Origin of the sequence: Leclercia sp. W6, from assembly GCF_003336345.1 — a bacterium.
In the GTDB taxonomy this organism is placed as follows: Bacteria; Pseudomonadota; Gammaproteobacteria; order Enterobacterales; family Enterobacteriaceae; genus Enterobacter.
The window spans coordinates 1,031,239-1,088,356 of sequence record NZ_CP031104.1 but is presented as its reverse complement, the minus strand read 5'-3'; the positions used below and the strand labels follow the sequence as shown (position 1 = coordinate 1,088,356).

The 57,118-nt window shown below is 58.6% G+C and carries 49 protein-coding genes and 2 pseudogenes (2 of these 51 running past the window's edge); 20 read left to right on the top strand and 31 right to left on the bottom strand.

Translation table 11 applies throughout. The annotated features are described in order from the left end of the window. The 8 genes and pseudogenes from DVA43_RS05335 to nadS form a co-directional block, all read left to right on the top strand. Positions 1 to 995 carry the 3' portion of a DUF3131 domain-containing protein gene (locus DVA43_RS05335; RefSeq protein WP_114314810.1) on the top strand. 337 nt of this gene lie to the left of the window's left edge, so only the last 995 of its 1,332 coding nucleotides appear in the window; the start codon falls outside the window, past its left edge; the stop codon is at positions 993 to 995. Next, positions 992 to 2,539, top strand: coding sequence for a DUF3131 domain-containing protein (locus DVA43_RS05330; RefSeq protein WP_114314809.1), 1,548 nt, complete (start codon positions 992 to 994; stop codon positions 2,537 to 2,539). The genes DVA43_RS05335 and DVA43_RS05330 overlap by 4 nt, the downstream gene beginning before the upstream one ends. Beyond that, entirely contained in the window at positions 2,524 to 3,918 is a 1,395-nt protein-coding gene (locus tag DVA43_RS05325) for a DUF3131 domain-containing protein (protein ID WP_114314808.1), read from the top strand. Before DVA43_RS05330 ends, DVA43_RS05325 begins: the two co-directional genes overlap by 16 nt. After that, complete coding sequence (locus DVA43_RS05320) at positions 3,915 to 4,349, top strand: globin (protein WP_114314807.1); 435 nt, start codon at positions 3,915 to 3,917, stop codon at positions 4,347 to 4,349. Before DVA43_RS05325 ends, DVA43_RS05320 begins: the two co-directional genes overlap by 4 nt. Before the next feature lie 2 nt (positions 4,350 to 4,351). After that, on the top strand, positions 4,352 to 7,024 hold the full coding sequence (locus DVA43_RS05315; protein ID WP_114314806.1) for a response regulator: 2,673 nt from the start codon (positions 4,352 to 4,354) through the stop codon (positions 7,022 to 7,024). Next, positions 7,014 to 9,212, top strand: a complete 2,199-nt coding sequence (locus DVA43_RS05310; RefSeq protein WP_114314805.1) for a sugar-binding domain-containing protein — start codon at positions 7,014 to 7,016, stop codon at positions 9,210 to 9,212. The genes DVA43_RS05315 and DVA43_RS05310 overlap by 11 nt, the downstream gene beginning before the upstream one ends. A 240-nt stretch (positions 9,213 to 9,452) precedes the next feature. Further along, positions 9,453 to 9,784: pseudogene (locus DVA43_RS05305) on the top strand (type II toxin-antitoxin system RelE/ParE family toxin). A 1-nt stretch (position 9,785) separates the two neighbouring features. Then, positions 9,786 to 10,070, top strand: coding sequence for a NadS family protein (nadS, locus tag DVA43_RS05300; RefSeq protein ID WP_114314804.1), 285 nt, complete (start codon positions 9,786 to 9,788; stop codon positions 10,068 to 10,070). Between the two features lie 145 nt (positions 10,071 to 10,215). Here the strand turns inward: nadS and paaY are convergent, their stop codons facing one another. The 13 genes from paaY to paaA all read right to left on the bottom strand — a co-directional run bounded on the left by paaY (position 10,216) and on the right by paaA (position 21,404). Beyond that, on the bottom strand, positions 10,216 to 10,812 hold the full coding sequence (gene paaY, locus DVA43_RS05295) for a phenylacetic acid degradation protein PaaY (RefSeq protein WP_114314803.1): 597 nt from the start codon (positions 10,810 to 10,812) through the stop codon (positions 10,216 to 10,218). A 10-nt stretch (positions 10,813 to 10,822) separates the two neighbouring features. Continuing rightward, positions 10,823 to 11,758 carry a phenylacetic acid degradation operon negative regulatory protein PaaX gene (gene paaX, locus DVA43_RS05290; protein ID WP_114314802.1) on the bottom strand — a complete coding sequence of 312 codons (936 nt, stop codon included), beginning with the start codon at positions 11,756 to 11,758 and terminating at the stop codon, positions 10,823 to 10,825. Positions 11,759 to 11,843: 85 nt separating this feature from the next. Continuing rightward, on the bottom strand, positions 11,844 to 13,196 hold the full coding sequence (paaK, locus tag DVA43_RS05285) for a phenylacetate--CoA ligase PaaK (protein WP_114314801.1): 1,353 nt from the start codon (positions 13,194 to 13,196) through the stop codon (positions 11,844 to 11,846). Between the two features lie 39 nt (positions 13,197 to 13,235). Further along, positions 13,236 to 14,441: a 3-oxoadipyl-CoA thiolase gene (gene pcaF / locus DVA43_RS05280; RefSeq protein WP_114314800.1), complete on the bottom strand. Its 1,206-nt coding sequence runs from the start codon at positions 14,439 to 14,441 to the stop codon at positions 13,236 to 13,238. Further along, on the bottom strand, positions 14,441 to 14,863 hold the full coding sequence (gene paaI, locus DVA43_RS05275; RefSeq protein ID WP_114314799.1) for a hydroxyphenylacetyl-CoA thioesterase PaaI: 423 nt from the start codon (positions 14,861 to 14,863) through the stop codon (positions 14,441 to 14,443). The genes pcaF and paaI overlap by 1 nt, the downstream gene beginning before the upstream one ends. Next, positions 14,853 to 16,277, bottom strand: a complete 1,425-nt coding sequence (locus tag DVA43_RS05270) for a 3-hydroxyacyl-CoA dehydrogenase (protein ID WP_114314798.1) — start codon at positions 16,275 to 16,277, stop codon at positions 14,853 to 14,855. Before DVA43_RS05270 ends, paaI begins: the two co-directional genes overlap by 11 nt. A 1-nt stretch (position 16,278) precedes the next feature. Next, positions 16,279 to 17,064: a 2-(1,2-epoxy-1,2-dihydrophenyl)acetyl-CoA isomerase PaaG gene (gene paaG / locus DVA43_RS05265; RefSeq protein WP_114314797.1), complete on the bottom strand. Its 786-nt coding sequence runs from the start codon at positions 17,062 to 17,064 to the stop codon at positions 16,279 to 16,281. Positions 17,065 to 17,066: 2 nt separating this feature from the next. Continuing rightward, a complete protein-coding gene (paaF, locus tag DVA43_RS05260; protein ID WP_114314796.1) occupies positions 17,067 to 17,834 on the bottom strand; it encodes a 2,3-dehydroadipyl-CoA hydratase PaaF in 768 nt (255 codons plus the stop codon). Continuing rightward, positions 17,831 to 18,901 carry a 1,2-phenylacetyl-CoA epoxidase subunit PaaE gene (paaE, locus tag DVA43_RS05255; protein ID WP_114314795.1) on the bottom strand — a complete coding sequence of 357 codons (1,071 nt, stop codon included), beginning with the start codon at positions 18,899 to 18,901 and terminating at the stop codon, positions 17,831 to 17,833. The genes paaF and paaE overlap by 4 nt, the downstream gene beginning before the upstream one ends. 7 nt (positions 18,902 to 18,908) lie before the next feature. After that, positions 18,909 to 19,406 (bottom strand): 1,2-phenylacetyl-CoA epoxidase subunit PaaD, encoded by a 498-nt coding sequence (gene paaD / locus DVA43_RS05250; RefSeq protein ID WP_114314794.1) that lies wholly within the window; start codon positions 19,404 to 19,406, stop codon positions 18,909 to 18,911. Positions 19,407 to 19,420: 14 nt separating this feature from the next. Further along, a complete protein-coding gene (paaC, locus tag DVA43_RS05245; protein WP_114314793.1) occupies positions 19,421 to 20,167 on the bottom strand; it encodes a 1,2-phenylacetyl-CoA epoxidase subunit PaaC in 747 nt (248 codons plus the stop codon). Between the two features lie 8 nt (positions 20,168 to 20,175). Next, positions 20,176 to 20,463: a 1,2-phenylacetyl-CoA epoxidase subunit PaaB gene (gene paaB, locus DVA43_RS05240; RefSeq protein ID WP_103179812.1), complete on the bottom strand. Its 288-nt coding sequence runs from the start codon at positions 20,461 to 20,463 to the stop codon at positions 20,176 to 20,178. Positions 20,464 to 20,474: 11 nt separating this feature from the next. Continuing rightward, entirely contained in the window at positions 20,475 to 21,404 is a 930-nt protein-coding gene (gene paaA / locus DVA43_RS05235; protein WP_114314792.1) for a 1,2-phenylacetyl-CoA epoxidase subunit PaaA, read from the bottom strand. A gap of 282 nt (positions 21,405 to 21,686) precedes the next feature. On the opposite strand from paaA, the gene paaZ reads away from it, so the two are divergent. The 4 genes and pseudogenes from paaZ to DVA43_RS05215 all read left to right on the top strand — a co-directional run bounded on the left by paaZ (position 21,687) and on the right by DVA43_RS05215 (position 29,480). Beyond that, on the top strand, positions 21,687 to 23,732 hold the full coding sequence (gene paaZ / locus DVA43_RS05230; protein ID WP_114314791.1) for a phenylacetic acid degradation bifunctional protein PaaZ: 2,046 nt from the start codon (positions 21,687 to 21,689) through the stop codon (positions 23,730 to 23,732). Between the two features lie 176 nt (positions 23,733 to 23,908). Then, entirely contained in the window at positions 23,909 to 26,176 is a 2,268-nt protein-coding gene (tynA, locus tag DVA43_RS05225; RefSeq protein WP_114314790.1) for a primary-amine oxidase, read from the top strand. A 237-nt stretch (positions 26,177 to 26,413) separates the two neighbouring features. After that, positions 26,414 to 28,390, top strand: a pseudogene (locus tag DVA43_RS05220) (alkyl/aryl-sulfatase). A 40-nt stretch (positions 28,391 to 28,430) separates the two neighbouring features. Then, positions 28,431 to 29,480: a GGDEF domain-containing protein gene (locus DVA43_RS05215; RefSeq protein WP_114314789.1), complete on the top strand. Its 1,050-nt coding sequence runs from the start codon at positions 28,431 to 28,433 to the stop codon at positions 29,478 to 29,480. Between the two features lie 271 nt (positions 29,481 to 29,751). Here DVA43_RS05215 and DVA43_RS05210 read toward each other — a convergent pair whose 3' ends face one another. Beyond that, positions 29,752 to 31,251 (bottom strand): aldehyde dehydrogenase family protein, encoded by a 1,500-nt coding sequence (locus DVA43_RS05210; protein WP_114314788.1) that lies wholly within the window; start codon positions 31,249 to 31,251, stop codon positions 29,752 to 29,754. Between the two features lie 236 nt (positions 31,252 to 31,487). Here DVA43_RS05210 and feaR point away from each other — a divergent pair, with 236 nt between their 5' ends. Continuing rightward, the gene (gene feaR / locus DVA43_RS05205; RefSeq protein ID WP_103822170.1) at positions 31,488 to 32,396 is read left to right on the top strand and encodes a transcriptional regulator FeaR; all 909 of its coding nucleotides are present in this window, start codon (positions 31,488 to 31,490) and stop codon (positions 32,394 to 32,396) included. Here the strand turns inward: feaR and DVA43_RS05200 are convergent, their stop codons facing one another. The 3 genes from DVA43_RS05200 to DVA43_RS05190 are packed head-to-tail and all read right to left on the bottom strand — an operon-like array spanning position 32,397 to position 35,552. Next, positions 32,397 to 32,717 (bottom strand): YdbL family protein, encoded by a 321-nt coding sequence (locus DVA43_RS05200; protein WP_114314787.1) that lies wholly within the window; start codon positions 32,715 to 32,717, stop codon positions 32,397 to 32,399. It lies immediately after the preceding gene. A gap of 7 nt (positions 32,718 to 32,724) precedes the next feature. After that, complete coding sequence (locus DVA43_RS05195) at positions 32,725 to 32,916, bottom strand: YnbE family lipoprotein (RefSeq protein WP_039028506.1); 192 nt, start codon at positions 32,914 to 32,916, stop codon at positions 32,725 to 32,727. Next, positions 32,913 to 35,552 (bottom strand): YdbH family protein, encoded by a 2,640-nt coding sequence (locus DVA43_RS05190; RefSeq protein ID WP_114314786.1) that lies wholly within the window; start codon positions 35,550 to 35,552, stop codon positions 32,913 to 32,915. Before DVA43_RS05190 ends, DVA43_RS05195 begins: the two co-directional genes overlap by 4 nt. Before the next feature lie 209 nt (positions 35,553 to 35,761). Between DVA43_RS05190 and DVA43_RS05185 the strand changes: the two genes are divergently transcribed. Together DVA43_RS05185 and hslJ are read left to right on the top strand one after the other, a co-directional pair. Further along, a complete protein-coding gene (locus DVA43_RS05185) occupies positions 35,762 to 36,751 on the top strand; it encodes a 2-hydroxyacid dehydrogenase (protein WP_114314785.1) in 990 nt (329 codons plus the stop codon). Between the two features lie 485 nt (positions 36,752 to 37,236). Continuing rightward, positions 37,237 to 37,650: a heat shock protein HslJ gene (gene hslJ, locus DVA43_RS05180; protein WP_114314784.1), complete on the top strand. Its 414-nt coding sequence runs from the start codon at positions 37,237 to 37,239 to the stop codon at positions 37,648 to 37,650. Here the strand turns inward: hslJ and DVA43_RS05175 are convergent, their stop codons facing one another. Beyond that, a complete protein-coding gene (locus tag DVA43_RS05175; protein WP_103179824.1) occupies positions 37,651 to 37,917 on the bottom strand; it encodes a DUF333 domain-containing protein in 267 nt (88 codons plus the stop codon). A gap of 267 nt (positions 37,918 to 38,184) precedes the next feature. Between DVA43_RS05175 and nifJ the strand changes: the two genes are divergently transcribed. Both nifJ and ompC read left to right on the top strand, forming a co-directional pair. Continuing rightward, entirely contained in the window at positions 38,185 to 41,709 is a 3,525-nt protein-coding gene (gene nifJ / locus DVA43_RS05170; protein ID WP_114314783.1) for a pyruvate:ferredoxin (flavodoxin) oxidoreductase, read from the top strand. 400 nt (positions 41,710 to 42,109) lie between these two features. Then, entirely contained in the window at positions 42,110 to 43,225 is a 1,116-nt protein-coding gene (gene ompC, locus DVA43_RS05165; protein ID WP_114314782.1) for a porin OmpC, read from the top strand. 185 nt (positions 43,226 to 43,410) lie between these two features. Here the strand turns inward: ompC and DVA43_RS05160 are convergent, their stop codons facing one another. The 3 genes from DVA43_RS05160 to DVA43_RS25045 form a co-directional block, all read right to left on the bottom strand. Then, the gene (locus DVA43_RS05160; RefSeq protein ID WP_114314781.1) at positions 43,411 to 43,833 is read right to left on the bottom strand and encodes a GFA family protein; all 423 of its coding nucleotides are present in this window, start codon (positions 43,831 to 43,833) and stop codon (positions 43,411 to 43,413) included. 82 nt (positions 43,834 to 43,915) lie between these two features. Next, positions 43,916 to 44,422 carry a hypothetical protein gene (locus DVA43_RS05155; protein ID WP_103822178.1) on the bottom strand — a complete coding sequence of 169 codons (507 nt, stop codon included), beginning with the start codon at positions 44,420 to 44,422 and terminating at the stop codon, positions 43,916 to 43,918. A gap of 237 nt (positions 44,423 to 44,659) precedes the next feature. Further along, positions 44,660 to 44,737, bottom strand: a complete 78-nt coding sequence (locus tag DVA43_RS25045) for a hypothetical protein (RefSeq protein ID WP_225759512.1) — start codon at positions 44,735 to 44,737, stop codon at positions 44,660 to 44,662. Between the two features lie 247 nt (positions 44,738 to 44,984). Between DVA43_RS25045 and ttcA the strand changes: the two genes are divergently transcribed. Further along, positions 44,985 to 45,920 carry a tRNA 2-thiocytidine(32) synthetase TtcA gene (gene ttcA, locus DVA43_RS05145; protein WP_114314779.1) on the top strand — a complete coding sequence of 312 codons (936 nt, stop codon included), beginning with the start codon at positions 44,985 to 44,987 and terminating at the stop codon, positions 45,918 to 45,920. A 44-nt stretch (positions 45,921 to 45,964) separates the two neighbouring features. On the opposite strand, the gene dbpA is transcribed toward ttcA, so the two are convergent. From dbpA to DVA43_RS05120, 4 genes are all read right to left on the bottom strand, one after another. Further along, on the bottom strand, positions 45,965 to 47,338 hold the full coding sequence (gene dbpA / locus DVA43_RS05140; RefSeq protein WP_114314778.1) for an ATP-dependent RNA helicase DbpA: 1,374 nt from the start codon (positions 47,336 to 47,338) through the stop codon (positions 45,965 to 45,967). Between the two features lie 28 nt (positions 47,339 to 47,366). Further along, complete coding sequence (locus DVA43_RS25275; RefSeq protein ID WP_269776161.1) at positions 47,367 to 47,543, bottom strand: hypothetical protein; 177 nt, start codon at positions 47,541 to 47,543, stop codon at positions 47,367 to 47,369. 282 nt (positions 47,544 to 47,825) lie between these two features. Then, on the bottom strand, positions 47,826 to 48,809 hold the full coding sequence (zntB, locus tag DVA43_RS05125) for a zinc transporter ZntB (protein ID WP_114314777.1): 984 nt from the start codon (positions 48,807 to 48,809) through the stop codon (positions 47,826 to 47,828). Positions 48,810 to 48,965: 156 nt separating this feature from the next. Then, on the bottom strand, positions 48,966 to 50,093 hold the full coding sequence (locus tag DVA43_RS05120; RefSeq protein ID WP_114314776.1) for a methyl-accepting chemotaxis protein: 1,128 nt from the start codon (positions 50,091 to 50,093) through the stop codon (positions 48,966 to 48,968). A 534-nt stretch (positions 50,094 to 50,627) separates the two neighbouring features. Between DVA43_RS05120 and DVA43_RS05115 the strand changes: the two genes are divergently transcribed. Both DVA43_RS05115 and DVA43_RS05110 read left to right on the top strand, forming a co-directional pair. After that, positions 50,628 to 51,860 carry a sensor domain-containing diguanylate cyclase gene (locus DVA43_RS05115; RefSeq protein ID WP_114314775.1) on the top strand — a complete coding sequence of 411 codons (1,233 nt, stop codon included), beginning with the start codon at positions 50,628 to 50,630 and terminating at the stop codon, positions 51,858 to 51,860. 53 nt (positions 51,861 to 51,913) lie between these two features. Then, a complete protein-coding gene (locus DVA43_RS05110) occupies positions 51,914 to 52,480 on the top strand; it encodes a DJ-1/PfpI family protein (RefSeq protein WP_114317080.1) in 567 nt (188 codons plus the stop codon). Between the two features lie 34 nt (positions 52,481 to 52,514). Here DVA43_RS05110 and DVA43_RS05105 read toward each other — a convergent pair whose 3' ends face one another. The 6 genes in view from DVA43_RS05105 to tssF are tightly spaced (at most 43 nt apart) and all read right to left on the bottom strand, a layout consistent with a single transcriptional unit that may run on beyond the window. Further along, positions 52,515 to 52,994, bottom strand: a complete 480-nt coding sequence (locus tag DVA43_RS05105; RefSeq protein ID WP_114314774.1) for a hypothetical protein — start codon at positions 52,992 to 52,994, stop codon at positions 52,515 to 52,517. A gap of 43 nt (positions 52,995 to 53,037) precedes the next feature. Beyond that, the gene (locus tag DVA43_RS05100) at positions 53,038 to 54,351 is read right to left on the bottom strand and encodes a VasL domain-containing protein (protein ID WP_114314773.1); all 1,314 of its coding nucleotides are present in this window, start codon (positions 54,349 to 54,351) and stop codon (positions 53,038 to 53,040) included. 22 nt (positions 54,352 to 54,373) lie between these two features. Next, positions 54,374 to 54,817 (bottom strand): type VI secretion system baseplate subunit TssE, encoded by a 444-nt coding sequence (tssE, locus tag DVA43_RS05095; protein ID WP_114314772.1) that lies wholly within the window; start codon positions 54,815 to 54,817, stop codon positions 54,374 to 54,376. A 1-nt stretch (position 54,818) separates the two neighbouring features. Beyond that, positions 54,819 to 55,355 (bottom strand): type VI secretion system lipoprotein TssJ, encoded by a 537-nt coding sequence (tssJ, locus tag DVA43_RS05090; protein ID WP_114317078.1) that lies wholly within the window; start codon positions 55,353 to 55,355, stop codon positions 54,819 to 54,821. Next, positions 55,336 to 56,394: a type VI secretion system baseplate subunit TssG gene (gene tssG / locus DVA43_RS05085; protein WP_371414029.1), complete on the bottom strand. Its 1,059-nt coding sequence runs from the start codon at positions 56,392 to 56,394 to the stop codon at positions 55,336 to 55,338. Before tssG ends, tssJ begins: the two co-directional genes overlap by 20 nt. Then, a protein-coding gene (tssF, locus tag DVA43_RS05080; protein ID WP_114314771.1) for a type VI secretion system baseplate subunit TssF crosses the window boundary here: on the bottom strand, positions 56,391 to 57,118 show its final stretch. The gene runs 1,036 nt beyond the window's last position; 728 of the gene's 1,764 nt are visible here — the last part of the coding sequence; its start codon lies off the right edge, out of view — the gene reads right to left on this strand; the stop codon is at positions 56,391 to 56,393. The genes tssG and tssF overlap by 4 nt, the downstream gene beginning before the upstream one ends.

Genomic DNA, 57,118 nt, shown 5'->3' with positions numbered 1-57,118 from the left:
TCCTGACGACAGACGAATTTGATGAGCGCATCACCGCGGCGCTGTTTACGCTGGGGCAGCTCCCGCTGAATCCCGAAGGGCTACCCGCCGCTTATTATCATGCGGACACGCTGCAAATGCTGGGCAAGCCAGACTCCTCCGCTATTGGCATGGGCCGCCTGCTCAATGCCCTGCAAACCCTGCTGTGGCGCTATCCCCAGCATGCCGCCGCCGTGCGCGACCTCTTTAACCAGTGGAAGGTTGGGGCCCTGATCGCAAGTAACCCCGCAACCCAGGCCGCAGCGCCGCTCCACCACTGGGCACTGGCGGCGGACGAGCCCAGAAACAGCTTCGGTTATCGTCTGTATGCCAGCCATACGCTTCGGCTGATCGACAGCGCGGCGGGGCTGGCGGTGACCAACCCGCCGGAGGGGCAGCAGATGATCGATATCGACGGTATTATGGTGCCCGACGAGGGGCTACGTACCCCTTGGGGCCGACAGCCATCGCTTATCAGTCTCCCCTACCTGTTAACCGGCCTGGAGCTGGGCTTCGACGCCCAGAGCGCGGAGATCGCCTGGCGCATTATGCAGATCCAGCAGCGCCGTCACGGGCTGCGGGTGAGCAAGCCGCCCATCAGCACCGACTATGCCGAGCCCGCGCCGGATTACGTAAACGATCTGCCCGATCGCCAGCCGCTGCAAACCAGCGCCCTGCGCGATGCCACCCCAGAACAGACTGCGATTACCTCCACCCGCTCCGCCTTCGCCTGGTACGCCCTGTTCCGCAACGGCTGGAGCGAAGCGCTGCGGCAGCAGGTTCAGACGCTGCAGGTGCCCGGCAAGGGGTGGCAGCGCGGACTTAACCTGAACAGCAGCGTGAATGATGTGATTGACGCTGATACCAATGCCATCGTGCTCGAAAGCCTGGCCTATATTGCCCACGGCCAGATGCTCTGTCTGGCCTGTCTGAGCCTGACGACTTCCCCTACTTCTTCAGCAGGAGCTACGCCATGAAGCTGAAATTTCTCCTCTTTTTTCCTCTTCTGGCCGGGCTTCTGGCGTGCTGGCTCACGCTTTCCGCTGCACAGGCCGCCACCGTGCTGCCGGCCTCGGAGTACGAACCGCGCAGCGGCGAGCTTACCCCCAGGGAGATGGCTATCGCCAAAAACGCCTGGCAATATTTTGTCGCCAACTTCCAACCCACCACCGGGCTGGTCAATGCGGTAAACAAATACCCCTCCACCACCATGTGGGACAGCGCCTCCTATATGGCCGCCATGACGGCGGCGCGGGAGCTGGGGATCATTGATAAAGCCGAGTTTGACCGCCGGATGCTGAAATTGCTCGCCACCCTGAACAAGCTGGATCTGTTCCGTAACGAGCTGCCCAACAAAGCCTACAACACCATTACCGGCCAGAAGGTGAACTACCAGAATAAACCGGGGGAGATTGGCTTCTCGGCGCTGGATATCGGCAGGATGCTGATCTGGCTAAAAGTGATCAAAGAGCGTTACCCGGAGTATGCCAACAGCATCGATAACGTGGTGCTGGGGTGGGACTTCAGCCACGTTATCGATCCCTGCGGCATGATGTACGGCGCCTACCTGGAGAACGGCCAGCCGAAATATGTGCAGGAAGGACGGCTGGGCTATGAAGAGTATGGCGCGGCAGGTTTCCAGCTCTGGGGATTTAGCACCTGTCAGGCCAGCCGCCCGCAGCCTTACGAGCTGGCAGAGATCTACTGCGTGCTGGTGCCCTACGACTCGCGCGATCCGCGTCAAACCAGCCAGCATAACTATGTAGTGACCGAATCCTACGTGCTGTACGGCATGGAGTTCGGGTATGACAATCCGCTCGACCGGAATAACAGCCCGCGCGACTACTCCCACCCGTGGATGAAAAACTTTGCCGACCGGGTCTATCAGGCTCAGGAGAACCGCTACGCCATTACCGGGATATTGTCCGCCCGCTCCGAGCACCAGCTGGATAAGTCGCCCTACTTTGTGTATGACACCGTCTTTAGCGACGGCTTTAACTGGAACACCATCACCGACAAAGGCCAGTATGTCCCCAACACCGCCGCCGTATCCCTGAAGGCGGCACTGGGGATGTGGGTACTGTGGAACTCGCCCTACACCGACCGCCTGCTGGACACCATTGAAAACGCCAACGAAGAGGGCAAAGGCTACTACGAGGGGCTTTACGAAAACGGCGACGGCCCGATTAAAGAGTTCACTGCCAATAACAACGGCATCATGCTGGAGGCGCTGCTGTTCAAGAAAGAGGGCAAGCTGCTGCGGTTTAATACCGACAACCCGAAAAACCGCGATTTCGCCCCTTCGCTCTGGGACAAAAAGCTGGTGGATCTGTTCGAGCCCAATAACACCCCGCGCAACCGCCCCTTCCTGAGTAGCACCCCGGCGGTTAAGAGCTGGTGTGAACAGACCGGGACCACCCAGCGCACGAAACCCGCCTGCCAGGCATGCCAGTGCGCCGCCTGTAGTGCAGACGAGCCTGTTAAACTGCCGCCGGTGACCGCGCAATGCTTAAAACCGTAGCCCGCTGGCTGGCGGTCGCCCTCCTCCTGCTGCTTATTGCCCTCGCCCTCTTCAGCCGGGAGGGCGCAGGGTGGCGCTGGCTGACGAAGGGCGGCTGGCACACCACCGCGCGCATCGACAGCCTGACGCCGCAGGAGCAGGCGTGGGCCCGCATCGCCTGGCGCTATTTCGAAAATAACACCCAGCCGCAGACCGGGCTGGTGAACGGCAGCGACAAACAGCCGCGGGTAACCCTCTGGCAAATGGGCGACACCCTCATCGCCCTGCTCGCCGCCCGGGATCTGGGGCTGGTGCAGGAGCCTGAGTTTGACGCCCGCCTGACGCGCCTGCTCGGCACGCTTAACCGGCTGACCCTGACCGACACCCGTACCCCGGGCAGGCTTTACTCCAGCCGGACGGCGACCCCCATCGACTTTACCGGTAAACCGGCAAAGAGCGGCTGGTCGGCAAAGGATATGGCCCGACTGATGCTGGCCCTGCGGCTTACTGCCGAACGCGCCCCCCAGTATCGCGAGTATCTGGATAAGATCACTCTGCGCTGGAACTTCTGCCGGGTGATGGATAACGAGGGGGAACTGTGGTCCGCCTCCGTTCAGAACGGCCAGCCGGTGCTGCGCGAGGAGCTGCGTCTGGGTGAGAGTGAGTACGCCGCCAGCGCGTTTCGCCTGTGGGGATTCCCGGCAGGAAAGGCGTTCACTCCCCCTTCGCGTAATGTGATCCTCTATCAGCGCAGCCTCAACGTAGATGCCCGGGATCCGCGCACCACCTGGCAACCCTCGCTGCTGACCACCCTCCCCGCGATGCTGCCTGGAGTGGAGTTCGGCTGGCAGCCGCCCGGCGTACCGTCCGATGTGCAAAAAGCGCTGCGCGCCCGGGCAGAAGGGATATGGCTCACTCAGAAATCACGCTGGGAGCAGGACAAAGTGCTCACCGCGCGGGCCGATTTTTATCTCTCCCAGGCGCCCTGGCACGTTGAGGACACCGTCTGGGGAAACGGCTATGCCTGGAACACCCTGGGGGACGACGGCAAATACTACCCCCGGCTGGCGCAGGTCTCTACCAAAGCGGTCTTCCTGCTCTGGGCGCTGTGGGAAAACGACTATACCGATGCTCTGATGGCGGTCACCCGCCATCTCAACAACCCGCAGCAGGGCTGGTTTGAGGGACGCGTTGAGGCGACCGGCGATATCAACCCGACCCTGACCCTCTCCACCAACGCCATGGTGCTGGAAGCCCTCTACTACAAACACAACGCCGGGCCGCTGTTTGAAAACGGCCTTGCGGATGAGAACAGCTATTTCTCCCGCCGCACGACGGATGAATTTAACCCGCCCGGCCTCTGTCTGCCCGGCGAACGGGCCACGAGGGGTGCACCATGAAGTTTTATCGCGATCTCTTTGAGGCAAGCCTGAACCGCGTCTTGCCGGAGCACGACAAAAAGCGCTTTTTCGAGGCCTTCCGGGAGACATTTATCCATATGTCTCCTGAAACGGAGCAGCACTTCGCCCGGCATCCGGAGGCGGAGGGCCAGCAGATGCTCTTTAAGAGCTTTTTCGCCATGCTGGCCGTCGATGGTGCGCTCTTCGTGCCGGACTTTCTGGAGCGGCTGGCGCGGGAGCAGAGCCATGAAGGGCTGCGCCTGCCGCCGCGGTTTTTCGCCCTCTGGCGGGAAGCGATGCTCAGAACCGTTCGTGCCTGCGATCCCCTCTGCGACGAGGAGATCCTCACCGCCTGGGCAATGGCGATCGCGCCCGGGCTGGAGTACCTGCGCCGCCAGGCGGAGCTGCACTATCAGGCGGGAGGCGAATAACCATGCATGAGCGATCCTGTTTCGATCTTAACGCGCTGCCCATGGGGGTAATGATCTACGATCCGGCGGAGCGCCTGCTGGCCTGGAACGACCAGGTGACGCGCTTTTACCCGGTCATCACCCCCTGGCTGGCCGTCGGCGCCACCCTGGAGAGCCTGGCGGAAAAATTTATCGATGCGGGCTATAACATCGATCCTGGCCGCCGCCAGACCCTGCGCGAAGCGATTATCCGCAACTGCCGTCAGCCGAGCCATCGCGAAGTGCGGCAGTCGGGTCAGCGGCGGCTCTACGTCCAGCATCAGCGGCTGGCGGACGGCGGCATTATCAGCCTGCATACGGACATCACCGAGCTGGACGAGGCCCAGCGCTCGCGCCACCAGCTGCACGACGATTTTTTACTCACCGCGGAGTCGATCCAGATCGGCATCTGGGACTGGCAGGTCTCCCGCGACAGCCTGCAGGTGAACGATACCCTGCTGGCGATGGTGGGCGAGTCACGCACGCAGTTGCTCTATCCGCTGCGCTTTTTGCTTAACCTGGTGCACGAGGAGGATCGCGCCACCCTGCGCCAGGCGATGATCGCCTCGCGCCAGGCGCATATGCCGGTATTCGAATGCGAAATTCGCGTCCAGCACGCCGCCCGGGGCTGGCGCTGGATGTTGATTTCGGGCCAGGTGGTGACTCTCAACATGCAGCAGCAGGCCGAACGGGTGATCGGCACCCTGCAGGATATTACCCGTCGTAAAGAGGCGGAACTGCTGGCCATAGAGGCGGCGAAGGTGGCCCGGGAGGCCAACGAGGCGAAAAGCGCCTTCCTCGCCAACATGAGCCACGAAATTCGCACCCCGATGAACGGCATTCTGGGCATGACCCAGCTCTGTCTGGACACCCCTCTTAACCCGGAGCAGCGGGAGTATCTTTCGCTGGTCATGAGTTCGGCCCAGTCGCTACTGCATATTATCAATGACATTCTCGACTTCTCCCGCATCGAGTCGGGCAAGATGTCGGTGGATGTGGAGCCGCTGGAGATCCGCCCCTTTATTCAGTCGCTGATCCGCCCCCACATGCCCGCCGCCAGCGAAAAAGGCATTGAGCTGCTGGTGGATATTGCCCCCGAGCTGCCGGAGGTGCTGGTAGCGGACGGTCCCCGGCTGCGCCAGATCCTTACTAACCTGCTGGGTAACGCCCTGAAGTTTACCCACCAGGGCGAGGTGCTGCTGGCGATAGCGCCCGCTGACGATGAAGGTCGGTGGCGTTTTCGCATCCGCGACAGCGGCATCGGCATTCCGGCGGATAAGCAAAAAGCGATCTTCGAGGCCTTCAGCCAGGCCGACAGCTCCACCACCCGCCGTTACGGCGGCACCGGACTGGGGCTGACCATCTCGGCCCGGCTGGTGAGCCTGATGGGTGGCGAGCTGACGGTTGAGAGCCACCCCGGCGTGGGGAGCGAATTTGCCTTCACCCTGCCGCTGGAGAGCCAGCAGGCCGCCGCGCCTGTAGGGCGCTTCAATGGCGAACAGGTGCTGGTGGTGGATGACAACAGCACCAACCTGCGCCTGCTTGATACCATGCTTCACCAGATGGGGCTGGCGCCAACCTGCGTTAACAACGCCGCCGAGGCGCTGCGACGCGCAGCCGAAGAGAGGCGATGGGCGCTGATCCTGCTGGACGCGCAAATGCCGGATATGGACGGCGTTTCGCTGGCGCTCGAACTCTCCGTGCTGCCCCAGACCGAGCAAAGCCATATCATTATGCTCAGCTCCATGAGCCGCCATTTTGACGCCAACATGCTTAAGCGCATCGGCATCGCCCACTATCTGCATAAACCCATTGCCCAGCGCGAGCTGCATCAGGTGATTGCCAGCGTGCTTGAACCCACCCCAGTCCTGACTCCGGCCCCCGCGACGGCGCCCGCCGTGCCTCAGTCCGGGCTACGCATTCTGCTGGCCGAGGATAATCTGGTGAACCAGAAAGTCGCCCGCCGCCTGCTGGAGCGGCTCGGCCACCGGTGCGAAGTGGTCAATAACGGGCGCGAGGCGCTGGAGCGCTGGCGGGAACACGCCTGGGACATTCTGCTGATCGACCTGCAAATGCCGGAGATGGACGGCGAAACCGCTATCCGCCTGCTGCGGGAAGAGACGCAGGCCAGGGGGGGCACCCACCAGCCCGCCATCGCCATGACCGCCCACGCCATGCAGGGAGATAAAGAACGCTGCCTGGCGATGGGGTTCGACGGCTATATTGCCAAGCCGGTGAGCCAGGAGGCATTGCAGCAAGAGATTGCGCGCGTCGGCCCGGAGAGTCATAACCCGCAGAGTGATAAAGGGCTGCCGGACGAAGCCCGGCTATTAAAACAGTGCGCGGACGATCCCGCTCTGGTACAGGAGCTGCTGGATCTGTTCGGCGAGGGGCTCGACGAGGCGGTAGCAACAATCGCCCGGGCGATCGACCGCGACGACCGCGAGGCTCTGGGCCGGGCGGCGCACCGGCTTCGCGGCGAAGCCGCCACCCTCGGCTTTACCGGATTGGCAGAACGGCTCCAGCAGTTAGAGAGCCAGGCGACAACGCTGGACCCGGCCGGGCTTAAGGCGCTGCGCGGCGAGCTCCTCAACGAGGCCGGACGCGGTGCCGCCTGGCTGCACCACCGGGCGCAGGAGATGAATCATGATCCCTAAACTTATTCTGCCGCTGGTCGTCTGGCTTCCGCTGGCGCAAGCGGCGCCTGTGCCGGTCACCTGGTCGCTGGCCGGGCAGTGGCGCGTGCATGATGCCAACGATGACACTTTTAACGGGGCCAGCGCTCCTGACAGCGGCTGGCGCACACTCCGGGTGCCCGCCAACTGGTACAGCGCCGGATACGATCATCAGGGCGCGCTCTGGTACCGTCATGAATTTACCCTGCCGGAGCGCACGCCGGATACCATGGCCACCCTGGTGTTTGACGGCGTGGATTATTTCGCCGACGTGACGCTCAACGGCAAGGCGCTTGCCCGCCACGAGGGCTATTTCCAGCGCTTCCCGGTGGACGTAAGCGACGCCCTGCGCCGCCATAACCGGCTCGCCGTTCGGGTGGAGAGCCCGTACGAAGATCCGAAAACCATCTGGCCGCTGCACAAAACCCTGGTCGAAGGGGTGCTTAACCAGCACGACACCCGCCCCGGTGGCGCCTGGTCCGAACACGGTCAGGATGCCAACTCCGGCGGCATCTGGGCGCCGGTGAAGCTGCACCTGAGCCGCGGCGTGACGATTGACGAGGTGATCCTGCGCCCGGACTGGCGCGAGGGGCTGCAAAACCCCATCTTGCGCGCCGAGATTCGCTACCGGGCGCTGGCGGATGGGCCCGCCACCCTGCGCCTCTCTGCCGCGCCGGACAATTTCAGCGGCCCGGACTTTCAGCAGGACTTCCCGGTCACGCTCAAGAGCACCGCCGGCACCCTGAACGTCTCGCTGCCAATGCGCTCCGCCAGGCTCTGGTGGCCGGTGGGCGTCGGCAAGCCGAACCTCTACCGGGTGCGAGCCTCGCTGCGGAATGAGCAGGGGCTGATGGACACCGCCCTCACCCGAACCGGGTTACGCAAGCTGGAGGAGCAGCCGGACAATAAAGGCTGGCTCATCAACGACCGTCGGCTGTTCATCAAGGGCAGTAACTATATTGGCTCCCCCTGGCTCGGTACCATGACGCGGGCAAAATACCGCCGGGATTTCGAACTGGTGGAGGCGATGAACGCCAACGCCATTCGCGTCCACGGGCATGTGGCAGGCCGCGCGCTCTATGATGTAGCGGACGAGATGGGGCTGATGATCTGGCAGGATGTGCCCCTGCAGTGGGGCTATGATGACAGCGTCGCCTTTGCCGATAACGCGGTTCGCCAGACCCGCCAGATGGTTGAGCAGTTCGGTAACTCGCCGGCCATCATCGTCTGGGGCGGGCACAACGAGCCGCCCTGGAACTCACCGTGGATGGAAAAACGCTTCCCGGACTGGAACAAAAGCTTAAACCAGTCCCTGACGAAACGGGTGGGCGACACGCTCGCGGAAGATAGCTCCCGCATCGTGCACCGTTTTTCCGCCGTGGAGGAACACTATTGGGCGGGGTGGTACTTCGGCACGATACGCGATCTGCTGGCGCCCGCCAAAACCGGGATTATCACCGAGTTTGGCGCCCAGGCGCTGCCGCGGCTCTCCACCCTGAAAACCTTCATCCCTGAGAGCCTGATGTGGCCGAAGAGCACGGCGGCGGACGATCCCGGCTGGACGCACTGGAAGTACCATAACTTCCAACCCTTCCAGACCTTTAAGTTCGCCAACATTCCCCGGGGCAATACTATCCAGGAGATGATTGCCAATACCCAGGCGTATCAGGCGCAGCTGGTGGCGACGGCGGCGGAGAGCTATCGCCGACAGCGCTATCAGCCGGTGACGGCCCTCTTCCACTTTATGTTTGTCGAAACCTGGCCCTCGATTAACTGGGGGGTGGTGGATTACCTGCGCAAACCGAAGGCGGGTTACTACGCCCTGAAGCGCGCCTACCAGCCGATCCTCCCCTCCATCGAACCCGTAACCGACGTCTGGCGTCAGGGACGCGAAGCGACGGTGCGCCTGTGGGCGATTAACGACACCTGGTCAGCCTGCGAAGATTGCCGCCTGACGTGGCAGGTGAAGCAGAGCGGAAAATGGCTTGCTAAAGGCGAGACGATCATGACCCTGCCGCCCGACTCGGGTACCAGGGTAAAGGAGATTACCGTCACGCCGACCAGCGTTGAACGAGTGACCATTGAGTATCGCATTGAGAATAACGCGCGCGAAATGGTGGGCAAAAACCGACGGGAAGAGTCTGTCGAGGCGTCGTCCGCCGGGAAGTAAAGCATAAATTTCCTGATAACCCTCTCCTCTGAGAGGGTTTATCTTCTGATATACCCTGCAATTTTACGAGACGCCTCGTAGCGTCAGCACGCTGTTCAGCACACTCTCGCCATGCTCCTTACAATGCCGACCAGTGCCAGCGCGCGTTTCAGTTCACGCGTTCTCTGGCAGCAAAATAATTCTGGATCTGTACTATGTACACCTGAAGGTGTACATGGTACCTTACATGGAGAGAGAATCGTGTGCCATGCGATAGAATTTATCGAGACGTCACTGTTTACGCGGCAAATCAAACAGATCGCGACTGATGATGAACTCCTGACGTTACAAAGAGAGCTCATTGCCTTTCCGGACAAAGGTGATGTTATTCAGAATACCGGCGGGCTGCAAAAGTCCGGATGGCAACGGGGACTCAGGGTAAAAGCGGTAGCGCCAGGGTGATTTACCTTCTGGCAACACGGGAGATTATCTGGCTGGTGCTCGCTTATCCGAAAAGTACCAAAGAGAATCTCACTGATGCGGAAAAGGCTGAACTAAAAAAACTGACAACCTTACTGAAAAACGAGGTGTGAAATGCATTTTTTTGACGAACTCAAAACGTCCCTGGAAGAGGCGGTCGACATCAAAAACGGGAACAAAGCCCCTTCCCGCGTTACCCGCTATGAGATTGCCGATGTCAAAGCGATCAGAGAGCAGCTCAACGTTTCCCAGGCAGAAATGGCAAAAGCGCTGGGCACCAGCGTGGATACCATCAAAAGCTGGGAATCCAGAAGACGTAACCCCACCGGCCTGGCAGCCAAAGTGCTGGCCACGATCCAGGCGAACCCGGCATTCTTTTACGAACTGGCTGCGCATTAATAGGTCGAATTAGGGATGCCAACAGCAACAGGTAAAATAGCCCCAGCGACAGCGTGCCGGGGCTTTTAGGGTGCCACTAAATTAACCCTTAACATCCTTCAATCTACACAAAGATGGCCTCACGCAGGATTAAGGAGTTTGCCGCTCAGCGGGCCGACTTCGGCCGCAGATTCTCGTCAAACACCAGCCGCTTGCGATCCGCTTCCACCTCGTGCAACGGCTCCACTTGATGCATCGTCTGTTTGCAGCGCTCCACCAGCGTCTGGTACTCGCGGGTGCCCTGCTTTTTCCACGCTATTTCCTGCTCGCTCAGCACGCGGATCGCTTTGGCCGGGCTGCCGATAATCAGATGGTCGGCTGGCATTTCCGCTTTCGCTTTCACAAATGCCGCCGCGCCGACGATGCTGTTCTCGCCGATCACGGCGCCATCCATAATCACCGCATTCATCCCCACCAGCGCATTGCGGCGGATCACGCAGCCGTGCAGAATGGCGCCGTGCCCGATATGCCCCTCTTCTTCCTCCACCGTATCCTGCTCGGGGAAGCCGTGCATGATGCAGTTATCCTGAATATTGGCCCCGTCTTTGACCACGATACGGCCAAAATCCCCGCGCAGGCTGGCGTTGGGGCCCACGTAGACGCCCTTACCGAGGATCACGTCGCCAATGAGGACTGCTGTCGGGTGGACATAACTCTCCTGTGGAACAACCGGTGTCAGACCATCAATTTGATATACAGGCACAGAACCTCCGTTACGCGGGCGTCAGGCCGCCGAAGCGCTGCCAGTAGGAGGAGCCCGGCGCCGGCAGTTCGCCGACCGAGGTCTCCCCTTTCTCACTGACAAACGCCAGCGCACCCGGCGCGACGCGTTGATAAATGTTAATGCACAGCTGGCGGGCCGTCTGGCCTGCCCAGTGCGACGGGAGTAACTCTTCCGGCAGGAGCGGATCCTTAAGCACCACCCGGCGATAAAAATGGATCAACAAGAGCTGGATATGGAAACAGCGCGCCGGCGTCAGCTCCTCCGGCGTGGCCTCCCGCAGCAGGGGCAGCAGGGGCCGGAACGAGTCGATAAAGGTTTCATACATCAGGTTCTGCTCGCTGAGCTGCCAGCACTCCTCCACCCGGGCGCGCAGCGCGGCGCGGGAGAGCGCCAGCGGCGAATGCGCTTCAAAGCAGATGACGTTTTCCGCCACGCCCGCTTCATGCAACAGGGTCTGTACGTCTGCCAGCTGTTGCGACGGCGAGGCCATCAGGCTCGGCGCCAGGGTGCCGAAGCCCTGCCAGATCAGTTGCTTTTTCACATCCGCCAGCGTGGTTTTGTCCATCCCTTCAGAGAGCAGCAGCAGCCATTTGCCGTCCCAGGCCGGTAGCTCTGCGCGATAAATCTTGGTTTCTGCCCGGCGGGTTAAACGCAATCCTTTGTCGCTCAGGCGGTAGAAGCTGCGTCTGCCGATGCGAACCACATCCAGCCAGCCCTCTTTATTAAGACGGAACAGCGCGGTGCGCACGAAGCGCTCGCCGAATCCCATCCCCTCCAGCAGGGCCGCCAGGCTTCCCAGCCAGACTTCACCACCGCGATGGGACAGGGCATCACCGTACAGGGAAGAGATCAGCGAGGTGCCGCTGACGGGAACGGAGCTGACAGCGTGCTGGATAAAGGCGTCGAGTTTACTCATGTGATTCATTCTGTTGTGATTATTTTCGCGGATGAATCATAGCATAGCGCTAAAAGCGCGACCCTCCCTAATACGCAGAGGGTCGCGGACGGCCTTAGCTGTTGGCTGCGGCCTTACGCAGATCGAAGACGCGACAGGCTTTGCCTTCGGAACGCGGAATGCTGCCGCAGTTGACGATCGTCACGTCGGTAGAGATCCCCACCATCGACTTAATGCGGTGGCGCAGCTGGTGGCAGACGTTGCAGCGCTGCTCGTGGGTCAGCGACAGGCTGCTCTCTTTCAGCTCCACCTTCACCGAAAGTGAATCAAGATGACCGCGACGGTTCACCTCCAGCTGATAGTGTGGTGACAGATGCTCAAACTTGACGATCTCCTCTTCCAGCTGGGACGGGAAGACGTTGACGCCGCGGATAATCAGCATATCGTCGCTGCGGCCGCTGATCCTGTCCATGCGGCGCATGGTGCGGGCGGTGCCCGGCAGCAGGCGGGTCAGGTCGCGGGTGCGGTAGCGGATCACCGGCAGCGCCTCTTTGGTGAGGGTAGTGAAGAGCAGTTCCCCCTGCTCGCCATCGGCCAGCGGCGTGCCGTCGTTCGGGTTGACGATCTCCGGGTAGAAGTGATCTTCCCAGATGGTCGGGCCGTCGGCGGTTTCGATGCACTCCATCGCCACCCCCGGGCCCATCACTTCGGAGAGCCCATAGATATCCAGAGCGGTAATACCGAGGCGTTTTTCAATTTCCCGGCGCATCGCCAGGGTCCACGGCTCGGCGCCAAAAACGCCCACGCGCAGGGAGCACTGGCTGGCATCGCCGCCCATCTGGCGCTCAAGCTCTTCGATCAGGTTGAGGCAGTAAGAGGGGGTCACCATGATCATGTCCGGCTGAAAATCGCGGATCAGCTGGGCCTGTTTCTCGGTCTGGCCGCCGGACATCGGGATCACCGTGGCGCCTAAACGCTCGGCACCGTAGTGGGCGCCCAGGCCGCCGGTGAACAGGCCATAGCCGTAGGCGACATGAATTTTGTCCCTGGCACTGCCCCCCGCGGCGCGCAGGGAGCGGGCCACAATGTTGGCCCAGTTATCAATGTCGTTCTGCGTGTAGCCGACCACGGTGGGTTTACCGGTGGTGCCGGAGGAGGCATGAATACGCACCACCTGTTCCATCGGCACCGCAAAGGTGTCGAACGGATAGTTATCGCGCAGATCCTGCTTGGTGGTGCACGGGAACTTGCGGATATCCGCTAACTCTTTGAAATCGTCAGGATGCACGCCTGCAGCATCAAACTTGCGTTTGTACATCGGCACATTTTCATAGACGTGTTTTAAGGTCCACTTCATGCGCTCGGTTTGCAGGGCCTGCAGCTCATCAAGGGAGGCGGTTTCGATGGGGTCAAGATGCGTTGCCGTCGAGGTTGCAGTTGACGTTGCGGTTGTCGCTGTATTTGTCATTGTCGTTGTCATCGTAGGGTACTCGCTTTTTATAATTGTTCAGACACGCTCAAGGATCATGGCAATGCCCTGACCGACACCAATGCACATCGTACAAAGCGCATAGCGCCCTTTACGACGATGCAGCTCATTGCTGGCGGCCAGCGCCAGGCGGGCCCCGCTCATACCCAGCGGATGGCCTAAGGCAATTGCCCCGCCGTTGGGGTTAACGTGCAGCGCATCGTCCGGCAACCCCAGCTCTCGCAGCACGCCCAGCGCCTGCGAAGCAAAGGCTTCATTCAGTTCGATCACGTCCATGTCGTTGATGCTCAGCCCGGCGCGCTCCAGCACACGACGGGTGGCAGGCACCGGGCCCAGCCCCATCAGACGCGGCTCAACGCCAGCCGTCGCCATCGCCACGATGCGGGTACGCGGGATCAGGCCCTGGGCTGCCGCCATCTTCTCGCTGGCGACAATCAGCGCCGCAGCGCCATCGTTCACGCCGGAAGCGTTACCGGCGGTGACCACGCCGCCCGCCCGAAAGGGGGCTTTCAGCCCGGCCAGCATTTCCAGGGTGGTGTCCGGGCGCAGATGCTCGTCATGCATCACTTCGGTGACCGCCCCTTTTTTGCCTTTAATGACGACCGGCACGATCTCCTGGGCCAGAATGCCGCTGGCCTGGGCCTGAGCGGTGCGCTGCTGGCTGCGGAACGCGAAGGCATCCTGATCCTCGCGGGAAATCTTTAACAATTCCGCTACATTCTCTGCCGTTTCCGGCATGCTGTCAGAACCAAATTGCTGGGCCATGAGCGGGTTCACAAAACGCCAGCCGATGGTGGTATCGAAAATTTCATTCTGGCGCTGGAAGGCGCTGGTGGCTTTGCCCATCACGAAGGGCGCGCGGGACATCGACTCCACGCCACCGGCGATCATCAGGTCGCCATCACCGGCGCGAATGGCGCGGGCAGCAAAGCCCAGCGCATCCAGACCGGAACCACAAAGGCGGTTCAGGGTGGTGCCGGAGACGGTCTGCGGCAGCCCGGCCAGCAGCAGGGACATGCGCGCCACGTTACGGTTGTCTTCCCCCGCCTGGTTCGCGCAGCCAAAGATCACATCGTCGATGCGCTCCGCATCCAGACCCGGGTTACGCGCCAGCAGTTCACGCAAGGGGATGGCGCCCAGGTCGTCCGCGCGCACACCGGACAGCGCACCGGCATAGCGACCGATTGGGGTTCTGATCCCGTCACAGATAAAGGCGTCACGCATCATGCTTCTCCTGTCACAGTGCCGCCGATGCGGTGGGATTTCCCACGGAACAGGGCAACCGTTTTCTGTTGTTGATTAACGATTTCAATGTCATATACGCCGGTCTGTTTCCCCTGATGACGCACCTGCGCCGTGGCGGTAAGCTTATCGTGGGCAAAGGCCGGACGGACAAAATCGATGGTGCAGCCCGAGGCCACCGCCGCCAGCCCCTGGCTGTTGCAGGCGTAGGCAAAGGCGGTGTCGGCGAGGGTAAACAGCTGTCCGCCATGGCAGCTCTTGTGGCCGTTGAGCATCTGCGGCGTGACGGTCATGGTCAACACGGCGACGCCGTCATCCATCTCAATAATGTCGATGCCATAGGCCTGGGCGCAGGCATCGTTTTCATACATGGCGCGGGCGTTGCGCCAGGCGTTATGACTCATAGCTACTCTCCAGAAGCGCGCGCTGGCGCAGCAGGGATGAAGGACGGTAACGCTCTTCGCCGTAATGGCGTTGCAGGTTTTCCAGCAGGCACAGCAGACGCTGCCAGCCAAGCTGTTCTCCCCAGGCCAGCGGGCCGCGCGGGTAGTTCACCCCGAGGCGCATGGCGGTATCGATATCCTGTTCGCTGGCGACCCCTTTTTGCAGGGCGTCGAGGGCTTCGTTGATAATCATCGCCACCGTGCGCCAGATGAGCAGGCCGGGATAATCCGCCACCTGTAGCACGTGCTTGCCCTGCTGCTGGAAGTGGCGCACCGCTTTCAGTGTCGCGGCTGTTGGGTTGCTGGCCGCGGCGGCAATCACCGCCACGTCGCTCTCCTGTCTGTCGAACACCACCACTGGCTGGCCGTAACGGTTCGCCAGCGCCTGAGCGGTCTCGCCTTGGGTTTCAATCAGCAGTACGCCGTCGATTTCAGTGACACCGTCACTTTTTTTCTGCTGATGCGTGACACTGTAACTATCGTCCACCTCTGCAAGCCAGTTAACGGCAGGCTTTTCGTTACGCCAGTTGTAGACCCCCTGCCCGCTCTTCTTGCCGAGACGTCCGCCCAGCACTAGCTCCTGCTGCACCAGCGACGGCAGGAACCGGCGCTCCTGCCAGAAAGCGTTAAATACCGAGCAGGTCACGGCGAAGTTGACGTCCTGGCCGATCATGTCGGTCAGCTCCAGTGGCCCCATCGGGAAGCCCGCCCCCTCACGCAGCGCCGCGTCGATGACTTCCGGAGCGGCCACCTGCTCTTCCAGCGCCCGCCAGGCTTCGGCATAGTACGGACGCGCCACGCGGTTAACGATAAAGCCAGGCGTGGACTGGCAGCGCACCGGCTGTTTACCCCAGCGCGTCGCCAGCTCGCTCAGCTGTTCGACCACTTCCCCGGAAGTCGCCAGGCCGCTTACCACTTCCACCAGCTTCATCACCGGGGCGGGGTTAAAGAAGTGCAGCCCCGCCACGCGCTCAGGATGGTGCAGGTCGGCGGCAATCGCGGTAATAGAAATTGAGGATGTGTTGCTGGTCAACAGCGTGTTAGCCGGGCAGATCTCCGCCAGTTGGGCAAAAAGCGCCTTTTTAACGGCCATTTGCTCAGAGGCAGCTTCAATCACCAGGTCGGCCTTCGCCAGCGCGTGGATGTCGGTAACGGGCACCAGGCGCTGGAGCGTCTGTTCGGCGTCATGGGCGGCGAGCTTGCCGCGCGCCATGCGGGATTCGAGACGGCTGCGAATGGCGTCAATGGCGCGGGAGATGACCTCAGCGTTGATGTCATAGACCAGCACCGGATGGCCGTGGCTCGCCGCCACTTCGGCGATCCCGGCTCCCATGATGCCGCTGCCAATCACCGCCACGGTATGAATTGTCGTCATCTTATTTCCCCGTAAACTGCGGCGCGCGTTTGTTAAGGAAGGCGCTGACCCCTTCCCGGTAGTCGGCGCTGCGCCCGGCCAGGCGCTGGTAGTCGCGCTCCAGATCCAGTTGCGCGTCCAGGGTATTAGTTTCGGCGGCGTTGATCGCCTGCTTGATCAGCCCCAGGCCAAAGGTCGGCTGGGAGGCGAGATGCACGGCCAGCTGGCGGGCGGTGTCGGTCAGTTCGGCGTCATCCACGACCTGCCAGATCATCCCCCAGGCGTGTGCCTGCTCAGCGCTGATCTTCTCCCCCAGCAGCGCCAGGCCCATCGCCCGGGCGCGCCCGGTCAGACGCGGCAGCAGCCAGGTGCCGCCGGAATCCGGCACCAGACCGAGCTTGCTGAAGGCCATGACAAAGTTCACCGAACGGGCGGCGATAACGATGTCGCAGCCCAGCGCCAGGGTCGCCCCCGCTCCGGCGGCCACGCCGTTCACCGCGCAGATCACCGGCTTGGGCAGTTTTGCCAGACGGCGTACCAGCGGGTTGTAAAATTTCTCCACCGACATGCCGAGATCCGGCGCCGGGCTGTTCGGGTCAACGTTACGGTCGTTGAGATCCTGCCCGGCACAAAAACCGCGTCCGGCGCCGGTCACTAGCAGACAACGCACGCTCTCGTCGCGCTCCGCCTGGGTCAGACATGCCGCCAGCTGCTGATGCATCTCCTCATTGAAGCTGTTGAGCCGCTCCGGGCGGTTCAGGGTAAGGGTCATGACCCCCTGCTCAACGTGACTCAGAATAAAATCCATGGTTAGCGTCCTTTAAATTCAGGGGTGCGTTTTTGCAGGAAGGCGTCGATCCCTTCCCGGCGATCCTCGGTGGCGGCCAGCAGGGTGAAGAGCTGACGCTCCTGGGCCAGCCCGGCGGTGAGGGCCACCTCCTGGGACTGGCGTAGCGCCTGCTTCGCCGCCTGCAACGCCAGCGGGGAGTGACGCGCCATCAGTGTCGCCTGCTTGAGAGCATATTCCAGGGTCAGGGCCTCGGGATGTACATCGCTCACCAGTCCGGCCGCCAGCGCCTGACGGGCGGTAATGCTTTCCCCGGTCAGCACCATTTTGCTGGCGAGGGATTTGCCGACGCTGCGGATCAGCCGTTGTGTGCCGCCCGCGCCCGGCATAATGCCTAAGGTGATTTCCGGCAGGCCGAAGCGGGCGTTTTCTCCGGCGATCGCCACATCGCACAGCAGCGCCAGCTCACACCCTGCGCCCAGCGCATAGCCATTGACGGCGGCAATCAGCGGTTTGCTGAAGGCGTTGATCCGCGCCCACAGCTGCGGGCGAATGTCGTTGAGGGTGGCGGGGAGATCTTTTTCCGCCATCTCGTTCAGATCGGCTCCGGCGGCAAAGAAGCGTTCGTTGCCGGTAATCACGCACACCGAAATCTCGCTATCTGCGGCAGCGGCTTCCAGGGTGGACGCCAGTTCGCTCAGCAGGCCATTGTTCAGGGCGTTACGCGCCGCGGGGCGATTGAGGGTCAGGAGCAATACCCGACCGTGACGGGTGACAATCAGGTCGCTCATGCCATCCCCTTCGCATCAAAGTCCACCACTACGTCGCTGGTCAGCGGCAGGGCCTGGCAGCTCAGCACGTAGCCTGCCGCCAGTTCATCCGGCTCCAGGCTGTAGTTGGTCACCATATCCACCTTGCCGCGCACCACTTTGCATTTGCAGGTGGCGCAGACCCCGCCTTTACAGGCGTAAGGCAGGTCCGCCCCCTGGCGCAGCGCGGCATCGAGAATGCTTTCGTCTTCGGCGGTGAGGGTGATCTCGCGGTCGCGCCCGTCCTGGCGCACCGTCACTTTTTGCCCCCCGGTCTGTACCGTATGGGTGCGTTTGACGGTTGTGCCCGGCGTGTTGAAGCGCTCAAGATGCAGCGCTTTCTCCGGCATCCCCAGCGCCTTAAGGGTCTGTTCGGCCTGGTCCATCATCGCCGCCGGGCCGCAGATAAAGGCTTCATCAAACTGGCTGAAGTCGATGAGGTGTCTGGCCAGCGCCTGCAGTTTTTCGCCGTCGATACGCCCGTGCAGCAGTTCGCTGTCCAGGGTCTCCTGGCTGAAGATGTTGACCACCTGCAGGCGGGTCGGATAGCTGTCTTTCAGATCGGCCAGTGCCTGGCGGAACATCATGCTCTGGCTGCTGCGGTTGCCGTAGATGAGGGTGAACTGGCTTTTCGGTTCGGTTTTCAGGGTGCTGGAGATGATCGCCAGCATCGGGGTGATGCCGGAACCGGCGGCAATCGCCAGGTAGCAGCCTTCCCGTTCGGCCAGCGGCTGATAGCCAAAATGCCCCTGCGGCACCATCACTTCCAGCGCCATCCCCTGCTTGATCTCATCCCGGGCATAGCGCGAGAAGCGACCGCCGTCGATGGCTTTTACCGCCACGCTGATTTCGCCCGGCTGAACGCTGCGGCAGATGGAGTAGCAGCGGCGCAGCTCTTCGCCCGCTAAATGGGCTTTCAGGGTCAGATGCTGGCCCGGACGGAAGCGATACGCCTCCTGCAAAGCCTGGGGAACCGCGAAGGTAATGGTCACCGCATCGCGGGTTTCGGGTTCCACTTTTGCCACCGTTAAGGAATGAAACGTTGTCATGGCGACCTCAGATACATTTGAAATAGTCGAAGGGTTCGCGGCAGCTGTCGCAGCGCCAGAGCGCTTTGCAGGCCGTGGAACCAAATTCACTGATAAGCGTGGTGCGGGTACTGGCGCAGCGCGGACAGGTTACCTCAGCCGGCAGATGCGCATGGCAGCTGTGCCCGACCGGTGGGCTGATGCCGTACTGGCGCAGACGCTCCCGGGCGTCCGGGGTCATCCAGTCGGTGGTCCACGCCGGGTCGAGCTGAAGGGTGATCTGCACCGGGCCATAGCCGTGAGCGGTCAGGGTGTCGCGGATTGCGCCCATCAGATGGTCGGTGGCCGGACAGCCGGAATAGGTCGGCGTAAAACCGATGGCCCAGCCCTCATCCTGCGGCGTCACGCTGCGCACCATCCCTAAGTCGGTGATGGTCAGTACCGGTATCTCCGGGTCCGGGATCTGGCTTAACAGAGACCAGATCTGCGGGACGGCGGCGGGGGTGAGTTGGACGGCGTGTTGCATGGCGCTCTCCTGGATTACCACTGCTGGCCGGGATAGACGCGCTGCAGATACTGCATCTCTGCCAGCATCGGCCCCAGATGTTCGGTGTGCAGCCCTTTACGGCCACCGGTGCGGTAGGCGGACTCGCCCGGCACGCTCAGCGTCGCCTCGTGCAGCCCGGCAAAGACTTCCGTTTCCCACGCGTCGCGCAGGCTGCGCGGATCGACGGCGATACCTTCGGCAGCCAAAGTCAGGTCAATCTCGTCCGCCTCGAACAGCTCGGCGGTGAAACGCCACAGGTCATTGACTGCCTGCTGCATTTTTTGCGCAGAGATCTCCGTGCCGTTGCCCAGGCGTTCCAGCCAGCCGCGGCTGAAGCGCAGGTGGTAGCGGGCTTCTTTGATGGATTTCGCAGCGATGGCGGCAAGCTGCCCGTCGCGGCTCTGGGCCAGACGGGTAAAGAGCGCCACGTGCCAGGCGTCGATAAAGTACTGACGGGCGATGGTGTCGGCGAAGTTGCCGTTGGGCTGCTCCACCAGCAGCAGGTTGCTGAACTGGCGCTCGTCGCGCTGGAAGGCCAGCGTGTCTTCGTCGCCCTCGCCTTCCAGCTCGGCGGCGTAGGTTAAGAAGTTGCGCGCCTGGCCCAGCAGGTCGAGGCCGATATTGGCCAGCGCGAGGTCAATCTCCAGCTCCGGGGCGTGACCACACCACGCTCCCAGACGCTGGGAGAGCACCAGCCCGTTATCACCCAGGCGCAGAACATATTGCGTTAACGTTTTCATCCCTTGCCTCACATGTGCTCGATGCCATCAGGGATGGTGTAGAAGGTCGGATGGCGGTAGACCTTGCTCTCCGCCGGGTCGAAAAACTCACCGCGCTCTTCGGGTTGCGAGGCGACAATTTCGCTCGCCTTCACCACCCAGATGGAGCAGCCTTCATTACGGCGGGTGTAGGCGTCGCGCGCGTTTTCCAGCGCCATACGGTCATCGGCGGCATGCAGGCTGCCCACGTGACGGTGGGACAGACCCTGCTTGCTGCGGACAAAGACTTCGTACAACGGCCAGTATGTTTTGCTCATCTTGATTCCCCTTATGCGACCTTGCGGGCGTGTTGTTTTTCGGCGTGCGCCAGTGCGGCTTCGCGCACCCACGTCCCCTCTTCCCAGGCTTTACGCTTGGCGGCCAGACGTTCGTGATTGCAGACGCCGCGCCCGTTAATCACCTCGTCAAACTCCTGCCAGTCGATCTCGCCAAAACGGTAGTGACCGCTTTCGGCATCGAACTGCAAATCCGCATCCGGGACGGACATGCCCAGCATTTCCACCTGCGGCACGGTGTTGTCGACAAAGCGCTGGCGCAGCTCGTCATTGCCAAAACGTTTGATCTTCCAGGCCAGGCTGCGGGCGCTGTTCGGCGAGTTGTCGTCGTTCGGGCCAAACATCATCAGTGCTGGCCACCAGAAGCGGTTGATGGCGTCCTGCAACATCTGGCGCTGGGCTTCGCTGCCCTGGGCCAGGGCCATGCAGGCCTCAAAGCCCTGACGCTGGTGGAAGCTCTCTTCTTTACAGATTTTCACCATCGCCCGGGCATAGGGGCCGTAGGAGGTCCGGCACAGCGCCACCTGATTAACGATGGCCGCGCCATCCACCAGCCAGCCAATCACGCCGATATCCGCCCAGCTCAGGGTCGGGTAGTTGAAGATGGAGGAGTATTTCATCTTGCCGTCGAGCATCTTCTGGTAGATGTCTTCCCGGGCGCAGCCCAGCGTTTCCGCCGCGCTGTAGAGGTAGAGCCCGTGCCCGGCTTCGTCCTGCACTTTCGCCAGCAGGATGGCCTTACGGCGCAGCGTCGGGGCGCGGGTGATCCAGTTCCCTTCCGGCAGCATGCCGACAATTTCGGAGTGCGCATGCTGACCAATCTGGCGGATCAGCGTTTTACGGTACGCGTCAGGCATCCAGTCCTGCGGCTCGATGGCCGTCTCTTGCGCGATGCGCTGCTCAAAGCGTTGTTCTTCCGTCACGTCATCACCCTTTTGATTCGTTTAACTGCTAAATATCATTAAATGATGAATCACTTTGTTTTATAAAAGTTACACAAAGGTTAATGAATAACCCAAGAATCGTTTATTCGTTTTGTGATGAGGCTCGCAAGAGATTTCCACACCCCAGATACGACGCGGCCTGAGGCAGTACAGAAGATTAAGCGAGATCACAATGTTAATAAAACATTAACAAGCCGCTTGCTTTTTATGATTCACAAACGAACTATTTATAGTGAAATCACGAACCATCTGGAGAGAAAGATGCAGCAGTTAGCCAGCTTCTTGTCCGGTACCTGGCAGTCAGGCCGGGGCCGTGAGCGCACCATTCAACACGCCATCAGCGGTGAATCCCTCTGGTCCGTTACCAGCGAAGGGCTGGATATGGCCGCCGCACGTCGCTACGCCATTGAGAAAGGCGGCGAAGCGCTTCATGCCATGACCTTTATCGAACGCGCCGCCATGCTGAAAGCGGTGGCGAAACATCTGCTGAGCCAGAAAGAGACCTTTTATGCTCTGTCGGCGCAAACCGGGGCGACCCGCGCCGACAGCTGGGTGGATATCGAGGGCGGGATCGGCACGCTGTTCACCTTCGCCAGCCTCGGCAGCCGCGAACTGCCGGACGATACCCTGTGGCCGGAAGATGAGTTGATCCCACTGTCAAAAGAGGGCGGATTTGCCGCGCGCCACGTCCTGACCTCGAAATCCGGCGTCGCCGTGCACATCAATGCGTTCAACTTCCCCTGCTGGGGGATGCTGGAAAAGCTGGCCCCGACCTGGCTGGCGGGGATGCCTGCCATTATCAAACCGGCCACCGCCACCGCCCAGGTGACCCAGGCGATGGTGAAAGCGCTCGTCGACAGCGGCCTGGTGCCGGAGGGCGCCATCAGCCTGATCTGCGGCGGCGCGGGGGATCTGCTCGACCAGCTCGACAGCCAGGACGTGGTGACCTTTACCGGCTCCGCCGACACTGGCCAGAAACTGCGCGTCCATCCGAACATTGTCGCAAAATCGATTCCCTTCACCATGGAAGCGGACTCCCTGAACTGCTGCGTGCTGGGGGATGACGTCACCCCGGAGCAGCCGGAGTTTGCGCTGTTTATCCGCGAAGTGGTGCGGGAGATGACCGCTAAAGCCGGGCAGAAATGTACCGCGATCCGCCGCATCATCGTTCCGCAGGCGCAGGTGGAGGCTGTCAGCCAGGCGCTGATCGCCCGGCTGGAAAAAGTGGCTGTCGGCGACCCGGCTCAGGAAGGGATCAAAATGGGCTCGCTGGTCAACGCCGAGCAGCGCGCTGACGTGCAGGAGAAAGTGGATGCTTTAGTCACGGCGGGCTGCCAGATTCGTCTGGGCGGGAAAGCCGACCTGAACGCTGCCGGGGCCTTCTTCCCGCCGACGCTGCTGTTCTGCCCGCAGCCGGATGAAACCCCTGCCGTACACGCCACCGAAGCCTTTGGCCCGGTCGCCACACTGATGCCGTATCAGGATCGCGAGCACGCCATGACCCTCGCCCGCGCCGGGGAAGGTAGCCTTGCCGGGACGCTGGTCACCGCCGATCTGCGCCTGGCGCGTCAGTTTATCGCCGGTGCCGCCCGCGCCCACGGGCGTATCCAGATCCTCAACGAAGAGTCGGCCAAAGAGTCCACCGGCCACGGTTCCCCGCTGCCGCAGCTGGTACACGGCGGCCCAGGCCGCGCCGGGGGTGGTGAGGAGCTGGGCGGCCTGCGGGCGGTGAAACACTACCTGCAACGCACCGCCATCCAGGGCAGCCCGAGCATGCTGGCCGCGATCAGCCAGCAGTGGGTACGCGGTGCGCAGGTGCAGGAGGATCGCGTCCATCCGTTCCGCAAATACTTCGAAGAGCTGCAGCCGGGTGACAGCCTGCTGACCCCACGCCGCACCCTGACCGAGACCGACATCGTCAACTTTGCCTGCCTGAGCGGGGATCATTTCTACGCCCATATGGACAAGATTGGGGCGGCGGAGTCGATTTTTGGCGAACGCGTGGTGCACGGCTACTTCCTGATCTCTGCGGCGGCGGGTCTGTTCGTCGATGCGGGCGTCGGGCCGGTGATTGCCAACTACGGCATGGAAAACCTGCGCTTTATTGAGCCGGTGAAGCCGGGCGACACCATCCAGGTGCGTCTGACCTGCAAGCGCAAGACGCTGAAGAAACAGCGCACGGCGGAAGAGAAACCGACCGGCGTGGTGGAATGGGCGGTTGAGATTTTCAACCAGCACCAGCAGCCGGTGGCGCTCTACTCGATCCTGACCCTCGTCTCCCGTCAGCGCGGAGATTTTGACGCCTGATCCCCCTCCATCCGGGTAACGTCGCGCACGTTACCCGGCTTCTGGCACATCTGACAAAACATCTGGCAAATGCAGGCAAACGGTACTTAACGCGTTATTGCTATGTTGGCAATGAATAAACCGCGCGCAGAACAGCGGTCCCGAGTGGATAACAACACATACAACAGAGGTTAATCATGGGAAGCTCCTCCATTTTTTCTCCACGTAAAACGGCGCTGGCGTTGGCCGTTGCCTGTCTCTTTTCCGGCCAGGTGCTGGCGCACGGTGGTGCAGCACATATGGTCGAAATGGATAAAACCCTGACCGAGTTTGGCGCTGATGTGAAATGGGACGACTACGCCCAGATGTTCACCATCAGCAAAGATGGGGCCTTCATCAAAGTGAAGCCGGGCGCCACGACCGCTATGGTCAACGGTAAACCGCTGACCCTACAGGCGCCAGTGGTGATGAAAGACAATAAGGCCTGGATCGCCGATACCTTTGTTAACGATGTGTTCCAGTCCGGCCTTGACCAGACCTTCCAGGTGGAGAAGACCCCGCACCCTTTGAACGCCCTCTCCGCGGATGAGATCAAAGAGGCCGTCGAGATTGTGAAAGCCTCGCCGGACTTTAAACCGAATACCCGCTTCACGCAGATCGCGCTGGCCGAGCCGGACAAAGCCAAAGTGTGGGATTTCGTGCTGAACGGCACGGCGGTGGATGCGCCGCGTCAGGCCAATATCACCCTGCTGGACGGCAAATTTATCGTTGAAGCGCTGGTAGATCTGCAGGACAAAAAAATCCTGCACTGGGAACCGATTAAAGACGCCCACGGCATGGTGCTGCTGGATGACTTTATGGCGGTGCAGAAGATCGTCACCGGCAGCCCGGAGTATGCCGAGGCGCTGAAAAAACGCGGCATCAACGACCCGGCAAAGGTGATGACCACCCCGCTGACGGTCGGCTACTTTGACGGTAAGGATGGTCTGAAGCAGGAAGATCGCCTGCTGAAAGTGGTGAGCTACCTGGATACCGGCGACGGCAACTACTGGGCGCACCCGATTGAGAACCTGGTGGCGGTGGTCGACCTGATCGAGAAGAAGATCGTCAAAATTGAAGAAGGCGCTGTCGTACCGGTGCCGATGCAGTCCCGCCCCTATGATGGTCGCGACCGCGAACCGGTGGTGCACAAACCGCTGGAGATTGTGGAGCCGGAAGGCAAGAACTACACCATTACCGGTAATATGATCCACTGGCAGAACTGGGACTTCCACCTGAGCCTCGACTCCCGCGTCGGGCCGATCATCTCCACCGTCACCTTTAACGACAACGGCAAAAAACGCCAGGTGATGTACGAGGGATCGCTGGGCGGGATGATCGTTCCTTACGGCGACCCGGACGTGGGCTGGTACTTCAAAGCCTATCTGGATTCCGGCGACTACGGCATGGGCACCCTCACCTCACCGCTGGTGCGCGGTAAAGATGTGCCCTCCAACGCCGTGCTGCTGAATCAGACCATCCCGGACTACACCGGTGCGCCAATGGAAATCCCGCGGGCGATGGCGATTTTTGAACGCTACGCCGGGCCGGAGTATAAGCACCAGGAGATGAATCAGCCGAACGTCAGCACCGAACGCCGCGAGCTGGTGGTGCGCTGGATCAGCACCGTGGGCAACTATGACTACATCTTCGACTGGATCTTCCACGAAAACGGCACCATCGGCATTGATGCCGGGGCGACCGGTATCGAAGCGGTAAAAGGGGTGATGGCGAAAACCATGCATGACCCGAGCGCGAAAGAGGATACGAAGTACGGCACCCTGATTGACCACAACATTGTCGGCACCACCCACCAGCACATCTATAACTTCCGTCTGGATCTGGATGTGGATGGCACCAACAACAGCCTGGTGGCGATGGATCCGGAGGTAAAACCGAACACCGCAGGCGGCCCGCGCACTAGTACCATGCAGGTTAACCAGTACAACATCGACAGCGAGCAGCAGGCGGCACAGAAATTTGACCCGGGCACCATTCGTCTGCTGAGCAACACCAGCAAAGAGAACCGCATGGGCAACCCGGTCTCTTACCAGATCATCCCCTATGCGGGCGGCACGCACCCGGTGGCGACCGGCGCGAAATTCGCCCCGGATGAGTGGATCTATCACCGCCTGAGCTTTATGGATAAACAGCTGTGGGTGACCCGCTACCATCCAAATGAGATGTACCCGGAGGGCAAATTCCCGAACCGTTCCTCCCATGACCAGGGGCTGGGCCAGTTCAGCAAGGATAACGAGTCGCTGAATAACCAGGATAACGTGGTGTGGATCACCACCGGTACCACCCACGTGGCCCGCGCCGAAGAGTGGCCGATTATGCCAACCGAGTGGGTGCATGCCCTGCTCAAACCGTGGAACTTCTTCGACGAGACGCCGTCGCTGGGCAAGAAGAAAGAGGGGCAGTAAAGGGCAGTGGAAAAAAGCCGAGCATATTGCCCGGCTTTTTGTTGTCGGGTGGCGCTGCGCTTACCCGACCTACACCGCTACTGAATTTAGTTTAAGTAGTTTATTTTCTGAACAGCTTTCCTTGCTTATAGTTAATCATACCCATGCCGTCCGGGTTGCCTTTCTTAAAACGTTTTTTATGGACATCACGCGAAGTTCTCCCTTATGTCGTTGTATGAACATTGAGAGGTTTTTAGGATGAGATTCAACTTGATAGCAAGAAGTCTTGCGCTTGCAGGCGTTTTTATTTCTGCTGGCACCCCTGCATTTGCCGCAGAAGCGCCAAAAGAGGCCGCCGCCGCCACTCAGCAAGCCAATAATGCCCTCTTCAGCCAGCTGCCCTTCTCCGACAATGCCGATTTCACCGATGCCCATAGAGGCTTTATCGCCGCGCTTCCCACCGAGGTGATCAGAGGCGAACAGGGCAACGTGGTCTGGGATCCGCAGCAGTACGCCTTTATTAAAGAGGGCGATAAAGCGCCGGATACCGTCAACCCCAGCCTGTGGCGTCAGGCGCAGCTGATTAATATTAGCGGCCTGTTTGAGGTCACGGATGGGGTCTATCAGATCCGTAACCTCGATCTGTCGAACATGACCATTATCGAAGGAGCGACCGGTATCACCGTGGTCGACCCGCTGGTCTCTGCTGAAACGGCAAAAGTCGGGATGGATCTCTACTACAAAAACCGCGGTCAGAAACCGGTGGTGGCGGTGATCTAAACCCACAGCCACGTTGACCACTACGGCGGCGTGCGCGGCGTGGTGGATGAGGCTGATGTCAAAGCCGGGAAAGTCAAAATCTACGCCCCGGCCGGCTTTATGGAAGCCGCCGTGGCAGAAAATATTATGGCCGGGAACGTGATGAGTCGCCGCGCCAGCTATATGTACGGCAACCTGCTGAAACCGGATCCTAAAGGCCAGGTGGGCGCCGGGCTCGGCACCACGACCTCCGCCGGGACCGTAACCCTGCTTGCGCCGACCAATATCATCGAAAAAGATGGACAGAAGGAGACCATCGACGGCCTGACCTATGACTTTATGCTGGCGCCGGGCTCAGAAGCGCCGTCCGAAATGCTCTGGTACATCGAAGAGAAAAAACTGATCGAATCCGCCGAGGATGTCACCCACACCCTGCATAACACCTACTCCCTGCGCGGGGCGAAGATCCGCGAGCCGCTGCCGTGGTCAAAATATATCAACGAAGCCATTGTACGCTGGGGTGATAAAGCCGAAGTGCTGATGGCTCAGCACCACTGGCCGACCTGGGGTAATGAAAACGTCAATAAACTGCTGAAAAGTCAGCGTGACCTGTACCGTTACATTAACGACCAGACCCTGCGCATGGCGAACCAGGGCATGACCCGGGACGAAATCGCGGCGAACTTCAAGCTGCCGGATTCGCTGGCGCACACCTGGGCCAACCGCGGCTACTACGGGTCGGTAAGTCACGACGTGAAAGCCACCTACGTGCTCTATCTCGGCTGGTTCGATGGCAACCCGGCGACACTGGATGAGCTGCCGCCGGAAGAGGCTGCGAAGAAATATGTAGACTACATGGGCGGCGCCGACGCCATTCTGCAGAAGGCCAAAACCGACTTCGACCAGGGGAACTATCGCTGGGTGGCGCAGGTGGTGAGCAAGGTGGTGTTTGCCGATCCGAACAACCAGGCGGCGCGTAATCTGGAAGCGGACGCGCTTGAGCAGTTAGGCTATCAGGCGGAATCTGGCCCATGGCGTAACTTCTACCTCACCGGCGCGCAGGAGCTGCGTAACGGCGTGGTGAAAGGGCCGACCCCGAACACCGCCAGCCCGGATACGGTGCGGGCGATGACCCCGGAGATGTTCTTCGACTATCTGGCGGTGCACATCAACGGTGAAAAAGCCGGGACCGCGAAATCGGTGTTTAACATCGACCTCGGCAGCGACGGCGGCAAGTACAAGCTCGAGCTGGAAAACGGGGTGTTGAACCACACCGCTAATGCCGAAGCGACCGACGCCGACGCCACTATCACTCTGAGCCGCGACACGCTGAATAAAATCATCCTCAAGGAGACCACCCTGAAACAGGCTGAGGAGAGCGGCGCGGTGAAGGTTACCGGTGACGGAGCAAAACTTGATACCATGCTGGGCTATATGGATAAATTTGAGTTCTGGTTCAACATTGTTACACCGTAAACCCACCAGCCTGCGGGCGGAGCCTTTCGCCCGCAGGGATATGGTCACCCGCGGGCTGACTTTCAGCATGCCGTGGCTGGCGCTCGTCAACATCGGCTTTGCGCTGATGGTCTTATTGCGTAACGGGCTGTTCGACGGCATTGACGCGCTTTATCAGGTGAACGCCTTCAGCGCCAGGATGATCGATTGGCTGATGCTGGCGGTCATCGTTCTGTTCAGCCTCTCCCTGCTGCTGGTCTGGCAAAAAAAACGCGGCCTGAGCCTGCTGCTGTTGCTGGCAGGCCTGATCTGGGCCTGCTGCGCCGTCGGGTTTATCGCCCACCTGAAACTGCCCTTCGCCTGGCCGCTCTGCACTACCCTGCTCCTGACGGCGCTGGCAGGGCTCTATTTTTTCCCGGTTGGGCTAATGAGCTATGCGCTGCCGCTGTGGGCGGCGATGCCGGTTGCAAGCCTGGTGCTGAACCAGGGCGTCAGCCTGCGTTTCGTCGTGGTGTGGCTTATCTTTACGGTGGTGCTGGTTTACGGGCGGTTTATTTTAGTACGCTGGTTTGATGAGGCCTGGCTGCGCCATCAACAGAACCAGGCGCTGATTGCCCGGCTGGATGCCCTTGCGCACAAGGATCCGCTCACCGACACCGCTAATCGCCGGGCGATGGAGACAGTGCTGGAAAACGCGGTCAATCAGGGCAACGATTTTGCGCTGATTATGCTCGATGTCGATGAGTTTAAGCGCTACAACGATCGTTACGGACACCAGGCCGGGGATGAGTGTCTGGCGGCGGTGGCGCAGGCGCTCAAACAGGTGGTGCGCAGCCCGGACGATGTGGTGTCGCGCTACGGTGGCGAGGAGTTTCTGCTGATCCTGTTTGATGCGACGGAAAAAGTGGCGGAACAGGTGGCGGCGCGCATTCAGGAGCGCCTGCGCGCTGCGGCTATTCCGCATGCGGCCTCAACGGTCAGCGACAGCGTCACGGTGAGCATGGGGATCGCCTTGATGACCGCTGGTCAGACGGCCAGCGAGGTGATTGCCCAGGCCGACGCCGCGCTCTACCGGGCAAAAAATGCAGGACGAAATCGCTGGTTCTGCTAAGGGTGCGGTTTTGTTGGCACGGTGCGGCCTGTGTCGGGTGGCGGCTGCGCCTTACCCGACCTACGGTGCGGTGTGGCCTGATGTCGGGTGGCGGCTCTGCCTTACCCGACCTACGATGCGGTGCGGCCTGTGTCGAGTGGCGGCTCTGCCTTACCCGACCTACGGTGCGGTGCGGCCTGTGTCGGGTGGCGGCTCTGCCTTACCCGACCTACGGTGCGGTGCGGTAAACCGACCAGACCGTAGGCCCGTGCAAGCGCAGCGCCGCCGGGCGTCAGTAGCGCACGCACACCGATTTGGTTTCACACCAGCCATCCAGCCAGTCCGGACCGAAATCGCGGCCTGTGCCGGACTGCTTCATCCCCCCAAAGGGCAGGTTGGCGTCGATCAGGGTATGGCTGTTCACCCACACGGTGCCCGCCTGCAGGCGGTCGGTGTACTCCAGCGCTTTGCTGATGTTTTGCGTCCAGACGCTGGCGGTCAGGCCATATTCGGTATCGTTCGCCAGGCGCAGCGCCTCTTCGCCGTCGGCGACACGCACCAGGTTGACCACCGGGCCAAACACCTCTTCGCGGGTCAGACGCAGGCTGGCGTCCGGGTTCACCACCAGTGTCGGCGAAACGTAATAACCCTGATCGTTCGGACCACGGTTGCCGGTAATCAGCTCCGCCTGGCGCGACTGCGCTTCATCAAGGAAGGTCTGCACTTTGTCACAGTGGGCGCGGGAAACCAGCGGGTTGATGTGCGCCTCCTGGGACATCCCCGGCCCGACGCTAAGGGATTTCACCGCCTGCTCAAAACCGCTCACCACGGTATCAAACAGCGGCGCTTCAATGTAAATACGCGAGCTGGCGGCGCACACCTGGCCCTGGTTGAGGAAACTGCCGGTCATCAGCCCTTCGATAACCCACGACGGATCGGCATCTTTCAGGACAATAGCCGGGTTCTTACCGCCCAGTTCAAGGGTCACGCCCATCAGACGGTCGGCGGCGGCGCGCGCAATCTGTTTGCCGGTGGCGGTCGAGCCGGTAAAGCTCACCTTGGCGATATGCGGATGGCTGGTGAGCGCAGCGCCACACACCGCCCCGCTGCCGGTTACTACGTTAAAGACGCCGTCCGGGACCCCGGCCTCGGTTGCCAGTTCCGCCACGCGCAGCAGGGTCAGGGGCGTGGTTTCCGACGGTTTGATCACGATAGAGCACCCTGCCGCCAGGGCGGGCATCACTTTCCACATGCCGATCAGCAGCGGGAAGTTCCACGGCACAATCCCGGCCACCACACCAATCGGCTCTTTGCGCGTCCATGCCTGGTAGCGCGCTCCCTGCGGCATAGGAATAGAGAGATCCAGCGTCTTACCGGCGATTTTAGTGGTCAGCCCGGCGGTGTAGCGCATCCAGTTCAGGGTGCAGCCCACTTCAAAGGCGCGGGAGATGTTAATGGATTTACCCTGCTCCAGGGTTTCGAGCTGGGCCAGCTCCTCGGTGTGCTGCTCCACCAGATCGGCGAAGCGCAGCAGAATACGTTCGCGCTCAGCCGGCAGTTTGCCGGACCAGCTGCGGGCGACAAAGGCGCGCCAGCCGGACATCACCGCGCGGTCGACATCCTGCGCGCTGGCATCGGCGGTCGAGGCAATCACCTGCCCGGTTGCCGGGTTAAAGATATCCAGACGCTTTTCGCTGTCGGAGGCGGACGGTTGTCCCTCGATCCAGAGGCCATGTTGGCGATCCAGAAATTGCTGCACGCTGTGCAGTACTGCGACCTGTGTATCAGACATAGCGATTCCTTATTATTCGCAGGGTGTCATCGCAGTCTAAGATGGGTTTGCGCAGTGCGCTTTTATCTCTGTGACATTCGCTTTGTCGGCTGTGACAGGCTCCGCAAAACGCGACAATAACGCCGTTTCGCTCTGTTCCACCGCGAGGTTCTTGCCTATATTTCGCCCCATGTCACGGGTAATTAGAAACATAAATGCAACAATGTTTAAACATTCACGACGTAGCAGGTCAGACGATGGCGAGTGCAAAGGAAACGGACAATTATCAGCAGTGGCTGGCGCAGATTAATCAGGCTTGCGGAAGTTTTGCGGCCCGGCCCATGAGCGGCGAGTTTTACGGCGAGCTGGATTCCACCTGGACCGGCAACCTGAAGCTCAGCACCGTCACCGCTGGCGGCGTGAACCTGTTTCGTACCCGCCAGGAGATTAAGACCAGCAACGATGCCTGGTTCTACACTGTCTTTCAGCTGGAAGGGGAAGCGGGACTGGAGCAGGACGACCGGCAAATTATGCTCAACGCGGGAGATATCACCCTGATCGACGCCTCCCGCCCCTGCTCGATCTACTGGCCGGAAAAATCCCGGCAGATCTCATTGCTGCTCCCGCGCCAGATCCTTGAGCAGCACTTTCGTTTTCAGGAAGTGAGCTGCGCGCAAAAACTCTCCCACAGCCTGCCTACCGTCCAGCTCAGCTATCGTCTGCTGCAGGAGAGCATGAACAATCCGCGATTGAGTGAAACCGAGAGCGAAGCCGCGCTGGAGGCGATGGTCTGTCTGCTGCGCCCGGTATTGCAGCAGCGGGAAAGCGTTCAGCCGCGCAAGGCGCGCCAGTTCAACCACGTTCTGACGCTCATCGACGATCATATTCAGGCGGAACATTTGCGACCGGAGTGGATTGCCGCGGAGTGCGGGATGTCGGTGCGTAGCCTCTACCGGATGTTTGCCGAGAAAGGGCTGGTGGTGGCGCAGTACATCAAGAACCGTCGGCTGGATCTCTGTGCGCAGATGCTGCGCGGCGCCCGGGACGACGAGAAGCTGGCGGGCATTGGCTACAGCTGGGGCTTTACCGACCATAGCCACTTCTCCACGGCGTTTAAGCAGCGCTTTGGGATCTCCCCTGGCGAATACCGCAAACGCCACCGCTAATCACTTCTGTAACCATCTCCCGTTAACGCCCTGGACATACTCGCCGGGGCGGGCGCGGGCAACCAGTTTGTTTCCCGCCATTTTCGCCACCTCATCGACCGGAAGGTTATTGCTGTCGGCAAGCCGCTGATAACTCTCAGCGCGGGCCTTGTTGATCTGCTCCACCAGCGCCAGGGTTTCGCGATCCTGACTGCGCGGGGCGATATACCCGCTCAGCGTTTCCCCCACGCGCCCCTCGGTGCGGGCTTCGTTGAGGGTCAGGGCGAACGCGGGCGCACAGAGCCCCAGCGTCAGCAGAATGAGCGTGAAGTATTTTCTCATGGCGGCCTCAGAAGAGATCGCTGCGCGATTTCAGCAGCGATTCCACATCTTTATCCACTTTGATGTGGATTTCATGTTCAATTTTGACGTTCATGTTGATGGTGATGGGCTCCTTCGACGCCGCCACTTCTATCCTCGGCGTGCAGCCTGTCAGCGTCAGTATCACAATCGCGGTGAAGCCACCGGCCAGCTTTTTCATGGTTGTTCCTTACATTCCTTGCCTGTCGGACAGCGGTTATCCGGTAGTGCCGCGTGCTCCTCCAGCCACGTCTGCAGATTGTCGCCAAAACGCAGGCTGCGCCAGAGGGTAAACACGTTCTCCTGATGGGTATAGTTGAGGTTGACGGCCTGTGTCTGGCCCTCCACGCGGCTGGCGCCACGCAAGGTCGACGCCAGGGTTAATTCACCCAGGTTATCTAAATTGAGTTTCGTCCACGACTGCGAAATTTCCATATAGCGAAGCCAGTTAATCGCGCCGCCTGCCGCCCCGTTCTCTTTCACCAGCGCATCGGCAGTCTCTTTATCGAGACGCAACGTCATCGGACCCGCGTTGGTCAGCCAGCCATCTTTGATGATCCACTTGTCGTTGTCCAGCCACAAGGGCAGCGCCCCGCTGAACGGCCCGGACAGGGCAAACTGTTTGGGATTTATCGCACTGATAAGCTCGCTGGCGGAGAGATTCTGCACCCGCAGCAGGGCCGCATCGTGCTGGGGCATGCGCAGCTGCTGCAGGGTCACTTTGCCGCCCAACAGATCCACACTGACGTCGCTCAGCAGCAGCGGATTGGCTTCGCTCCAGGGGTAATCGCCCTGGAGATCGGCGGTGATGTTGCGCGCCGTGACCTGGTTTTTCACCTCGCCAATGCGCAGCGTCACCGGGCCGCGGGTCCCTAGCGACCAGGTGCCCTGGCTGAAGCGGAACGGCAGGACAAAGTCGACCCCGTTGATTTTGTTGTCCGGCATCCAGACGCTACCGCTCTTCAGCACCCCGTGGCCCCCGGCCTCAAAGCCCTGATCCGCCGCTGCGGAATAAGCCACCTGGGCATAAAGCTCCCCCTCTCTGAGGGTCATCTTCCAGTCCGGTGGGATCAGCGGCTGAAAGACGGTCAGGGATTGCTTCGGCCACCAGGCCTGGCCGCGCAGACGCTCCCCGTCCCAGCGCCCGTTCAGCTGCACCGGGCCGATGGCTCTGGCGTTAAGGGTGCCTTTGTACTGGAAAAATGTCGGATCGCGACCTTCCACACTGAATTTGATCGTTGAGGGGGGTAACACGCTACCACCGGTAAAGGTGGTCTCTCCGGCATCGAAGGAGAGCGCGCCGCTGAAGTGCGGATCGGCAGGGTCGCGCTGCCAGCGGATTGGGCGCTCAAGCACCATGCGCGGTGCGCTGGCATGCAGGGTGCCATATTTCAGCTGATCGAAGCCGGTGGAAAGCTCGCTCAGCTCAATCACGCTGTCACGCCACTCTCCCCTGCCCGCCACGTCCCAGCGGGCCTGCATCGGGGTAAAGTTGCCCTCCCCCCAGTAGCGCCATTGCCACAATCCGTTGTCCGGCAGGAAATTGCTCGCCCGGCCATCCAGGTGCAGGGTGAAATCCCCCATCTCCTGTTCATGGGCGCGTAAGATGGCCTGCAGGCGACCGTCGATGCCATTAAGGGTGAGCGCCACGCCAGCCAGCGGCCAGCGCACCTCGTCGATATTCAGGGAGTCGATGATCCGCCCCCGGGAGCGCAGCAGCGCCCCCGGCGCAAACGCCAGCCGGGGATCGGCAAGGCTGCCGGTCAGCGTGGCGGGCAGCTTCGCATACAGCGTCAGGTCGTTCTGTTTGGCAATGCCGGTGAGCTGCATCGGCATGGCGCTGTTGTCCATGCTCAGCTTGCCGGGGCCAAAGGTGAGCACCGCGTTGCCCTTCCCGGCATCGCCCTGGGTCAGCACGTTCATTCGCCCGCTGACGATAGCCTTCTCTGTGCCCTGCTGCCAGTTGTCGATCTTAAGCCCCAGCCGTCCGCTCAGGGGAATACCAGCCTGAACCCAGCGCCAGCGTCCGTCGCTGATGGTGAACTGTTGCGGGGTGATCTGCCAGGGGAGATCCAGCAGCGGCTCGCCGCTCTCCCGATCAATCATCACCAGTTGGCCCTGATTGTCCTGCCACTCAAGCTCGGCATCCACAAGGGTTGAGATCTGCGGCACGGTAAAGGTTGCCACCGTGTGCCCCTGCACCGGCAGGCCATCCGGCACCAGCGGCAGGGTAAATTCCCCGACCAGTTCTACCGGCTGGGGATTATCAGGGAGGTGAAGCGTGACATCGGTTACGGTCAGCGAGCGCCCGCGTAGTTTTCCCCGCAGGCTAAACTTATCCCCGTGGTAGACAATTTCTTGCAGGGTCGGTGTTAACGAGGCGGTTAATTTCCCCTCCCACCCCTGCCAGGGGGAGAGCGTCAGGCGGTCGATGTTAAGCCAGGTGTTGGGTAGCAGGGCTTGCCATTCGGCCAGGGTGCGCGGCGCGGCGGGCGTGGGCTCGCTGGCGGGGATTTTGCTCAGGCAGGCGCTGTTGAGATCCAGCGCGCCGATGTTGATTTTCCAGCGGCTTGGGTGGCTGAGGGTGGCGTCTTTGACGCGGGCGATTTCGCACTCCTCCACCAGATAGCGCAGATCGGGGATGACCAGAGCGCTGCGGGTCAGGCGTGGGCTTTCTTCAAAGGCGATGCGGGTCCCGGCGGGGAGCCAGATCCCGGCAAGCGTAGGCACCCACTGCGCCAGTGTCAGTAGTAGCGTCAGCGGCAAAAGAACGATCAGAAGCAGTAGCGCGATCGCGGCTTTGTATGTACCCCTCATGGGCAGTTAATATCCTGATTTAGCGAAAAAATTAGCCGACAGTATCGAATATTGTGGCATGTTTTGCCGATCAGTTGAAGCGAACGCCACTTTTAAGGATAGTTGCTACATAATTATCCATAGAACTTATTGAATTCAATAAAATTTTATAAATTGTAAGATTATTTTAATCATGCTACCGTAATTGAAAACACACTGGAGAAAGTCTTATGAAACTCGCGGTATACAGTACAAAGCAATACGACAAAAAGTATCTGCAGCATGTTAACGAGGAGTATGGCTTCGAACTTGAATTTTTCGACTTTCTGCTTAACGAAAAAACAGCCAAAACCGCCCACGGGTGTGACGCGGTCTGTATTTTCGTTAACGACGACGGCAGTCGTCCGGTGCTGGAAGAGCTGAAAAAACAGGGTGTGAAGTACATTGCCCTGCGCTGCGCGGGCTTCAATAACGTGGATCTGGATGCGGCAAAAGAGCTGGGTCTGCAGGTGGTGCGCGTTCCGGCCTACTCCCCGGAAGCGGTAGCTGAACACGCCATCGGCATGATGATGTCCTTAAACCGTCGTATTCACCGTGCTTATCAACGCACCCGTGATGCGAACTTCTCCCTGGAAGGGCTGACCGGGTTTACCATGTACGGCAAAACCGCCGGGGTGATCGGCACCGGTAAAATTGGCGTAGCGGCCCTGCGGATCCTGAAAGGATTTGGTATGCGCCTGCTGGCGTTTGACCCGTACCCAAGCGCCGCCGCGCTGGATCTGGGGGTGGAGTATGTCGACCTGTCAACCTTGTACGCAGAGTCAGACGTGATCTCCCTGCACTGCCCGTTAACCGCTGACAACTACCATCTGCTGAACCAGAGCGCTTTCGATCAGATGAAAGATGGCGTGATGATTATCAACACCAGTCGCGGTGGGTTGATTGACTCACAGGCCGCTATCGAAGCCCTGAAAACGCAAAAAATCGGCGCGCTGGGGATGGACGTCTACGAGAACGAACGCGATCTTTTCTTTGAAGACAAATCGAACGATGTGATTCAGGATGACGTCTTCCGCCGCCTCTCCGCCTGCCACAACGTGCTATTCACCGGCCACCAGGCGTTCCTGACCGCCGAGGCGCTGATCAGCATTTCGGAGACGACGCTGGGTAACCTGAGTCAGCTGGAGAAAGGCGAAGCCTGCCCGAACGTGTTGTTCTGAGGAAAGAGCCTTTAACTTAAAGCAGCTCATATCCTTAAGGGAATAATTAGCCTACAGCGGCTCCCTGGTCCGGCTGAAAATCGCCGAAGCGTTTCCGGAAGGCCGGGGCGAGGCGCATGGACGCGCCGAGAGGGCATAGCCTGCATGGATGCAGGCTGGTGCCCGACCCGAAAGCCTGAAGGAATAAGCTGAGGGCCACCGCGAAGCGGCGATTTTCTTGCCGGGAGCCGGGATTGTTAAGGGGGCGGCGATAGCCCCCTTAACACGTTCACGGGTGACGTGGTTTACAGAGAAGCAGCGAATGCAAGGTGAACGGAACCACCTCCACCGCAACATGTTATTCCGTGCATTGCCCGGCGGCGCTTCGCTTGCACGGGCCTACAACACCCTAAACCCCACATTTCAGATTAACCCGCAAGACAATCCCATCCCCCGCAATACACTATCCATTAGCTATTTACGAAGTGAATATATTGAGAAGAAACATGAAAACGCTCGTCGCAGTAACACTCCTCAGCATGGCGCTGACAGGCTGTGTTAACCCAGGGAAAGCCTCTGTCCAGGAAGAACAACTCCAGCAGCACCGCTTTGTGCTGCAAAGCATCAACGGCGCCGCCGTCGCCCCTGTCACCACGCCGCCGGAAATCACCTTTGGCGAAAAAATGGCGGTCTCAGGGGTGATGTGCAACCGCTTCAGCGGCCAGGGCAAGCTCTCCGATGGCGAGCTGAAGGTCAACGATCTCGCCATGACGCGTAAGCTCTGCACCGAACCCCAGCTCAATGAACTGGATCACGCCATCGGAACGATGCTGCGCAGCGGCACAGAGGTGGACCTGACGGAAGATGTATTAACCCTGGCGACGGCCGAGACGACGCTGGTCTTCAAACGCGCAGAATAATCAGTAACTGCCGCACGATCCCACGGCAAGCGACTGTTCACTGCAGCGTTTGCCGTTAGGCAGCGCACACATGCCGATGGCGGAGCCATCCAGCTGACGCGCAACGGACAGCGAGCCGCCAATCATGGCGCAATTCGCCTGGCCGGAACTGGACATCGCCGCCTTCATCCCCGGCGCGACGTGCGCGGCGGTTGCCTGCTGAACAGGTTCATTGCTGCAGGCCGACAGTAACAAAGCGGCACACCCAACCCAAAATGCTGCGCGCATAATCTCTCCCCTCGTTGAATTGCAAAACCTATGCATAATAGGCACCCCGTCCGCGTCCGTCGAGAGCGAAACCACGATTTTCCGTGTTGTAAAACGTTTTGTTCGCTATTTTTACGCAAAAGTTTGATCGAGCCATTGGTAGCGTCAATAAGCAGGACACAAAAGCGAAAATCGTTTCAGCGCCCCTTTGCTAAACTCACAAGATAATTACAGGACCCGCCGATGCGTTACGGGTCCCTCTTTCTTTGCGCAATGTAAGGGTGTCATATGCAAACTATTGACGGCAATGGCGCAGTCGCGTCCGTCGCGTTTCGCACCAGTGAAGTGATCGCCATCTACCCCATTACACCCAGCTCGACCATGGCGGAACAGGCTGATGCCTGGGCCGGTAACGGGCTGAAAAACGTCTGGGGTGATACCCCTCGCGTGGTTGAGATGCAGTCGGAGGCCGGGGCGATTGCCACCGTTCACGGCGCACTGCAGACCGGCGCGCTCTCCACCTCGTTTACGTCGTCGCAGGGTCTGCTGCTGATGATCCCGACGCTCTACAAGCTGGCGGGACAACTCACGCCGTTCGTGCTGCATGTCGCGGCGCGCACTATCGCCACCCATGCCCTGTCGATTTTTGGCGATCACTCCGACGTCATGGCCGTTCGCCAGACCGGCTGCGCCCTGCTCTGCTCCGGCAGCGTGCAGGAGGCGCAGGATCTGGCGCTGATTTCACACATGGCGACCCTGAAAAGCCGCGTGCCGTTTATCCACTTCTTCGACGGCTTCCGCACCTCTCATGAGATAAATAAAATTGTCTCGCTCTCGGATGAAACGATCCGCACCCTTCTTCCCCAGGCGGAGATTGATGCCCACCGCGCCCGGGCGCTGAACCCGGAGCACCCGGTGATCCGCGGCACCTCCGCTAACCCGGATACCTACTTCCAGTCCCGCGAGGCGACCAACCCGTGGTATGACGCGGTATATGACCATGTGGACCAGGCGATGGCCGACTTCGCCGCCGCCACCGGGCGCGAATACAAGCCGTTTGAGTATTACGGCCATCCGCAGGCAGAACGCGTCATCGTTATCATGGGTTCTGCCATCGGCACCTGTGAAGAGGTGGTGGATGAACTGCTGCGCCGGGGCGAAAAGGTGGGCGTGCTGAAGGTGCGTCTCTACCGTCCGTTCTCGGCCAAACATCTGCTGGCGGTGCTGCCGGAAAGCGCGCGATCTGTGGCGGTGCTGGACCGCACCAAAGAGCCCGGCGCGCAGGCCGAACCGCTCTATCTGGACGTGATGACCGCCCTGGCGGAAGCCTTTAATGGCGGCGAGCGCGAGACGTTGCCGCGGGTGATTGGCGGACGCTACGGGCTGTCGTCGAAAGAGTTTGGCCCGGATTGCGTGCTGGCCATCTTTAACGAGCTGAGCGCCGCGAAGCCGAAGCCGCGCTTTACCGTTGGTATCTATGACGATGTGACCAATCTGTCGCTGTCGTTACCGGAAAATACCCTGCCGTCAACCGCGAAGCTGGAAGCGCTCTTTTACGGTCTGGGCAGCGACGGCAGCGTGTCGGCGACCAAGAACAACATCAAGATCATCGGTAACTCCACACCGTGGTATGCCCAGGGCTATTTCGTCTATGACTCGAAAAAAGCGGGGGGGCTGACGGTATCCCACCTGCGCGTCAGCGAACAGCCGATCCGTTCGGCATATCTGGTGTCGCAGGCCGATTTCGTCGGCTGCCACCAGTTGCAGTTTATCGACAAATACCAGATGGCCGAGCGTCTCAAACCGGGCGGGATTTTCCTGCTCAATACCCCTTACAGCGCCGATGAGGTCTGGGCGCGCCTGCCGCAGGAAGTGCAGGCGGTGCTGAACCAGAAAAAAGCGAAATTCTGGATCGTTAATGCGGCCAAAATCGCCCGCGAATGCGGCCTGGCGGCGCGTATCAACACCGTGATGCAGATGGCCTTTTTCCATCTGACCCACATCCTGCCCGGCGACAGCGCCCTGATGGAGCTGCAGGGGGCCATCGCCAAAAGCTATAGCAGCAAGGGGCAGGAACTGGTGGAGCGCAACTGGCAGGCGCTGGCGCTGGCGCGGGAGTCGCTGGCGGAAGTGCCATTGCAGCCGGTCAACGCCCACAGTCCGAACCGTCCGCCGGTGGTGTCGGACGCCGCACCAGACTTTGTGAAAACCGTCACCGCCGCGATGCTGGCCGGACTGGGCGATGCTCTCCCCGTCTCCGCCCTGCCGCCGGACGGTACCTGGCCGATGGGAACCACCCGCTGGGAAAAACGCAATATCGCTGAAGCGATCCCAATCTGGAAAGAGGAGCTGTGCACCCAGTGTAACCACTGCGTGGCGGCCTGCCCGCACTCCGCCATCCGCGCCAAAGTGGTCTCCCCTGAAGCCATGGAAGCTGCCCCGGCCAGCCTGCACTCGCTGGATGTAAAATCCCGCGACATGCGCGGCCAGAAATATGTTCTGCAGGTGGCCCCGGAAGACTGCACCGGCTGTAACCTCTGCGTGGAGGTCTGCCCGGCGAAAGACAGGCAGAACCCGGAGATCAAGGCCATCAACATGATGTCGCGCCTTGAACATGTGGAAGAGGAGAAAGTGAATTACGACTACTTCCTCGACCTGCCGGAGATCGATCGCAACAGCCTCGAGCGCATCGATATTCGTACCTCGCAGCTGATCACCCCGCTCTTCGAGTACTCCGGCGCCTGCTCCGGCTGCGGCGAGACACCGTACATCAAGCTGCTGACCCAGCTGTATGGCGACCGGATGCTGATCGCCAACGCCACCGGTTGTTCATCGATCTATGGCGGCAACCTGCCGTCAACGCCGTACACCACCGATGCCAACGGGCGCGGCCCGGCGTGGGCGAACTCGCTGTTCGAAGATAACGCCGAGTTTGGCCTCGGCTTCCGCCTGACGGTGGATCAACACCGCGTGCGGGTGATGCGTCTGCTGGAACAGTTCGCCGATACGATCCCGGCGGAGCTGAACAGCGCCCTGCACAGCGAGGCATCGCCAGATGTACGTCGTCAGCAAGTGGCCGAGCTGCGTCAGGCGCTGGCGGGCGTGGAAGGTGCAGAAGAGCTGTTAACCGATGCCGATGCGCTGGTCGAAAAATCGATCTGGCTGATTGGCGGTGATGGCTGGGCCTATGACATTGGCTTTGGCGGCCTCGATCACGTCCTCAGCCTGACCGAGAACGTGAACATACTGGTGCTGGATACCCAGTGTTACTCCAATACCGGCGGCCAGGCGTCGAAGGCGACGCCTCGGGGGGCAGTGACCAAGTTTGGCGAGCATGGCAAACGCAAGGCGCGTAAAGACCTGGGCGTCAGCATGATGATGTACGGTCATGTTTATGTGGCGCAGATCTCGCTGGGGGCGCAGCTGAACCAGACGGTGAAAGCGATCCAGGAGGCGGAGGCCTACCCTGGCCCGTCGCTGATTATCGCCTACAGCCCTTGCGAAGAGCACGGATACGATCTGGCGCTGAGCCACGATCAGATGCGCCAGTTGACCGCGACCGGCTTCTGGCCGCTCTACCGCTTTGATCCGCGTCGTGCCGACGAGGGCAAACTGCCGCTGGCGCTGGACTCCCGCCCACCGTCAGACGCGCTGGCAGAGACGCTGATGCAGGAACAGCGGTTCCGTCGCCTCAACGCTCAGCAGCCCGAGGTGGCTGAGCAGCTGTGGAAAGATGCCGCCGCCGATCTGCAAAAACGCTATGACTTCCTGGCGCAGCTTGCCGGGAAAGCCGAAAAGTCGGCCAGCGAATAACCCGAAGCCCGGCATGTCCGGGCTTTTCTTTACCGATAAAAAAAGCCCGCCAGAAAGTGTCTGGCGGGCGGCTCCTGTTCAGTAATAAATAACAGTTTAAATATTAAAAAGTTATTTATGCTATAAACGGAAAAATAACTACAGGCATATAACGCCGCCGAGTGTACTGATTTTAGAGAAGAAAGAGTAATTTTACTTTTATATGGGTTAATTAAATACATTCACCATATTTATCATCATTTCTCTGGCAGTAATTCCTTTAGATTTTACTTACCTGGTAACAATTATGTTTTATCGCTAAAAGAGAGAGTGATTTAGCATGAGACATCTTTCCAGCGTAGGAAGTTCAGCGGAAAGTTAAAAACATTCAAATAAAAACACAGCGTAAGGATTAGTCACAATGCAAAGAAAAGTACTGGCTCTGATAATCCCAGCTCTTTTAATGGCTGGCGCAGCAAATGCAGCAGAGATTTATAATAAAGACGGCAATAAATTAGATCTGTACGGTAAAGTGGACGGCCTGCATTATTTCTCTGACGACAGCAGTGCGGACGGCGACCAGACCTATGTCCGTCTGGGCTTTAAAGGCGAAACGCAGATTAATGATATGCTCACCGGCTACGGCCAGTGGGAATATAATATCCAGGCCAATAATACCGAAGGCTCTGAAAATCAGTCCTGGACCCGTCTGGCGTTTGCCGGTCTGAAATTCGGTGATTACGGTTCATTTGACTATGGTCGTAACTACGGCGTGCTGTACGACGTGGAAGGCTGGACCGATATGCTGCCAGAGTTCGGCGGCGACTCCTACTCCAAAGCCGACAACTTTATGACCGGCCGTGCGAACGGCGTGGCGACCTACCGTAATAACGATTTCTTCGGCATGGTTGAAGGTCTGGACTTCGCCCTGCAGTACCAGGGCAACAACGAAGATGCCGGTAACGGTAACGAAGGCACCAACAACGGTCGTGACGTGCGTTATGAGAACGGTGACGGCTTCGGTATCTCTACCTCTTACGACTTCGGCATGGGATTCAGCGCAGCAGCGGCCTACGCCTCTTCTGACCGTACCAACGACCAGGTTAGCAATACCACTGCGGGCGGCGACAAAGCGGATGCCTGGACTACCGGCCTGAAATATGACGCCAACAACATCTACCTGGCGGCAATGTATTCTGAAACCCGCAACATGACGCCTTATGGTGACGGTAAAAAAGCAAACACTGTAGCCGACAAAACCCAGAACTTTGAAGTTACCGCTCAGTACCAGTTTGATTCTGGCCTGCGTCCGGTAGTCTCTTACCTGCAGTCTAAAGGTAAAGATCTTGATAACGGTCAGGGCGATCAGGATCTGGTTAAATATGCTGAAGTGGGTGCGACTTACTACTTCAACAAAAATATGTCTACCTACGTTGATTATAAAATTAACCTGTTGGACGAAGACGATCAGTTCTACAAAGACAATGGCATTGGCACCGATGACATCGTAGCATTAGGTCTGGTTTACCAGTTCTGATGAAATTAGCCCGCGTTACAACGCGGGCTAACTATTTATATTGGCAAAACTCCCAGCCTCTTTATTATTCCTGTCTGGTGTTCCAATATTCTGATTTGCTAAAGCGTCATTACCTGCTTTGTTGTACTGCTCAGGCAAGTGAGACAAAAATAGTTGTGTTTCTGCCCTTCTGAACCTGGCAGCGATTACTTTTCTGCTGTACCCGTTTCGCGATAGTTCAGCACGCCGGCAACGCCTCCTCCGCCATCGTTAGGATGAACGCGCCCCTCCATTACCAATACTTCAGGGAAATCAAACGGCGAGACGCCTTCAATGCAGGCTACGTTGACGCCATACTGATTTGGATTTGAGCGCCGCTGGTGGAAGGTGTAAATCCCACAGACCGAACAGAAATAGTGCGCCGCCGTCTGGGTGTTGAACCTGTACTCGGTCAGCAGCGACTCGCCCTGAATAATAGTGATGCCAGATAATGGCGCGGAAACCGCAATCGCCCCACGCATCCGGCAGTATGAGCAGTTACAGCTCCGGATGGTGTTGAACCCGTCAGAGAGCTCGACGGTGAACCGGACCGCGCCGCAGTGACACTGAGCAGAAACTCTATTCGCCATTACAGGCTCCTTGCGTTAACCATGCCTCACAGGCGGCGTGACGGCACGCCGCGTACTGGCTAAGTGTACGCCAGGCTCCCCGTCAGCGCCGGATATATTCCTCCGCGCTCTTTTTCAGATATGCCTCCTGAAAAATCTGTTCTGAATAGGTGAGCTTCATGACGGATGATAAATAGGGGGCGTCGAGTTCGATTAAATCTTCATCATTCTGGTATTTAGCGTATTTATCACCGGCGAAGGAGATCTGTTTTTTCACCACCACATACTTATGCGCCAGCATACTCTCGATTTCATCAAAACGGCTCTTATCCAGCTCAAGCATAATGGCGGTAATTTTGCCGCCCTTATTGAAGATCACCGCGTTGTTTTTCACTCCCTCCAGACCCAGCTCCCGGTTCGGAATAGAGAATATGTCGCCGTCGCTCCACTTACTGCGCCCTTCATGCAGGGACGAGGGATAGGCTTTAATGAATTGCTGTAGCGTGGTTTTGCCTAACGTCAGCCCCATTGCGGTGGTGTTCGCCCGGGCGAATGAAGACACTGCGATCAAAATGAATATACCCACGATCAGTTGCCACTGTTTGCCCATCGTTATCACCTCATCGTATTAGTCTGTTTTTACTCACCATCGTCTCTGTTACCTGCCACTTCTCAATCGTACAGGGACAATTATTAATGGCCTATGCGTCTTTATGGTGAGTGAGCGGTACAGATACAGTACGAGTTACTGAGCTACACAGAGACAACGTCGGGAGGTATGTGGCGGGGAGAAGCGATAAAAAAGCCACCAGTTAATACTGGTGGCGCGGGTACAACTCACGGTCAGCTATTTTTTGACGGGTTGAGGTTTTTTATCACCTGATTCCGGCGCCTCGCGCGGGTCATCTTTTTCAACATACTGCATGAGTACCTCCCGTTGTTGTGGATGGACTACTACTATAGCGTTGATTATCAAAATAGAGCCAAGCGGCAAACGGCAAAAAATCCAACCGTGTGGAACAGCGTGATTACGCGCTGTAAAACGTGCTGACATTCATCGCCGTAATCCGTACCATACACGCCATACTTTTTCATGTTGACCTGCTGCCCCCATTCTTAATGGGTGAGCCGCCTGAGCTGCTTTAGCCACAAACGAATTGAGCCACTATTAAATGTCGCAAAATCAAGATATTACCAAGAAAGAACAGTATAACCTCAACAAACTTCAGAAGCGTCTTCGCCGCAATGTGGGTGAAGCCATTGCCGATTACAACATGATTGAAGAAGGCGACCGCATCATGGTCTGCCTGTCTGGCGGCAAAGACAGCTACACCTTGCTCGAAATTTTGCGCAATCTTCAGCAAAGCGCGCCGGTCAATTTCTCGTTAGTGGCCGTCAACCTGGATCAGAAGCAGCCGGGCTTCCCGGAGCATATCCTGCCGGAGTATCTGGAGAAGCTGGGCGTCGAGTACAAGATTGTTGAAGAGAATACCTACGGCATCGTTAAAGAGAAGATCCCGGAAGGGAAAACCACCTGCTCGCTCTGCTCCCGCCTGCGCCGCGGCATTCTTTACCGTACCGCGACCGAGCTGGGTGCAACCAAGATTGCCCTGGGCCACCACCGCGATGACATTTTACAGACGCTGTTCCTGAACATGTTCTACGGCGGCAAAATGAAGGGTATGCCACCGAAGCTGATGAGCGACGACGGGAAGCACATTGTGATCCGCCCGCTCGCCTACTGCCGCGAAAAAGATATCGAACGTTTTGCCGAGGCCAAAGCCTTCCCAATCATTCCATGCAACCTGTGCGGCTCACAGCCAAACCTGCAGCGTCAGGTGATTGCCGACATGCTGCGTGACTGGGATAAGCGCTATCCAGGCCGGATCGAAACCATGTTCAGCGCGATGCAGAACGTGGTGCCTTCGCACCTCTGTGATATCAACATGTTTGATTTCAAAGGAATTCAGCACGGTTCTGAAGTGGTAAACGGCGGCGATCTGGCGTTTGACCGCGAAGAGATCCCGATGAAACCGGCGGGCTGGCAGCCAGAAGAGGATGATACCCAGCTCGATGAGATGCGCCTGAACGTTATCGAAGTGAAATGATTTTTAAGCGTCTCAGCATGCATGCTGAGACGCTTCCCGCCCGCTTATTTCAGCAGACGAACGCGGCAGCTTTTGCCTTTGATCTTGCCGTTTTGCAGCTGTTTCCACGCTTTCTGCGCGACAGACTGACGCACCGCCACATACACATGCGCCGGATGCACCGCGATTTTACCAATGTCTGCACCGTCCAGGCCGATATCACCGGTCAGCGCCCCCAGTACATCGCCGGGACGCATTTTGGCTTTTTTACCGCCGTCGATACAGAGCGTTGCCATCTCTGCCGCCAGCGGCGTAATGGTGACGTTTGCCGGGGCATCAACCCAGTTCAGTTTGATTTGCAGCATCTCAGCCAGGATGTTGGCACGCTGTGCCTCCTCTGGCGCGCAGAAGCTGATCGCCAGGCCACTGTTACCGGCTCGCGCGGTACGGCCAATACGGTGAACATGCACCTCCGGATCCCAGGCCAGCTCGAAGTTCACCACCAGCTCCAGGGATTTAATGTCCAGGCCGCGGGCCGCGACGTCGGTGGCGACCAGCACACGGGCGCTACCATTGGCAAAACGTACCAGGGTCTGGTCACGATCGCGCTGCTCCAGATCGCCATGCAGCGCCAGGGCGCTCTGTCCGGCCTCGGCCAGCGCATCGCATACCGCCTGGCAATCCTTTTTGGTGTTACAGAACACCACGCAGGAAGCAGGTTGATGAATGCTGAGCAGTTTTTGCAGCAGCGGGATTTTGCCCCGCTGGGTGGTATCGAAGAACTGCTGTTCAATGGCGGGCAGCGCGTCCACAGAATCAATTTCAATGGCGAGCGGATTTTGCTGCACACGTCCGCTGATGGCGGCGATCGCCTCCGGCCATGTGGCGGAGAAAAGCAACGTCTGGCGCGTTGGCGGCGCAAAGCGAATCACTTCATCAATGGCATCGCTAAAGCCCATGTCGAGCATCCGGTCGGCTTCATCCAGCACCAGGGTTTGCAGTGCATCAAGCGAGACGGTGCCTTTCTGCAGATGGTCGAGCAGACGGCCCGGCGTAGCGACGATGATATGCGGGGCATGCTGCAAAGAGTCACGCTGGGCGCCGAACGGCTGCCCGCCGCAGAGGGTCAAAATTTTGGTGTTCGGCAGAAAACGCGCCAGGCGACGTAACTCTCCTGCGACCTGATCCGCCAGCTCGCGCGTCGGGCAAAGTACCAGCGACTGCGTCTGAAACAGCGTGGCATCAATCTGCTGTAACAGCCCAAGACCGAAGGCAGCCGTTTTACCACTGCCGGTTTTGGCCTGCACACGGACGTCGCGTCCTTCCAGGATCGCTGGCAGCGCGGCAGCTTGTACAGGGGTCATGGTCAGATAACCCAACTCGTTCAGGTTATCGAGTTGGGCGGCAGGCAGTACGTTCAGCGTTGAAAAAGCAGTCACAGTTATTCTCGCGGTAAAAGACTCACAGTCAGCAGGCGCGTATCCTCGCAGATCTCCGCCTCTGATGCGACATTTTAATCGGCACTTCATCCGGTGGTGGATCCGGCATCGGCTGCGGACGTGGAATCGGATCGGGAACCGGCACCGGATCAGTAGGCACCGGGTCCGATTGCCGCAGGGGTTGCAGCAGCAGTGATAAAAGCATGGCCATATAACCCTCCAGAAGAACGGGAATCTCTCTTTTAGGGTAGACGCTGCTGAGTTGCAGGCAAAAAAAAGCCGACTTATTTAAGTCGGCGTCGTACGAATCAATTTTGCTATGCAGTAATTCAAAAAAGGAAGTAAGACAATATGGAGCGCAACGCCCATCGCTTGACGTTGCATTCACCTGCGGGAGAGATATTGCACCTTATGGGTAAATCGTTTTTTGACTTCGCTCAATTAAAATGGCGTTTTAAGAAATTCATGGCGACGAAAAAATGTAAATTTACAACCATTTACTGCGATGCAACCACCATGCAACACCACCAATCAAAACGACTAACATGATGCAAAACAGTGAAAAGCCGAAGCGGAAATCGCCGCCGGGGATCCCTCCCAGGTTGACGCCAAACAGACCTGTCAGGAAGGTACTGGGCAAAAAGACCATCGCCATCAGTGACATGGTGTAGGTTCTGCGGGAGAGCGACTCCTGCATCACCTGGGAAATTTCATCGGTCATGACCCCCGTTCGTGCGATACAGGCATCAATTTCATCCAGCCCACGCCCCAGGCGCTCGGCGATATCCTGCATCCTGCGGCGATGATCGTCATTCATCCAGGGGAACCGTTCGCTCGCCAGCCGGGCATAGACATCCCGCTGAGGTGCCATATAGCGGCGCATCACAATCAGCTGCTTTCTTAATAACGCCAGAAAACCGCGGGGGGGGATTTGCTGGTCGATGAGATTATCTTCCAGATCGATAATCTTATCGTGCAACTCTTCGATAAATTCGCTGGCATGATCGGTCAGCGCGTCGCAGACGTCCACCAGCCAGCCTCCACAATCTTGCGGGCCGCTGCCCTCTTTTAAATCGCCGACGACATCATCCAGCGCCAGCACTTTGCGCTGCCGGGTCGAGACAATAAGCCGCTCGTCCATATAGAGGCGCATCGCCACCAGCTGGTCCGGGCGCTCATCGGTGCTGCCGTTAATGCAGCGCAGCGTAATCAATGTCCCCTCGCCCATGCGGGTGACGCGAGGGCGCAGGCTCTCACCGGCCAGCGCGTCACGCACGTTATTGGGTAATAAGGGCGTCGAAGCCAGCCAGTGGGCGCTCTCCGGGTGGGTATAGTTCAGGTGCAGCCAACAGGGATGCTGCTGATCGATAGTATCGTCGTCGGTGAGGGGCCGTGCCCCGCCTTTACCATCCAGTAACCACGCAAATACTGCGTCAGGAACGTTAACTTCCGATCCTTTTATGCCTTCCACAGCGCCTCCGCCAGTAGCTGTTCTTTGCTGTCAGTCTAGCCACCCTGCCAGCTTAAGCAACATTTTCTCCCGGCATCGCGCTGAATTTATTCATAAAAGAGATTAATCCGGTACCGTTTGCTCCCATGATAAAGCCTGGCGAGCCAGGCATAATTATCAGGCACGTGCGGGTAAGGATACACCGTCGTACAGAGGCGCAGTGGATGCCGGCTCCAGACGGAAGTTACAGGTACGGGTTTGCAGTTCAACGACCTGATTTTTCAGTACCGCTGATGAACCTGACAGCTCTTCAACCATCACCACGTTACTCTGGGTCACCTGCTCCAGGTCACTTAACGCCTGGGTGATCTGGGCGATCCCCCTCTCCTGCTCGTCGGTAGAGGTGGAGATTTCATCCATCAGCTTACTGACCTGCCCGGAACCGCTGACGATGTCGTGCATGTTCTTTTCAGCCTCTGCGACGACCATCGCCCCCTGACTGACGTTGCTGCTGGTGACGTCGATGAGTGACTTGATATTTTTAGCTGCTTCGGCGCTGCGATGGGCCAGACTACGAACCTCACCCGCCACGACGGAAAAGCCTTTACCATGATCGCCCGCGCGGGCGGCTTCAACCGCGGCATTCAGTGCCAGAATATTGGTCTGGAAGGCGATGCCATCAATCAGTGAGATGATCTCCGTCATCTGCTGGGCACACTCAGTAATGGAGCGCATGTTATTGGCAACCTGCCCCATCAGCTCGCCGCCTTTTGTTGCCTGAAGCGTGGCGGCACTGGCTTTCTCATTGGCCAGACGGGTGTTATCTGCCGTATTTTTGGTGGTGACGGCCATCTGTTCCATGCTGGCGGAGGTCTGAATCAGGGACGCCGACTGTAGCTCGGTTTTAGAGGCCAGCGCCGTGCTGCGGGCGGCGAGCTGTTCCGACAGGGTCATTGCGGTATGAGAAGAAGAGCGGATCTCGCGCACCAGCGTAGCGAGATTGCTGGACAACGTATTGATTCCTGGGATCAATCGGCCTGCACAATTATTACCAAATTCAGGGATGCTTACCCCCAGATTGCCCGAAATAACCTCTTCGATACTCCTCTTGACGGTATTGATTGGCGCGACCAGATATTGCGTCATGTAAACCCACAGAAATACCCACGCGACGAGAAACAGAGAGTTTAGCAATATTAACAACGATGTTTGCGGTGCTAAAAATACAACCAAGCCATCAATGACAAGAAACACAACTAGCAGATAACTCAGAATAAAAGTCCTCACACTTATATTTCTAAGCATAATAGATCCTACAACGGTATTTTCAGAAGGTAACCACTATATAGCATTCAGTTTTTATTTTTTCACTCTGATTTCGTAGAGATAAACTTTTAATATTTAACATTTCGTAATTTGCGTTAGGGAAGATATTAATTCCATGCGTTTTAACATGAAACAAATACTCTTTCAAAATCAGTGGGCTATCTTGACCACTGACGCTATAAATGATTGGCATAGCTATTTAAATCCTTAAGTTTAAGCCACAAACCAGTTTCATTGGCGCATATTTAGCCATGCTTCAATTAAGCAGTGTAGGAAACGAAAATAGGATTAATGTTTTCACAGCAGCGATCCGATACTGAATTAAATAGTTAGTTTCAGGCGACAGCGACGAATAAAAACTTACCAGTTGGTAAAATTAATACGAAATTCATACGCATATCACAAAAAAATCCTGTCTGATCGGATGAACTAGAGTATGTTTCAGATAAGCCCACGCGTATTGCGCCGTCGTGGCCCTCCGGTATTTGACGCGCCAATAAATGAGACTGACCTATGTCGCCCTCAGGGTTTGATGCACTGGATATGCTTAGAACGCCCGTATGGTTGGTATCCCCGGTAACGGAGGATGTGCTGTTCGCCAATACGGCAGCCAAAATGCTCATGCAGGATGCAACGCTGGACATTCTGCGCAAAGGCATCTGCTCGGCCCATGCCCAGGCGACGCTTGCGATGTATGTCCCCGATTTAAAAGCCCGTCAGGAGATCGTGGAAGTCTGGAGCGTGCGGGTCGATGATCAGCAGACCAGCCTCACCTGTCGCCTCTCGCTGGCCGTTTTTGACACGATCGGTGAAGTGATTGTCTTTGAAGGCATCGCCCGACAAGCAGTAACGGGTCTTAAAGCCACCCGTTCAGGCACCTATCAGCGCAAGAAACAGGGCTTCTACGCCCGCTTTTTTCAGACCAACAGCGCCCCGATGCTGTTAATCGACCCTGCCCGCGACGGCCTGATTGTGGATGCCAATCTGGCAGCTCTGAATTTTTATGGCTATAGCCACGAGGAGATGTGCAGCAAGCACACCTGGGAGATCAACACGCTGGGACGCAATATTATGCCGGTGATGATGGAGATCGCACGCCTGCCCGGCGGCCATAAACCGCTTAACTTTATCCATCGCCTTGCCGACGGCACGACCCGGCACGTACAAACCTATGCCGGCCCCATTGAGATCTACGGTGATAAACTAATGCTTTGCATTATTCATGATATCACCGAGCAAAAACGGCTTGAGCAGGAGCTGGAACACGCCGCCCTGCGCGACTCGCTTACCGGGCTGCTCAACCGTCGCCAGTTTTATCACCTCACCGATCAAACCTCACCAAACCATCTTCCGGCACAGCAGGAGTTCAGTCTGTTGCTGGTGGATACCGACCATTTTAAGCGTATCAACGATCTGTTTGGGCATCAGAAAGGCGATGAGGTGTTGATTGCCCTCGCGCGGATGCTGGAAAGCGGTAGCCGTAAAGATGATTACGTGTTCCGTTGGGGCGGCGAGGAGTTTGTCCTGCTGCTGCCCCGCACGTCACTGGATACGGCCATGCAGATCGCAGAGACCCTGCGCACGGCAATCGCCCGCATTGCCATTCCCGGTCTGCCCCGCTTTACTGTAAGTATTGGCGTTGCGCGGCATAACCCGGATGAGAGTATCGACGATCTGTTTAAGCGCGTGGACGATGCGCTGTATCGCGCCAAAAATGATGGTCGTAACAAAGTGCTGGCAGCGTAACTGCGCCTGCTGGCGTCCTCTGTTTTTCACTTTATTTTTGAGGAGTGGTGATGATGAGCAAGAAGATCCTGATGCTGGTCGGCGATTACGCGGAAGATTATGAAACCATGGTGCCCTTTCAGGCTTTGCAGATGATTGGCCATCAGGTTGATGCGGTCTGCCCTGACAAAGCTAAAGGTGATTTTATCATGACGGCGATCCATGATTTTGACGGTGCCCAGACCTATAGCGAAAAGCCCGGCCACCGCTTTGTTCTCAACGCCGATTTTACTGCGGCGAAAGAGGCGGATTACGATGCCCTGTTAATTCCCGGCGGACGCGCGCCGGAATATCTGCGCCTGAATGAGCAGGTACTCGAACTGGTGCGGGCCTTTGACAAGGCAGGTAAGCCGATTGCCGCCGTTTGCCACGGACCACAGCTGCTGGCCGCCGCTGGCGTCCTGAAAGGACGAACCTGTAGCGCCTACCCGGCCTGCGCGCCGGAGGTCCGCCTCAGCGGTGGCGAGTATGCCGATATTGGCATCGACCAGGCGCACGTCGACGGTAATCTGGTTACCGCGCCCGCCTGGCCTGCCCATCCGCAGTGGCTGGCGAAATTTGCTGAGGTATTGCAGCAGTAAGCAGTTAAAGAGAGACGGGACAGGCTCGGTGGTTTCAGGCCAGCCTGTCAACCGCTTCAAAAAAGCGCTCTTCGGTCATGAGCACGTTATCTTTCGCGCTCTGATACTCACGTCGGATTAGCCAGCCCGTTTCCGGCGCCATGCTAAGATAAAACACCTGCCGGAACCCAGGCGCCTCCACATGCAGGGCCACAATGCCCGTCTCGGCGCCATTCCAGAGCTGCTCGGGAAGAATAGAGACGCTACGATCACCATTCTGCAACCGGATGGCGGTGATGTCATAACGGTATATGCCGCTGTTCAGGCTGTAGCCCACCGTGCTCAGGTCATGGATATGTTTGGTGGTTAACGTCACCTCAATACCGGAACCCGCAAACCACTGGCTTATTTGCTGCGCCAGTAGATCCATTCGTGAGCAGAATGCCCTGACCTCAGCGTCAGCGGATTTTATATCGGATGATTGTCTGTCGTTTTTGAGCTGCACTTTCCTGAAAAAACGTTCTCTGGCTGACACGTTGTGGTTCCTGTATTTTTTACGTGCGGTTTTCTGCCCGGCTTTATTCAGTCGGAGTTTGTTTCAGCGCCGCATAAGAGGCAATCAACTGCTGCAGATGCTGTTCCACCTGACGCTGCCGGACGGCATTACTGCTTTGCTCTGCGGGGGTAACGGAGAGCTGGCGCAACTGCTCCTCAACCGGAACGGTACGATTAAGCGACTGCGTGATGGCGAAAATAGCCGATTTCAGTTCGCTGACCGTCATATACTTACCCTTCTGCTCATTCAGGGCGTTAAGCCGCTTCGCCAGTTGCTCAAGCTGCGTCACGCCTTGATGCCAGCCGGTCAGGCTTTCTGGCGCCAGGGCGGAAGCATCCTTCTGCTGTTGCCACTGATGCGCCAGAGCTTTGCCTTCTTCGGGCGATAGCCTGAGCGCCTGCTGCACCAGGCTATCGCCATAGCTGAGAGTCCAGTCTGGCTTTAACTGCAATAACTGCTCTAACTGCTGCTGTGTCTGGCGAATATCTGTTTCAGATGTTGGGTGGAGCCGCCGATCGACAGAACGCGTTGCTGGCAAGGGAGAAAGAGTTACAGCAACCGGCTCCTGCGCCGGGTCAGATTGGTGCATCGCCAGCCATCCCCCTGCCAGGATCCCGGCCAGCAGCAACATGGTCGCCATACCGCCGGCGAAAGGCTTCCAGGGATTCAAGGGCGGTGGGGAGCCCTTCACTGTCTCCAGAAGCGGCTCAGGCTCATGCGCCCTTTTTACGCCCCCGGCTGCCTCACTGGGATTGCCGCTTGCAGGGGTTTCCGCTTCAGCTGTTGCGGTAACCGGCTTCTCACCGATTTTATCGCTATTACCCAGCCGCACCGTCGCGCTATTGATATGGCTGCGCAACGTGTCGAGTTGGCTGACAGGCGTTAATTCCAGACGTCTTAACGTCTCGTCCAGAACGAGCAGGTGTTCCCGGGCCTGGTTCAGTTGGCTGAGATCGGCAGACGTCAGGGGCCAGGATCGTAGAGCCTGTTTCAGTCGTTTGCTGAGCGTAGCGAGGATTTCCATCCGGACAGGCACCTGTTGCGGCCACAGATTGCCCCAGTGCCGGGTGACCAGCGAGTTCATGAGCGACAGTCCCTCGTTCAGGCCCGTCAGCCCGGACAGATGTGTGCGAGCAAGAGTGTACCAGGCGGCAGTCTGGAGTTCCGTGCCGTTTTGTTCAAAAAGCGACAGGCAAAATTTTTCCGCCTGTTGCCAGTTCACATCCGGACGTGCCGGATGAATGAGTTTGTTCATTTCATTACGCAGAGCGACATAATCTGCGAGCGTGCGCGGGTCGCCGCCGGTTTTATGGTGGCATTCAGAGAGTATTGTCATGAGGGTTCAGCCAGAATTAAAACTAAATCGCGGAACGGGCGTCCAGGTACTGCTGCTGTTTCAGGTGACGGATAAGCACCCGACCTTCGGGCATAAATTCAGTGCCGTAGCGCACAAGGCCGATGCCTTTAAGTTCCGCATCGATGGCGTAACGCAGTTCGCCAGGCTGCGTCTGCGCCAGCATCACCACCGTAATTCTGCTCAGGCGCGGTTCATACTTCAGCAGTACCGCCGACAGCGTTGTGATCAGCTGATGCGCCGAACCCGGCATCCCCTGGAGGATTTTCGTCATGTCTGGCAGGCCATAGTCCGGCAGATGCGCCAGCGTACCGGCGCGACAGTTGAGAATACGCTGCATATTATCGAGTACCGACAGAATGACCTGGTTCTGCTCACTGACCTGGTGCAGGCTCAGGCCACCGGAGAAATTGCCGTATAACAATTCGTACAGGGAGGAACGGGGCATATTAGTCCTCCTTAATCGGTTGCAGCGTCAGCCGGTTATTGCTGGCTTCGATGATGCGGGGCTTGTCTGGGTCGAGGTCATCGCGGGTGAGGACCAAACGCCAGGTATTTTTCGCTTGATCTGGCGCCATAAACATCCCAGCTACCGCCACAAATTGAGTAACCTCCTCCAGCGGCACATCGAGCGTTACCGACTCTCCAGGACGCAGCCAGATATCTTTTTCTGCCACCAGATCAGCTTTTATGGCCTGGCTATCGTTTGCAAACAGGGATGGGTAATCGGTGTTGTCGAATGCCTTACGATCCTTAAGCTGGTAAATACGCACCACTGTTGCCAGAGATGCGCCTTTCGCATTGTTATTGACCCCTTCCCGTCCCTGAATATCCAGATGAAGTATTTTCACCTGCTTATAAAAAATGGATTTTGTAACTGATACAGCTCCGTCTTTCACTGTCTGCGTCAGACCACAGCCGGTTAAGATCGTGGTTAGCATCAATGCCAGCAGCGTGGCGGTGGTTTTACCAGCGGTAGTCGCCATCTTCATCGCTCTCCCTTCGGTGAATATTTTCCCGGACGCGCTGATAACGCCCCAGATGAATAGTGATAATGTCATTTTTTTTCTGTTGGGTAGTAAGTGGCCGCAGTACCGCTGTGCGCCCGAGTTGAACAGCATGATTTCCACTGCATACCAGCTGCGCATCAGGCAGCAGATGTCTCGCCACGCACAACTGCAACCGCACATCCAGGTGAGAGCCCAGATAAACGTGCAGTAGCGCCATCAGATCGGAGTACAGCTCCCCGCCCGGCAGCCAGCCGTGGGCCTCATTGGGATTGTCGGTCGTCAGTTGAAGCAAGACCTGACCATTAACATCCGTCCCGTAGGTCCCCATGACAGGACGGTGTTTCAGGCTGACCGGGTGCCGTGAGCTCAAGACAACCGGGTTTTTCAGGGGGATACGACAGCGGTCATGGTGATATAAATCGGCGCGAGTATCTGGCGCAAGGAGCTGAACCAGTGCCGCTGCCCCCTCCGCCGTGCGACCAGGCAGCAGCATCACTGGCAGCAGAGCCAGAAAACGTGACAGTGGCGTACCAGCCGTAGCCGCACACCCAGGAATACCCAGCCCTGCCAGACCCAGAAGATATTGCGAGGTATTATCCGCCCCACCAGGGGCGAAGGTCGCCGGGTAAGAATATTTGCGCCAGATACGGTAATACTGGCTAATTAGTCGGTGGTTAAAGATATCAAGGAAATCTCGAGTGGCCTCCCAGCCTTCTCGTTTTTGCGCAATATCATCGACAAAGTGCGTAGGCAACGGCGATTCGACGCCGTATAGTCCAAAAAAAGTGATATCAACCGACGGACGTAGGTGAGCATATTCCGGCTCCGGATCCGTCACCCCCCGTATTTCACCGGCCGGAAAGCCCATCCCCGCATGCGGACGAAAGCGCACCGGTTCAAGACCGACCTGCCAGTCGCTACCGGGTACCGGCGCATCGGGCTGACTCTGCTCAAGCAATCGGCAAAAACGGTAAAAATTCATGTACGGCAACTGGTGTCGTACTGTTTCTATCATCCTGGCAGGCGCGGACTGTGATTCTCTTTCCACCGGATACACTTCCCTTCTGGCTGAACAATCAGCGTAAGCTGGTTAAACTGATTCATGTCGGCATACAGGGCGAAAAAGCGGTTTAGCATTTCACCAAAAAGATGAATGTCTCCTTCACCCGTAAAACCATTACTGTCGAGTGTCACTTCCACATCCAGACCGCGCAGTAAAAACCCCTCTTCAAAACGCTGAATACGGTGATGTCTGACGTCCAGAATGGCGCCAAGGCGACGGTTGTTCAGCTCATCGTCCCGCCAGTTATAGAGCGACAGCGTACCGCGCAACACGTCTGCGCTGCTCATCATATTCAGGAAACGGGTGCCCAGATGGCTCATCACCCGCCAGTGGAAACGATCCTCCACTGGTGGGTACACCGGAAGCGTCGGCTTACATAGATTGCGCACGGTAAGCGGCGTTCCGGAGACCTGCTCACAGCGATCCAACAGTGTGCTTTGCAACGCCCGGCGTGGTAACTGACCGTTGGTGCCGGTGATACGCAGCGAGACGGTTTCTCGCGCAATCTCCCGATCAGCCTCCCACTGCCCGCCGCCCAGTATTAGCCAGGTGTCGTGCATACCGGTGACGCCCCGCTTCACACGGGTGTGGAAGTAGCGCTCAGGCGCGTTGCGGCGCATCATTCCGCCCTGATGGCGGAAGCTGGTGAACGGCACATAGCGCGCGTTCCCGGTAC

What these genes read in the sequence shown, in the direction of transcription:
- tssJ (WP_114317078.1), bottom strand. Translation starts at nt 55,355, where the DNA reads ATGGCGACTACCGCTGGTAAAACCACCGCCACGCTGCTGGCATTGATG.
- DVA43_RS05310 (WP_114314805.1), top strand. Translation starts at nt 7,014, where the DNA reads ATGATCCCTAAACTTATTCTGCCGCTGGTCGTCTGGCTTCCGCTGGCG.
- paaB (WP_103179812.1), bottom strand. Translation starts at nt 20,463, where the DNA reads ATGAGCAAAACATACTGGCCGTTGTACGAAGTCTTTGTCCGCAGCAAG.
- DVA43_RS05115 (WP_114314775.1), top strand. Translation starts at nt 50,628, where the DNA reads ATGTCGCCCTCAGGGTTTGATGCACTGGATATGCTTAGAACGCCCGTA.
- hslJ (WP_114314784.1), top strand. Translation starts at nt 37,237, where the DNA reads ATGAAAACGCTCGTCGCAGTAACACTCCTCAGCATGGCGCTGACAGGC.
- DVA43_RS05175 (WP_103179824.1), bottom strand. Translation starts at nt 37,917, where the DNA reads ATGCGCGCAGCATTTTGGGTTGGGTGTGCCGCTTTGTTACTGTCGGCC.
- DVA43_RS05200 (WP_114314787.1), bottom strand. Translation starts at nt 32,717, where the DNA reads ATGAGAAAATACTTCACGCTCATTCTGCTGACGCTGGGGCTCTGTGCG.
- DVA43_RS05100 (WP_114314773.1), bottom strand. Translation starts at nt 54,351, where the DNA reads ATGACAATACTCTCTGAATGCCACCATAAAACCGGCGGCGACCCGCGC.
- DVA43_RS05160 (WP_114314781.1), bottom strand. Translation starts at nt 43,833, where the DNA reads ATGGCGAATAGAGTTTCTGCTCAGTGTCACTGCGGCGCGGTCCGGTTC.
- paaG (WP_114314797.1), bottom strand. Translation starts at nt 17,064, where the DNA reads ATGGATTTTATTCTGAGTCACGTTGAGCAGGGGGTCATGACCCTTACC.
- paaD (WP_114314794.1), bottom strand. Translation starts at nt 19,406, where the DNA reads ATGCAACACGCCGTCCAACTCACCCCCGCCGCCGTCCCGCAGATCTGG.
- DVA43_RS05210 (WP_114314788.1), bottom strand. Translation starts at nt 31,251, where the DNA reads ATGTCTGATACACAGGTCGCAGTACTGCACAGCGTGCAGCAATTTCTG.
- feaR (WP_103822170.1), top strand. Translation starts at nt 31,488, where the DNA reads ATGGCGAGTGCAAAGGAAACGGACAATTATCAGCAGTGGCTGGCGCAG.
- paaI (WP_114314799.1), bottom strand. Translation starts at nt 14,863, where the DNA reads ATGAGTCATAACGCCTGGCGCAACGCCCGCGCCATGTATGAAAACGAT.
- DVA43_RS05320 (WP_114314807.1), top strand. Translation starts at nt 3,915, where the DNA reads ATGAAGTTTTATCGCGATCTCTTTGAGGCAAGCCTGAACCGCGTCTTG.
- ompC (WP_114314782.1), top strand. Translation starts at nt 42,110, where the DNA reads ATGCAAAGAAAAGTACTGGCTCTGATAATCCCAGCTCTTTTAATGGCT.
- tssE (WP_114314772.1), bottom strand. Translation starts at nt 54,817, where the DNA reads ATGCCCCGTTCCTCCCTGTACGAATTGTTATACGGCAATTTCTCCGGT.
- paaF (WP_114314796.1), bottom strand. Translation starts at nt 17,834, where the DNA reads ATGAGCGACCTGATTGTCACCCGTCACGGTCGGGTATTGCTCCTGACC.
- DVA43_RS05195 (WP_039028506.1), bottom strand. Translation starts at nt 32,916, where the DNA reads ATGAAAAAGCTGGCCGGTGGCTTCACCGCGATTGTGATACTGACGCTG.
- DVA43_RS05315 (WP_114314806.1), top strand. Translation starts at nt 4,352, where the DNA reads ATGCATGAGCGATCCTGTTTCGATCTTAACGCGCTGCCCATGGGGGTA.
- DVA43_RS05110 (WP_114317080.1), top strand. Translation starts at nt 51,914, where the DNA reads ATGAGCAAGAAGATCCTGATGCTGGTCGGCGATTACGCGGAAGATTAT.
- DVA43_RS05120 (WP_114314776.1), bottom strand. Translation starts at nt 50,093, where the DNA reads ATGCTTAGAAATATAAGTGTGAGGACTTTTATTCTGAGTTATCTGCTA.
- pcaF (WP_114314800.1), bottom strand. Translation starts at nt 14,441, where the DNA reads ATGCGTGACGCCTTTATCTGTGACGGGATCAGAACCCCAATCGGTCGC.
- tssG (WP_371414029.1), bottom strand. Translation starts at nt 56,394, where the DNA reads ATGATAGAAACAGTACGACACCAGTTGCCGTACATGAATTTTTACCGT.
- tynA (WP_114314790.1), top strand. Translation starts at nt 23,909, where the DNA reads ATGGGAAGCTCCTCCATTTTTTCTCCACGTAAAACGGCGCTGGCGTTG.
- paaC (WP_114314793.1), bottom strand. Translation starts at nt 20,167, where the DNA reads ATGAAAACGTTAACGCAATATGTTCTGCGCCTGGGTGATAACGGGCTG.
- nifJ (WP_114314783.1), top strand. Translation starts at nt 38,185, where the DNA reads ATGCAAACTATTGACGGCAATGGCGCAGTCGCGTCCGTCGCGTTTCGC.
- DVA43_RS05190 (WP_114314786.1), bottom strand. Translation starts at nt 35,552, where the DNA reads ATGAGGGGTACATACAAAGCCGCGATCGCGCTACTGCTTCTGATCGTT.
- DVA43_RS05270 (WP_114314798.1), bottom strand. Translation starts at nt 16,277, where the DNA reads ATGACGACAATTCATACCGTGGCGGTGATTGGCAGCGGCATCATGGGA.
- DVA43_RS05215 (WP_114314789.1), top strand. Translation starts at nt 28,431, where the DNA reads ATGGTCACCCGCGGGCTGACTTTCAGCATGCCGTGGCTGGCGCTCGTC.
- nadS (WP_114314804.1), top strand. Translation starts at nt 9,786, where the DNA reads ATGCATTTTTTTGACGAACTCAAAACGTCCCTGGAAGAGGCGGTCGAC.
- paaE (WP_114314795.1), bottom strand. Translation starts at nt 18,901, where the DNA reads ATGACAACGTTTCATTCCTTAACGGTGGCAAAAGTGGAACCCGAAACC.
- DVA43_RS05330 (WP_114314809.1), top strand. Translation starts at nt 992, where the DNA reads ATGAAGCTGAAATTTCTCCTCTTTTTTCCTCTTCTGGCCGGGCTTCTG.
- paaZ (WP_114314791.1), top strand. Translation starts at nt 21,687, where the DNA reads ATGCAGCAGTTAGCCAGCTTCTTGTCCGGTACCTGGCAGTCAGGCCGG.
- DVA43_RS05325 (WP_114314808.1), top strand. Translation starts at nt 2,524, where the DNA reads ATGCTTAAAACCGTAGCCCGCTGGCTGGCGGTCGCCCTCCTCCTGCTG.
- paaX (WP_114314802.1), bottom strand. Translation starts at nt 11,758, where the DNA reads ATGAATCACATGAGTAAACTCGACGCCTTTATCCAGCACGCTGTCAGC.
- DVA43_RS05155 (WP_103822178.1), bottom strand. Translation starts at nt 44,422, where the DNA reads ATGGGCAAACAGTGGCAACTGATCGTGGGTATATTCATTTTGATCGCA.
- ttcA (WP_114314779.1), top strand. Translation starts at nt 44,985, where the DNA reads ATGTCGCAAAATCAAGATATTACCAAGAAAGAACAGTATAACCTCAAC.
- DVA43_RS25045 (WP_225759512.1), bottom strand. Translation starts at nt 44,737, where the DNA reads ATGCAGTATGTTGAAAAAGATGACCCGCGCGAGGCGCCGGAATCAGGT.
- DVA43_RS05185 (WP_114314785.1), top strand. Translation starts at nt 35,762, where the DNA reads ATGAAACTCGCGGTATACAGTACAAAGCAATACGACAAAAAGTATCTG.
- paaK (WP_114314801.1), bottom strand. Translation starts at nt 13,196, where the DNA reads ATGACAAATACAGCGACAACCGCAACGTCAACTGCAACCTCGACGGCA.
- DVA43_RS25275 (WP_269776161.1), bottom strand. Translation starts at nt 47,543, where the DNA reads ATGCTTTTATCACTGCTGCTGCAACCCCTGCGGCAATCGGACCCGGTG.